We start from the raw sequence: 56,394 nt of genomic DNA, 5'->3' as shown, positions 1-56,394 counted from the left end.
CTGGTCCGGGGGGCCCTGGACGGCGAAGGCGTCGAGGATGTCGTCGTCGATGAGTTCGCCCATCTCCTCCCACTTGCCCTGCTTGGAGAGCACGTTGAGCTCGGTCTGGAGGTCGCCCCAGCCGTGGTGCTCGAGCACGCCGCGGTACGCGGGGGTGGAGCCGTAGAAGGCGATCTGCTCTCGTACCCCCTTGGCGCTGCGGGCCACCTCCTCCTCGGTGGTGCCCGTCACCATGAAGGCGGGGAGCGAGAGCTGGAAGGCGTCGTCGAGGATGCGGTCGCGCTTGGCCAGGCCGCGCTCGAGGGCCGGGACCGTGACCTCGCGCAGGTAGGACTCGGTGGTGAAGCCGTGACAGAGGATGCCGTCGGCGGTCTCGCCGGCGACTTCGGTCATGAGCTGGCCGACGGCGGCGAGGAAGACCTTGGGCTGGCCATGGGGGTTGGGTCCCGGGTCGAAGAAGTGCGTCATGAGGGTGTGCTGGTAGAAGTCGCCGCGGAAGTCGAGCTTGTCGCCGGTGTCCCAGGCGTCCCAGATCGCACGCATGGCCAGGATGAACTCACGCATGCGGGGCGCCGGGTGCGACCAGGGCATCGAGAAGCGCTTGGTGATGTGGGCCTTGATCTGCGAGCCGAGGCCGAGCAGCAGCCGCCCGCCCGAGTACGCCTGGAGGTCGTAGGCGGTGTTGGCGAGGGTCATGGGGCTGCGGGCGAAGGCGACCGCGATGCCGGTGCCGAGCTCGATCTGCTCGGTGGCGCCGGCGCCGAGCAGCAGCGGCAGGAACGGGTCGTGGCTCGTCTCCGCGGTCCACACGCCGTCGTAGCCGACGGCCTCCGCATCGCGCGCGGCGTCGGCCGCCTTGCTGAGGTCGAAACCGAGTCCTCCATCCACCAACACGGGTCGTCCACCTTCATTGCTCGGGGCCGGGGCGCCGGTGACGCTACCGTTCCGCCGGGATCGACGAGACCGTGGGGGCCGGGATCGAGTGGACGCACTGAGGGCGGGCATCGGCGGGCACCCCGCGTTGCGGCGCGCCCGCTCGGTCGTCGGGCCGGCCTTGGTCCTGCTCGTCCTCCAGGTGGCGCTCTTCCCGGTCCCGGCCGGGGTGTTCCTGCGGGGGATCGTCATCGGGCTGCTCGGCGCGCTGATGGCGGTCGGCATGGCCCTGATCTACCGGGCGAACCGGATCCTGAACTTCGCCCAGAGCGACCTCGGCGGCATGCCCGGCGCGCTGGCGGTGCTGCTCGTCACCTTCAGCGGCCTCAACTGGTTCCTCGCCTTCGGCGCCGGACTGGCCGCCGCCGTGGTCCTCGGACTGGTGGTCGAGCTCGGCATCATCCGCCGCTTCAGCCGCTCGCCCCGGCTCGTGCTGACCGTGGCCACCATCGGGCTGTCACAGCTCTTGGCGGTGGGCGCGCTCCTCCTGCCGAAGCTCTGGGACGAGCGGCCCAACACCTTCCGCATCGACGTGCCGTTCGACCTGCGCTTCGAGGTCGACCCCATCGTGTTCTCGGCCAACGACGCGCTGGCCCTCGTCGTGGCGCCGCTGGCGATGCTGGCCGTGGGGCTGTGGCTGCGCTACACGCCCGTCGGGGTGGCGGTGCGGGCCAGCGCCGAGAACGCCGACCGGGCCAACCTCCTCGGCATCCCCGTGCGTCGGCTCCAGACCGTGGTGTGGGTGGTGGCGACGGTGCTGTCGTTCGTGGCCATCTTCTTGCGCGCCGGCATCGTCGGCCTGCCCTTCGGCTCGGCGTTCACCTTCACCCTCCTGCTCAGTGCGCTGGCGGCGCTGACCCTGGGCCGCTTCACCGATCTCCCCGCCGTGGCGGTGACGGCCGTCGCCCTCGGCGTGCTCGAGATCGCCGTCGACTGGAACGCCGACAACCCCTTGATCATCGACCCGATCATCGGCGCGGTCATCTTCGTGGGGCTCCTCGTGCAGCGGCGGGGGAACACGCGGGCCGAACGCGACGAGAGCTCGAGCTGGAGCGCGGTGGACGATGTCCGCCCCATCCCGCCGGAGGTGCGGGACCTGCCCGAGGTGCGCGCCGTCCGTGTGCTCGGCACCAGTGCCGTCGCACTGGCGGTGCTGGCCTTGCCACACCTGCTCGGCACCGAGGACTCCCTCAAGGCGTCGGCGGTGCTGATCTTCGCCCTCGTCGGGCTCTCGGTCGTGACCCTCACCGGTTGGGCCGGCCAGGTGTCGCTCGGCCAGATGGGCTTCGTCGGTGCAGGCGCGGCCGTCACCGCCGTGGCCACCAGGGACTGGGGCCTCGACCTGGCTCTCGCCCTCCCGCTGGCCGGTGTCACCGGCGCGCTCATCGCGCTGGTCGTCGGCCTGCCCGCGCTCCGGCTGCGGGGGCTCTTCCTCGCGGTCACGACGCTCGCCTTCAGCCTGGCGATGTCGTCGTACTTCTTGAACCAGGCCTTCTTCGACTGGGTGCCGAGCGGGCGCATCGAACGTCCACCGCTGTTCGGTCGGATCGACCTCGACTCGCCGACGCGCATCTACTACCTCGTGTTGGCCGTGCTCGTGCTGGTGCTGATCGCTCTGCGGGGCATCCGTGCCAGCCGGACGGGCAGGGTGCTCCTGGCACTCCGGGAGAACGAGCGGGCGGCCCAGGCCTTCGGGGTCAACGCCACCCGGGTGAAGCTGCTGGCGTTCGCGCTCTCGGGTGCGGTCGCGGCGATCGCCGGCGGCCTGCTGCTGGAGCACCAACAGGCCTTCACCCCGGCGCTCTACGGGCCCTTCGAGAGCGTGAACGTCTTCATCGCCACCGTGATCGGCGGTCTCGGCACCCTCGCCGGCGGCATCCTGGGCGCGCTGTTCCTGCGCAGCGCCCAGTGGTTCCTCCCCACCGAGTGGCAGGCCCTCGCCGCCCCCGTCGGCGTCCTCTTCGTGCTCCTCGTGCTGCCGAGCGGGCTCGGCGGGCTCTGGTTCCGGGGTCGGGACGCCGCGTTGCGCTGGGTCGCCGTTCGCCGGGGCCTCCTGGTGCCGAGCCTCGTGGCGGACGCGGCACCCGACGATCCTGCACCGGTCCCTGACCAGCCGACACCCGCGCCCGACGAGGCGGCGGCCTGATGGGCGACTCGACGACGACCGCCTCGTCCCCGCCGAAGGGGCCGCGCTCGTGGGCGGGTCAGACCGCCGCCGCGATCGCCCACCCCGGCAAGTGGCTGTTCGAGGTGACCGGCGGGGGGCCGGTGTTCCCCATCGTCGTCCTCTTCGGCCTCAACGCCGTCGACGAGCTGGACCGCACGGCCTTCGGCATCCTGCTCCCCGACATCCAGGAGAGCTTCGGGCTCGACCTCCAAGGCGTGCTGGCCCTCGTGGCGGTGGTCCTGGCCGGGGCGCTCGCGCTCCAGGTGCCCATCGCCCACCTGGCCGATCGCCACAACCGGGTGATGATCACCATCGTCGGGGCGATCTCGTGGGGGATCTTCTCGGTGCTCACCGGCCTGGCCACGAGCGTGGTGATGCTGGCCGTGGTCCGGGCGGGCTCGGGCATCGGCAAGGCGGTGGTCGACCCCACCCACAATTCGTTGATCGCCGACTACTACGGGGTCGAGGCGCGCCCGCGGGTGTACTCGCTGCACCGGGCCGCCAACGTCCTCGGCCAGATGCTCGGGCCCCTGTTGGCCGGCCTCATCGCCTACTCCTGGGGCTGGCGCGCGCCGTTCATCCTCTTCGCCATCCCCACCTTCGTGTTCGTGGTGCTCGCGTTCCGTCTCCACGAGCCCGTGCGGGGCGCCCAGGAGCGGCGCGCCATGGGCGCCTCCGAGGATGCCATCGCCACCGAGGAGGCGCCCCCGTCGTTCGCCGAGTCGTGGCGGATGGTGTGGCGCATCGAGGCGCTGCGTCGCATCTGGTACGCCCTGCCGTTCCTCGCCGCGTCGCTCATCGGCTTCGTGTCCCTGGCATCGCTCCTCTACGCCGACGTGTTCGACCTCGATGAGCGTGCCCGTGGCTTCGTGGCCGCCGGCGTGGAGCCGCTCCAGTTCGCCGGCCTGCTCATCGGTGCCCGGGTGGGCACCCGCCTGATCGCCCGGGACCCGGGCCTCGTCCTGCGCTTCGTGTCCGTCGTGGCGCTCGTGACCTCTGGGCTGAGCCTCCTGTTCGCGATGGCGCCCAACATCGTGGTGGCGGTCATCGCGAACGCGCTGATCTCGGCGTCGCTGGCCATCATCGGGCCCGGGGTCCTGGCCGCCCTGTCGTTGGCCATCCCGCCCCGATCGCGCTCGATGGGATTCTCCGTGGCCTCGCTGTGGGTGCTCCCCGGGCTCATCGTGCTGCCCCTCATCGGTTGGGTGGGTGACACGTGGGGCATCCGCCTCGGCATGGCCGTGATGACCCCGGTGTTCCTCGTCGGGGGGCTGGTGATCGCCGGCGCCGGCAAGGTCATCGGCCGCGACATCCAACAGGTGTGGACCACCGCGGCGGCCCGATCGGAGGCGCTGTGGGAGCGCCGCCACGGCAACTCCAAGATCCTCCTCGTGCGCCAGCTGAACGTCGCCTACGGCGGTGTCCAGGTGCTCTTCGACGTCGACTTCGAGGTCGAGGAGGGCGCGGTGGTGGCGCTCCTCGGCACGAACGGCGCCGGCAAGTCCACCCTGCTCAAGGCCATCGCCGGCCTGGTCCCTGCCGACCGCGGGGCGGTGATCTTCGACGGCCGGGAGGTGACGTTCGCACCGCCCGATGAGGTGGCCGGCCACGGGGTCGTCCTGATGCCGGGCGGCGCCGGCGTGTTCCCGAGCCTGACGGTGGCCGAGAACCTGGCCGTGGCGGGGTGGCTGCACCGCAGCGACGGTGACGGCCCGACCCTCGAGGAGGCGGCGGCGCGCTTCCCGGTCCTCGGCGAGCGCCTCCACGACCCGGCCGCCAACCTCTCCGGTGGGCAACAGCAGATGCTGGCCCTCGCCATGGCGCTGCGCACCCGCCCCCGCCTCGTGATGATCGACGAGCTCACCCTCGGCCTGGCCCCGGTGATCGTCGAGCAGCTCATCCCGGTGATCGGCGAGCTGCGCGACGCCGGTACCACCGTGATCCTCGTGGAGCAGTCGGTGAACCTGGCCCTCACCCTCGCCGAGACGGCCTACTTCATGGAGAAGGGCGAGATCCGCTTCCACGGCCCGGCCGCGGAGCTGCTCGAGCGGCCCGACCTGCTGCGGTCGGTCTTCCTGGAGGGCGCCGGGTCGGCCCCGCCGCGGTCCGACGGCACGGCCGACGCCGACGCCGGCGCCGACGGCGCGGTCGAGGCCGAGGAGACGGACGGGCACCCGTTCCCGGTGTCGCCCCGCCCTGCCGCCACACCCGAGAGGACCGAGCACGACCGCGCCGATGGCCAAAGCGCCGAAGGCGAAGGCGGCACCGCCCCGGCTGCCAACGTCCGTGCCGCGCCCGGGGGGGCGGCGCTCACCACCGTGGACCTCGGTGTCTCGTTCGGGGGGATCCGGGCGGTCGACGGCGTCGACCTCACCGTGGCGCCGGGCGAGATCGTGGGCCTGATCGGGCCCAACGGCGCCGGCAAGACCACGGTGTTCGACCTGATCTCGGGGTTCACGCCCGCCGCCTCCGGCCGGGTGCTGCTGGGGACCCATGACCTCACCGGTGCCGGGCCCGACGAGCGCGCCCGACGCGGCCTCGGACGATCGTTCCAGGACGGACGCCTCTTCCCGGCCCTCACCGTGGCCGAGACGCTGGCGGTCGCTCTCGAGCGGTGGGTCGAGGTGCGTGACCCGCTCTCCGCCGCGCTGCGCCTGCCCAACGCCTATGACGCCGAGCGGAGCGTCCAGCGTCGCGTCGACGAGCTCGTCGAGCTGATGGGCCTCGGCGCCTTCCGCAACAAGTTCGCCCGCGAGCTGTCCACCGGCTCGCGCCGCATCGTCGACCTCGCCTGCCTGGTGGCGCATCGGCCCACGGTCATCCTCCTCGACGAGCCGTCGAGTGGCATCGCCCAGCGCGAGACCGAGGCGCTCGGGCCGGTGCTCCTGCGCATCCGCGACGAGATGGGGGCGGCGCTGGTGATCATCGAGCACGACATCGCCCTGGTGCGATCGGTGGCTGACCGACTGGTCGCAATGGACCAGGGGCGGGTGGTGGTCGAGGGCGACCCGGACGACGTGCTCCGCCACCCGGTGGTGGTCGACTCCTACCTCGGGACGAGCGAGGTGGCCGTGGCGCGCTCGGGGACCGCTCCGGTCCGATAGGTTCCCCGCCCGAGGGCGCGGGGGGTCGCGCCACCAACAGGGGGTAGTGATGCTGTCGAGCAGTAACGAGGGCGGTTCCGGGTCGAGGGGCCAGCTGCGGCGCTGGGGGCCGCTCGTGGCCATCGTCGCCGTGGTGGCGATCGCGGTGGGCGCACTGGTGCTGACCGGGGGCGGTGACGACGAGGATGCGTCGTCGACGACCACCACGTCGGCGTCCGGCGCCGACACGCTCACGAGCGACGACCTCCCCGAGGGGGTGCTGCCCTTCAGCGTGGCCGAGGCCGAGGGCATCGAGGTGGACTGGCCGGACACGTGCGACACCGAGCGCGGCCAGGTGGCCTACCCCAGCTACTTCGCGCCCGAGTGCTTCGCCCCGTTCGAGGGCGACAACGGCGGTGCCACCGACCAAGGGGTCACCGAGGACAGCATCAAGCTCGTCTGGTACCTCCCGCCCGACGTCGACCCCATCATCGACTTCATCAGCGAGGGGATCTCCGACGACACGGGGGCCGACACGCGGGCGACGGTCGAGGGCTTCAACGAGTTCTTCGCCAACTTCGCCGAGACCTACGGGCGCACCGTCGACCTCGAGTTCTACGAGGCCACCGGCACCGCCGACGACGAGATCGCGGCCCGCGCCGACGCCGTGGCCATCGCCGAGGAGGCGGAGCCCTTCATGGTCCTCAACGGCCCGCAGCTCACGAGCGCCTTCGAGGAGGAGCTCGCCGCTCGTGGCGTGTCGTGCCTCCAGTGCGGACCGACCCAGCCGCAGTCGTTCTACGAGGAGACCGACCCCTACCTGCTGACCATCACCATGAACAACGAGCAGGGCCAGTACCACACGGCCGAGTTCCTCGGCACCCAACTGGCGGGGAAGCCCGCCGAGTTCGCCGGCGAGGACCTCGCCGACACCGAGCGTTCCTTCGGCCTCGTCTACCTCGACTCGATCGAGAACTCCGACGAGGCGCTCGACACCTTCGAGCAGCGCCTCGACGAGCAGGGCATCACCCTCGCGGAGAAGGTCGCCTACGACAGCCCCGTCACCCTCCAGACGACGGCGGCGAGTGTCATCGCCAAGCTGAAGGACGCCGGCGTCACCTCGGTCATCTTCGTCGGCGACCCGGTCGCGCCACGCGAGCTCACCCGTGAGGCCACGGCGCAGGAGTACTTCCCCGAGTGGATCATCACGCCGGCGTCGGTGCTGGTCGACACGAACGTGTTCGCCCGCACGTACGACCAGGAGCAGTGGTCCCATGCCATGGGTGTGAGCACCGGCGCGGCGAAGACCGACCCGTCGACGCAGGGCAGTGCGTTCCTCTACGAGTGGTTCTTCGGCGAGGAGCCGCCCGCCGACGACACCGTCGCCCTGCTCTCCGCCAACCTCAACACCTTCTACAACGTCGTGCAGGGCGTCGGCCCGAACCTCACCCGTCAGGGCTTCCGGGACACCATCTTCGCGGCCGAGCCGACCCGATCGGCGGTGACGCAGCCGTCGCTGTCCTGGGGCGACAAGGGCATCTGGCCCGAGACGGACTGGCTCGGCATCGACGACACCACCCTGGTCTGGTGGAACCCCGATGCCGAGGGTCCCGACGAGCGCGGGGACGTGGCGGCGGGGATGTACGAGTTCGTCGACGGCGGCGCCCGGTACCTGCCCGGGGAGTGGCCCGACGAGGCGTTGGGACTGTTCGACCCCGATGGGGCGGTCACCATCTACGAGGAGCCGCCGCCGGGCGAACAGGTGCCCGACTACCCCTCACCCGCCGGCTGAGCGTCGGCGCCGTCCGGGAGCCGCCCCGGGCGGCGCGTCAGCCGTCCTGGTCGCGGAGGAAGCGCTCGAGCTCGGCCGCGAGCTCGTCGCCGGTCTGCATCTCGAGGGGGGCGTCCTCGTCTCCCTCGACCCACTCGCCGCGAGCCTGGGCATCGACGTGGGCCTCGAGCTGGGTGACCAGCTCCCGGTGCTCGTCGCTCTCCGCCACGAGGCCGTCGAGGCGCAGCCGGGTGGCCGCGGCCTCGTCGTGCAGCTCCTGGCTGTCGAGCACGAGACTCCCGATCTCGGCGAGTCCGTCGACGAGGGCGGCGGCCGCGGCGGGATAGGGCATGGCCGCGGCGTAGTGGGGGACCTGCGCCCACAAGCCGACGGCGGGCAGGCCGACCTCGGCGCACTGGCGCTCGATGGCCGCCTGGACGCCGGCGGGCACGTTGATGGTGCCCCCGACGGGGCTCCCGACCCGCTGGGCGAGCTCGGGGGTGGTGGCGGTGGACGCCAGCTGGGTGGGGCGGGTGTGGGGGACCGGTGCCGGGTAGGCGCCGAGGCCGAGGACGAGACGGGTGCCGAAGTCGAGGGCGAGGTCCACGGCCGCGGCGGAGAAGGCCCGCCAGGTGTGGTCGGGCTCGGCGCCCACGAGGAACAGGAGGTCGTGGCCGGCGTCGTCGGTGGCGGCCCGGAGCTCGATGGTGGGCCAGGTCAGCCCGGTGTTCACGCCGTCGACCAATTCCATCGTCGGGCGGCGGGCGCGGTGGTCGAGCAGCTCGTCGGTGTCGAACGAGGCGATGAGCACGGAGTCGAGGAGATCGTCGAGCGCAGCGGTGGCACGCGCTGCCCCCGCGCCGGCGTCGATCCAGCCCTCGAGCGACATGATGAGCACGGGTGCGTCGAGCTCGACCCGCTCGTGGATCTCGTACAGGGCCATCGACCTCAGGCCGTCCGCTCGAGCGCCGCGGCGGCGGCACGCGCCAACGCCTCGACCTGCTGGGCGAACACGTCGAACTCCGGCCCGCTGCGGCCCTCACCCATGGCACCGCCCACGTAGCGGGCGTACACGCCCTGGACGATGCAGGCGAGCTTCCAGTAGCCGAAGGCGACGTAGTAGTCGATGCCCGACAGGTCGAGTCCGGACGTGTCGGCGTAGCGGTCGAGCAGGTCGGCTCGGCGGGGGAAGCCCTCGACGGTGGTCGGTGCGTTGGCCAGGATCTCGTGCTCGTCGCCCGGCTCGGGCCAGTAGACCATCAGCAGGCCCACGTCGGCGAGGGGGTCGCCCAGGGTGCAGATCTCCCAGTCGAGCACCGCCACCACGTCGCCGTCGGGACCGAGGAGGCAGTTGTCGAGCCGGTAGTCGCCGTGGACGATGCTGGTGCGCGGCTGCGGCGGGATGGCGGCGAGCAGGCCGGCGTGGACCTCCTCGACCACGGGGAGTTCGCGCGTCTTCGACTTCTCCCACTGGCCGTGCCAGCGCTTGAGCTGGCGGGCGATGTAGTCCTCACGCCGCCCCAGCTCGCCCAGGCCCACTGCGTCCACGTCGACCCGGTGGATACGGGAGAGCACGTCGACGATGGACCGGCCGGCCGCGCCGCGCTGCTCGGCCGTGAACGAGTCCCGGGCGATGTCGGCGTTGCGCACGACGGTGCCGTCGACGAAGTCCATGACGTAGAACGGCGCGCCGTTGACGGTGTCGTCGGTGCAGAGGCCCCGGGTGACGGGGACGGGAACGTCGGTGGGGCCGAGGGCGCTGATGATCGAGTGCTCGCGGCCCATGTCGTGGGCCGTGGCCAGCACGTGGCCGAGGGGCGGGCGCCGGAGCACCCAGGCGCCCTCGCCGGCGCCGCTCACCCGGTACGTCAGGTTCGAGTGGCCGCCGGCGATGAGATCGAAGGCGAGCGGGGCCTGCGCCTCGGGGACGTGGGTCGAGAACCACTCGGTGACCCGCTCGGCGTCGACTCCCTCGACGTCGTGGCTCATCAGTTGCTCCCCACGGCACTTCCCCTGTCGGTCTGATCCCTCGGTCGCGGCCAACCTACCGGGAATGTCACCCGTGGCCCCGCCGTTGAAGGGCCCATGGTCGACGTCACCGATGCCACGTTCGGAACCGAAGTGCTGGAACGCTCACACGAGCATCCCGTGGTGGTCGATCTGTGGGCGCCCTGGTGCGGACCCTGCCAGCAGCTCGGCCCGCTGATCGAGGAGGTGGTGGACGCCACCGGCGGCCAGGTCGTCCTGGCCAAGGTCAACGTCGACGAGAACCCACAGGTCGCCCAGGCCTTCAAGGTGCAGGGCATCCCTGCCGTGTTCGCCCTGAAGGACGCCCAGGTGGTGGACAGCTTCGTCGGGGCACAGGGCCGCGAGGCGGTCACCGCGTTCGTGGAGGGCCTCCTGCCGACCGAGGAGGAGAGCGAGCTGTCCGCGTTGGTAACCGCCGGGGACGAGCGCTCGTTGCGCCAGGCCCTCGAGATCGACCCGGGTCACGAACCGGCCGTCCTGGCGCTGGCCGAGCTGCTCGTGTCGCAGGAGGTGGCTGCCGGCGACGAGCAGGCGCAGGAAGCGCTGGCCCTGCTCGCCCGCATCCCCGAGACGGCCGAGACCCGCCGGATCGCCGCGCTCGCCCGCACCGGATCGCCGGCCGACGACGAGCTCACCGCCACCCTCGACGGTCTCCTCGCACGGGTGAAGCACGACGACGAGGCCCGTCAGGAGTTCGTGGACCTCCTCGACGTGATGGGGGCTGACGACCCGCGGACGGCCGAGTACCGTAAGCGCCTCACCGCGCAGCTCTTCTGAGCCTCGGCGCCGCAGCGACGGCGCCCCCACTTCCCCTCCCGTGACCCACCTCTGCCGGGAGGCCCCATGCCCGAACCCTCGGACGGTTTCGTCGATCTCGCGCGCCCACCCGCGCCCCGCACGCTCCGCGACCTCCTGCCCGGGGGTCTGGCGGCGCTCCCCGGGGGCCGCATCGTGGGGTTGGTCGCGGCGGCCGCGGTCGCGGCACTCCTGCTGCTCGTCCTGTGGCCACGGCCCGCGGCGCCCGACCCCGAGCTCTCGCTGCCGCGCGCCTCCACCACCCTCAGCCTCCCGCCCGTGAGCACGACCGCCACCACGCTCGGTGCCCTGGTCGTGGACGTCGTCGGTGAAGTCCGCCAGCCCGGGGTGCAACGGGTGGCCGCAGGGGCCCGCATCGCCGACGTCGTCGCCGCGGCCGGAGGCTTGACCGACCGCGCCGATCGGGCCCGCATCAACTTCGCGGCACCGGTGGTCGACGGCGAGCGGGTCTTCGTTCCCGCCGTCGGGCAGCAGGTCCCAGCCGTCGCCGTGGGTGCCGCGCCGGCCGGTGGAGGTGGATCACCGACACCGGGCACCGGGGGAGCAGGGGTCGCGGGAGCGGAGGACGGTGCTCCGGTCAACCTGAACACCGCCGACCTCGCGGCGCTCGACACGCTCCCCGGGATCGGTCCAGCGACCGCCCAGGCGATCATCGACCACCGCACTCAGCACGGGCCGTTCACCTCGGTCGACCAGTTGCTCGATGTCCGTGGGATCGGCGACGCCAAGCTGGCCGACCTGCGTGACCGAGTCGTGGTGTGAGCTCAGTGCGAGAGCCAGAGGCCCACGATGGCCAGTCCGACCACGATGCCGCCCCAGATGCCGACGAGCACGAGCCCGAGCTCCGCGGCGTAGGTGCCCCAGGTGGCGTCGACGTCCTCGGTGGCACGCCGGGCGGCCCACCGGCCGAGGAAGAGCCACAGGGCGAGGCTGGACCCGACGGCGACGAGCAGGTTCAGCGGATGCAGGAACCACGGGAGACCAGCGAGCAGGGACGTGGGCGCCGCCAGGAGCAGCAGGAGGTAGGAGGCGAGGGTGGGCCGCACGCACGCGGATCCCTCGCACGGGTAGCCGTAGAACAACAGGCCGGCGAGCGCCACGAGGCCGGCGGGGAGCAGGAGGGCGGCCGCCGGGCCGAGGCGCCGGATCTGGCCGGGGCGGGCCACGACGGCATCGCCGGACGGCCCCCTGCCTCGCCGTCCCGGACTCGACGTCACCCTGGCGATGGTAGAGCCAGCCGCTACCGGGTGGCCGGACTCTCCGACGCCGCGACGGTGGCCCTCGCCACCGCGACCTGGGCCGGGGCCGCGCTGGCCCCCGCCGTCCCATGGACCCTCGTCGTGGTCCTTCTGGTCGCCGCCGCCCTCGTACCGCGCCCCGCGCTCTGGTGCGTGGCGGCCTTCGTGCTGGCCGGCACCCTCGGAGCTGCCGCCCACGCCGGGCTGGCCCCGCCCGAGCCCGCCCCGTACGACGGGTGGGCCACCCTCGTCTCCGATCCCGAGCCGACGAGGTCGGGCCAGCGCGTCGAGCTCCGGCTGGACGGGCGGCGCCTGGAGGCCTGGGCCCGGGGCGGGGCGGCGGGATCGTTGGTCGAGCGCCTGAGCGGCGAGCGCGTCGAGGTCTCGGGTCGCATCGAGGCCTTCCTCCGGGCGGACGAGTGGCGGGTGGCGCGTCACCTGGCCGGCCGCTTCGAGATCGTGTCGGTGCGGGCCTGGGAGCCCGGCCACCCCGTGACGCGGGCGGCGAACGCCTTGCGGCGGACCTTGGCGCGCGGCGCCGCCCCGCTGCCCGAGGACACCCGGGCGCTGTTCCTCGGCTTCGTGCTGGGCGATGACCGGGGCCGCTCCGAGTTGGTCACCGACGACTTCCGTGGGGCCGGGCTCACCCATCTGCTCGCGGTGTCGGGTCAGAACGTGGCCTTCGTGCTCGCCGTGGCCGACCCTGCGTTGCGCCGCCTGCCTCTGCGGGGCCGGTGGGTGGCCACGGTCGGCCTTCTGGTCTTCTTCGCCCTGTTGACCCGCTTCGAGCCGTCGGTCCTGCGGGCGACGGCGATGGCCGCACTCGTCACGCTCGCCACGACCTGGGGCCGCGAGGCGTCGAGCGTCCGGGTGCTCGCCCTCGCCGTCGCCGGCCTCCTCCTGATCGACCCGTTGCTCGTCGGGGCCCTGGGATTCCGGCTCTCGGTCGCCGCGTCGGCAGGGATCGCAGTCCTCGCGCCCCCGCTGACCCGCGCTCTGCCGGGGCCCCGCTGGCTCGTGCTGCCCTTGGCGGTGGGTCTGGCCGCGCAGATCGGGGTCGCGCCGCTACTTCTCGCCGGGTTCGGCGGGCTGCCCGTGGTGGCGCCCGCCGCCAACTTGGCCGCGGTGCCGGCTGCGGGGCCGATCAGCACCTGGGGGATGACCGCGGGGCTCCTCGCCGGGGTGTTCCCCGGCCTCGCCGGCATCCTCCACGTGCCCACCCGTCTGCTCGTCGGCTGGATCGCAGGGGTCGCCCGCGTGGCGGTCGCGCTGCCCCTGGGCCAGCTCGGCCCCGCCGGGTTCGTCGTGGTCGTGGGCGCGGGGGCCGCCGCACTCCTGGCCCGCCACCGCGGCCGTGTCGCCGCGGCGCGTGTGGGAGCGGCGGTGATGGCGGTGGCCCTGCTGGTGCCCGGGGTGACGCTGCGGCTGGGGGCCGCCCCGGTCCACGGGTCTCCGGCGGCCGACGCCGAGCTCTGGCGCTCCGGCCCGCAGGCGCTCCTGGTGCTGGGGGGCCGGACCGACGAGGGAGACCTCCTCCAAGGGCTCCGGGAGGCCGGTGTCCTCCACCTCGACCTCGTCGTGTGCCGCTCCCCGGCGGGAGCGCTGCACCAGGTGGTGGCCGACCTGCGCCGTCGCTACGGCCCGTTCGTGCTGGTCGCACCGAGCGATGGCGGGCTCCCCGGCGCAATTCAGCCGGAGAGCGGGTCGGACCTGCGCGTGGGCGGCCTGATCGGCCACGTCGAGGTCTCGTCCGACTCGGTCGACATCGAGGTGCGTCCGGCCCCCGGGGCCGACGCAGGCCCGGTGTAGCGTCGGCCACCGTGCAGCTCGCGCTCGGCCCCCACCCGTTCGACATCCGGTACCGGGCCCTCGTGATGGGCATCTTGAACCGGACGCCGGACTCGTTCTTCGACCAGGGGGGCTACTGGGACTTCGACGCGTTCCTGGCCAAGGCGGAGGCGCTGGTCGAGGAGGGTGCCGACTTCCTCGACGTCGGCGGGGTGAAGGCGGGCCCCGGCGAAGAGGTGACCGAGCAGGAGGAGCTCGACCGGGTGCTGCCGGCGATCGAGGCGCTCGCCGCCCGCTTCGACGTCCCGCTCTCGGTGGACACGTGGCGGGCGTCGGTGGCCCGCGCCGCGTATGCCGCGGGTGCGGTCGTGGGCAACGACATCAGCGGCTTCGCCGATCCCGACTACCTGCCGGCGGCCGCCGAAGCCGGGGCGTCGGTCGTCGCCACCCACATCCGCCTGGCCCCGAGGGTGCCCGACCCCGACCCGGTGTACGACGACCTCGTGCCGGACGTCTGCGCCTTCCTGGCCGACCGGGCGGCCCGGGCCGAAGCGGCCGGGATCCCCCGTGAGCGGATCATGGTCGACGCCGGTCTGGACCTCGGCAAGAGCGAGCCCCAGTCCCTCGAGCTCCTGCGGGCGTCGGACGCACTGGTCGCGCTGGGCTACCCCGTGTTCCTGTCGGCGTCGAACAAGCGATTCCTCGGCGCACTGGTGGGCACCGAGGTCACGGACCGTCGCGAGGCCAGCCTCGCCGCGCACGCCCTCGGCATCGGCCTCGGCTGCCGCATCCTCCGGGCCCATGACGTCCGCGGCTCCCGTCGCGTGGCCGACGTGATGGCGGCCGTGCTGGCCGCCCGCGGCGAGGCCGGTTCGGACGCTGAGGACGCCGCGGCAGTCGGCAGCGCTGCCGGGGGCAGGGCGTGATGGCCGGCGAGGCCACGATCCAACTCATCCGGGGTGACGACCCGATCCTCGTCGGCGACGAGGTGCGCCGGGTGGTGACCGCGCTCGTCGGCGACGGCGACCGGGGCCTGCTCGTGGACGAGTACGCCGGCGACGAGTACGAGCTCGCCGCCGCGGTCGACGCGGCCCAGACGCTGCCCTTCCTCACCGATCGCCGCGTCGTCGTGGTGCGCAACCTGGCCCGCTTCCCGAAGCTCGACGACCTCACCGCGCTGCTGGCGTACCTCACCGACCCGGCGCCGACCACCGCCCTGGTACTGGTCTGGGAGCCCGGACCCTCCGACAAGGGGCGCACCGGAAACCTCCCGAAGAAGCTCGTCGACGCGGTCAACGCCGCCGGAGGCGCCGTCACCAACACCACCCTGGCGCGGCCCGCGGACCGCAAGAGCTGGGTCGAGGCCCAGCTCGCCGGCGCCGGCGTGCGCCTGGACCGCGATGCCCAGGCGCTGGTCACCGACCGTCTGGCCGATGACGTCGAGCGCCTCGCCGGCCTCCTCGTCACCCTCGAGGGCGCGTTCGGCCCGGGGGCGCGCCTCGGGGCCGACGACGTCGCCCCCTACCTGGGGGAGGCGGGCTCGGTGCCGCCGTGGGAGCTCACCGACGCCATCGACAAGGGCAAGATCCCGCTGGCCATCGACCGGCTGCACCGCACGCTCGGAGCGGGCGACAAGCACGCCCTCCAGGTGATGGCCAGCCTGCACGGCCACTACAGCCGCATGGTCCGACTCGACGGGGCCCCCGTGAGCGGCGAGAAGGCGGCCGCCGAGTTGCTGGGGATGAAGGGCTCGACGTTCCCGGCACGCAAGGCCCTGGAGCAGGGCCGCAAGCTCGGCACCGAGCGGCTCCGCCAGGCCGTACACCTGCTGGCCAGGGCCGATCTCGACCTCCGGGGCGCGAAGGCATGGCCGCCCGAGCTCGTGATGGAGGTGTTGGTGGCGCGCCTCGCCCGGCTCAGCCGGCGCTGAGGCGCACCGGGGGGCTCAGGCCTCGGCGCTGGCCTTGGCGAGGCGCTTGGCCAGGCGGGACTTGCGTCGCGAGGCCTCGTTCTTGTGGATGACGCCCTTGGCCGCGGCCTTGTCGATCCGCTTCATGGCCAGACGGGTCGCCGCCTCGAGGTCCTCGGCGCCCTCCGCAGCCGCGGACTCGGCAGCCTTCACGCGGGTGCGCAACTCGGAGCGGACGGCCTTGTTGCGGATCCGCCGCTTCTCGTTCTGCTTGTTGCGCTTGATCTGGCTGGCGATGTTGGCCACGGGGGGAATGTCCTCTGGTCTGTACGGAGAGCCGGATCAGGATAGCGGGGGAGCGCTCCCGAAGGCACGTTCCAGGCGACCGACCCCCGGGGACGTCCGTCGCGGAGCCGAACGCCGGGGACGTCGGAGGCTGCGGAGCGGAGCGGAGCAGCGGCGGCGACGAACCGGATGCCGAAGGCGTCCCGACGAAGGAGGGACAAAGCCAACGCGGTAGCGTCCGGATCTGCTCATGGACCAGTCGCGCCTTCGCAACATCGCCATCATCGCCCACATCGACCACGGGAAGTCGACCCTGGCCGACCGCATGCTCGAGATCTGCGGCGCCGTGGAGGCCCGGGACATGCGGGCGCAGTACCTCGACTCGATGGACCTCGAGCGCGAGCGGGGCATCACCATCAAGCTCCAGAGCGTCCGCCTCCAGTACGGCGACTACGTCCTCAACCTCATCGACACGCCGGGCCACGTGGACTTCGGCTACGAGGTCAGCCGCTCGCTGGCCGCGTGTGAGGGGGTCATCCTGCTGGTGGACGCCGCCCAGGGCATCGAGGCGCAGACGCTCGCCAACTGCTACCTCGCCCTCGAGAGCGATCTCGAGATCGTGGCCGCGCTCAACAAGATCGACCTGCCCGCGGCGGAGCCCGAGCGCTACGCCGAGGAGATCGAGAAGGTCCTGGGCCTGCCCGCCGAGGAGATCCTGCCCATCAGCGCCAAGACGGGGGAGGGCGTGCGTGAGCTGCTCGACGCCGTCGTGGAGCGGGTGCCGGCGCCCGAGGGGGACGCGAACGCACCCCTCCAGGGGCTGATCTTCGACTCCCACTTCGACCAGTACCGCGGGGTGGTCAGCTCGATCCGCGTGGTCAACGGCGTCCTCTCGACCGGCGCGAAGCTCCGCTTCCTCCAGGCGGGTTCCACCCACGAGGCCGACGAGGTCGGGGTGCGCTCGCCCGACCCCACCCCGGTCGCCTCGTTGAGCGCCGGCGAGGTCGGCTACCTGATCGCGGGCATCAAGGACGTCGGCGAGGCCCGCTCGGGTGAGACCGTGACCACCGCGTCGAGGGGGGCCGAAGATGCCCTCGAGGGCTATCGCGACCCGAAACCCATGGTGTTCTGTGGGCTGTACCCGGTCGACGGCGACGAGTTCGCCACGCTCCGCGAGTCCCTCGAGAAGCTTCGGCTCAACGACTCGAGCTTCACCTACCAGCCCGAGACGTCCGGGGCCCTCGGGTTCGGGTTCCGCTGCGGGTTCCTCGGCCTGCTCCACATGGAGATCGTCCGTGAGCGCCTCGAGCGGGAGTTCGACCTCAACCTCATCGCCACCGCGCCCTCGGTGGAGTACCGCCTCGTGACCACGGGCGGCACCGAGGTCGTCATCGACAACCCGAGCGAGATGCCGCCCGCCGGCGAGATCGAGCGCATCGACGAGCCCTACCTCACCGCCACCATCCTCACGCCCACGGACTACACCGGCACGCTGATGGACCTCTGCCAGACCCGTCGCGGCGAGATGGTGAAGATGGAGTACCTGTCGCCCGAGCGGGTCGAGCTGGTCTACCGGATGCCCCTCGCCGAGGTCGTGACCGACTTCTTCGACCAGATGAAGAGCCGAACCCAGGGCTACGCCAGCCTGGACTACGACCCCGTCGGGTACGTGCCGTCCAACCTCGTGAAGGTGGACGTGCTCCTGAACGGCGAGCCGGTGGACGCCTTCAGCACGATCATGCACCGGGACAAGGCGCAGGACTACGGCCGCAAGATGACCGAGAAGCTGCGCGAGCTCATCCCGCGCCAGATGTACGACGTCCCCATCCAGGCCGCCATCGGAGGGCGCATCATCGCCCGCGAGACGGTCAAGGCCAAGCGCAAGGACGTCACCGCCAAGTGCTACGGCGGCGACATCACGCGCAAGCGCAAGCTGATCGAGCGCCAGAAGGAAGGCAAGAAGCGGATGAAGAGCATCGGGCGGGTCGAGGTCCCGCCCGAGGCCTTCGTGTCCGCGCTGCGCCTCGATGACTGACGCGCCTGGGGTCGCGATCGTCTGGTTCCGTCGGGACCTGCGCCTCGCCGATCACCCTGCGCTGGCGGCGGCCATGGCCGGGGCCGACCAGGTCCTGGCCCTCTTCGTCGACGACCCCCGCCTCCGCGGTCCCTCCGGCGCGCCGCGCGTGGCGTTCCTCGATGCCTGTCTCGAGGCCCTCGACGAGGGGATCGGCGGGCACCTCGTCCGTCGGTCCGGTGATCCCGTGGAGGTCGTGGTCGAGGTCGCGGCGGAGGTGGGTGCCACCGACGTGTACGTGACCGAGGACTTCGGGCCGTACGGTCGGGAACGTGACCGGGCGGTCGCGGAGGCGCTGGAGGCGCAGGGCGGCACCCTGCGCCGGGTGGGGACGCCCTACGCCGTCCCGCCGGGCACGCTGCACACCCAGGCGGGCGACCCGTTCAAGGTGTTCACGCCCTTCTGGCGGGCGTGGGACCCGCGGGCCCGGGAGACGCCGACGGCGGCCCCGACGGTCGCCTGGGTCGCCGGTCTGGCGAGCAGCCGACCGAGCCCGGTACCGCCGCCCGAGGGCGTGGTGCTGCCGGCGCCCGGCGAGGAGGGCGCCCATGCACGACTCGACGGGTTCCTCGCCGACGCCGTCCACCGCTACCACGAGGGACGGGACGAGCCCGGGGTCGACGGCAGCTCACGCCTGTCGCCCTACCTCAAGTACGGATGCCTGCACCCGCGTCAGGTGCTCGATCGCCTGGCCCCGGGGGAGCCCGGCCCCGATGCGCTGCGTCGTGAGCTGGCGTGGCGGGACTTCTACGCCGATGTCCTGTTCCACCGCCCCGACACCGCCCACCAGGCCTTCCTGCCCAAGATGCGGGCCATGCGCGTCGACGAGGGGCCGAGCACCGAGGGGCGCTTCGCCGCCTGGCGCGAGGGCCGCACGGGCTACCCCCTGGTGGACGCCGGGATGCGCCAGTTGGCCTCGGAGGCGTGGATGCACAACCGCGTACGGATGGTGGCCGCCAGCTTCCTCGTGAAGGACCTCCACCTCGACTGGGGGCGCGGCGCCGCCGTCTTCCTCGACCGCCTCGTCGACGGCGACCTCGCGTCGAACCAGCACGGCTGGCAGTGGGTCGCGGGCACCGGGACCGACGCCGCCCCGTACTTCCGTGTCTTCAACCCCGTCGCGCAGTCGAAGCGCTTCGACCCCGACGGGGCCTACCTGCGCCGATGGCTGCCCGAGCTGGCCCAGGTCGCGGCCCCGGCCGTCCACGAGCCGTGGAAGCTCCCGGGTGGGCCGCCGGGGGGCTACCCGATGCCCATCGTGGACCACGCGGCGGAGCGGGCCGAGGCCCTCCGTCGCTACGACGAGATCCGCTGACGGTCGAGACCCGGGCGCCCGTCGCCCCCGGGGCCGCGTCGGCTCAGGTGGCGGCGGGTTGGTCGGCGGCGGCCTCGTCGGCCCCCGCGTCCGCTGACGGCACAGGATCGGGATCAGGGGCCTCGCCGCCGCCCGAATCCTCCGGCCGCCGTTCGAGCTCGTAGCCGTACTCGAACGCGTAGCCGTCACCCATCTCGCGGGAGATCGAGTTCAGCACCGTGCCCACGAGCGGCGCGCCGACCTGGAGCAGGAGCTCGGCCGCGAGCTGAGCCTCCTTGGGCTGGGTGGCACCGGCCTTGGCGACGAGGACGACGGCGTCGACGTAGCGCCCGACCTCGAGGGCGTCGGCCACCGGCAGCACCGGTGGGGCGTCGATGAGGACGAGGTCGGCGAGCCCGTCGATGGCCGCGAAGACCTCGGAGGCGCGCTCGGAGCCCAGGTGCTCGGCCGACTCCGCGAGCGCCCCGCCCGCGGGGAGCACGCTGAGGGTGTCGAGGCCCTCGACGGCCTGGACGAGATCGGCGACCGACGCGCCCTCGAGGGCGGTGGCGAGACCCTGGTCGCCGGGCACCGCGAAGAACTCGTGGAGGCGGGGCTTGCGGAGGTCGGCATCGACGAGCAGCACGCGCTTGCCCGTCCTGGCCAGCGTGACGCCCAGGTTGGCCACCGTCGTCGTCTTGCCCTCGCCGGCAGTGGCGCTGGTGAACAGGATCCGGTGCACCGATTCGTCGACGGTGAGGAAGCGCAGCGAGGTTCGCAGGGTGCGGTAGGCCTCGGCGGGCGGGGACGTGGGGTGCTCGAGAGCCACGTTCTGCACCTGGTCCTCGTCCCAGTCCACGACCTTGGGGATGAGCCCGAGGACCCGCTGGCCGGTGGCGCGCTCGAGGGCGCGCCGGGAGCGCACCGACTTGTCGAGGGCGCGGCGGCCGACGGAGACGAAGATGCCGGCGAGGAGGCCGAGGATGAAGCCGATGGCGGCGAGGCGCGAGCCTCCCGGCGTGGTCTGGGCGGTGCTCGGGCCCTGGGTCACCTGGGAGTTGGTCCCCGTGGCGATGGTGTCCTTGATCTCCTGGAGGCGCTGGATCTGGTTCTGGGCCGCGCCGATCTGGTCGTCAAAGCTGTTGAGGGTGTCGCCCAGCTGTGCCTGGACGTTGGCCTGCTGCTCGAGGAGCTGGGCCCGGTAGGCGGGGGACGGGTTGTCGTCGAGCTGCGCCTGGATGGAGTCGAGCGGGGCGCTCGCGTCGTCCCGGCCGGCCTGGAGCTCGGCGACCTGGTCGCGCAGCGGGCCGATCTGATCGTCGACGAGCTGCAGGCCCAGCTCGACGCGCTTGGCCTGGTAGGCGGCCACCAGGGCGGCCAGGCCCGCCTGCGCGTCGGCGGCACTGCCGGCGCTGACCCCGAAGTCGAGCGACGAGCTCGAGCCCTCGGTGACGTGGACGTCGTCGTCGTAGGTGAAGGCGAGCTGCTCGTCGAGGGTGGCTTGGAGCTCGTTGTCGGCGATCACGTTGGCCTCGGCGGCGAGGTCGGCCTGGAGGTCGCGTGGCTGGCCCGTGGTGTCGAGCAGCTCGGCGAGCGCGACGGGGTCGAGGGCCACGGTGGCCTCGGTGCGGAAGCGGGGGTTGACGAGGAAGGCGCCGATCAGCCCCAGCAGGACGGCGAGGCCGACGGCGAGGCCGAGGATCCGCCACTTGTCGTGCCACAGCGTGCGGAGGTACTCGCGGGCGTCGATGGCGTCATCGGGCTCGTACGGGTCGAACGAGTCATCCGCCTGTGCGACTGTCATAGGCGGCGGATACTACCCGTCGCCCCCGTCACGGCGGGGCGGCTCGCCCCGGCGCCACCGTCGGACGACGGGTCCGCGAGGATCGTCCCGGCCGCCGTGGTCGGTATCATCTCGTGGACCCTCATGCTCGACGACCGCAAAGCCTCCATCCTCCGCGCCGTCGTGGAGGAGTACATCGAGACCGCACAACCCGTCGGCTCCGGCCACGTCGCGAGCGCGCCCGGGGTGACGGTGTCGTCGGCCACCGTGCGCAACGACATGGCCGTGCTCGAGCAGGAGGGCTTCCTGCACCAGCCTCACACCAGTGCCGGCCGCGTGCCGACCGACAAGGGGTACCGGTTCTTCGTCGACAACCTCGTCGAGCCCCAGGGCCTCGAGGCCGGCCAGGCCGAGCAGGTGAAGGCGTTCTTCAACCGTGCCCACGGCGAGCTCGAGCAGATGCTGCACGACACCAGCCGCCTGCTGGCCAACCTCACGGATTGCGCCGCGGTCGTGGTCGGCCCGCCGCACGACGTGGCACGCGTCCGCTCGGTCCAGCTCGTCGACCTCACGGATCATCTCGTGCTCGTCGTCGCCGTGCTCTCGAACGGCGTCGTGGAGAAGCACACCATCGAGCTCCGCGAGCCCGTTCCCGCCGAGGTGCTGGCGGCGGCGTCGGCCGAGCTCGCCGCCCACCTCACCGGGCTCGAGGCCGGGGCCCTCGTCCGGCCGCCCCGGACCGGCAACGCCGCGGTGGACGTCGTCGTCGATGCCGCCTGCGACGTGCTCGGGGGAGGGGACGATGACGACCAGGTCTTCGTGGACGGCGCGTTCCGGATGGCCACGGCCTTCGAAGCGGTCGAGACCGTCCGCAGCGTCTTGTCCATCCTCGAGCAGCAGCTCGTGGTGGTGACGCTCGTGAGGGACGTGCTCGACCGCGGCCTCAGCGTGGCCATCGGCGCCGAGACGGGCATGGAGCCCCTGAACGAGTGCGCACTCGTCGTGTCCCCCTACGAGGTGGCGGGGGAGCCTGCGGGTTCGATCGCGGTGCTCGGTCCCACGCGCATGCACTATCCGCAGGCGCTGGCGGCCGTCGCGGTCGTGAGCCAGCGCCTGAGCCGGCGCCTGACAGAGGGTTGAGCGAGACCGAACGTGGCGACTGACTACTACGAGCTGCTGGGCGTCCATCCGGACGCCTCGGCCGATGACATCAAGCGGGCGTACCGGAGGCGGGCGCGCGACCTGCACCCGGACGCGAACCCGGACGATCCGAGCGCCGAGAGCGCCTTCAAGGACGTCGCGCTCGCGTACGAGGTGCTCAGCGATCCCGACAAGCGCCGCCGCTACGACATGTTCGGGCCCGAGGGCGTGGGCGGTGCCGCCGCCGACCCTTTCGGTGGGCCGAGTGGTGGGCTCGGCGACATCTTCGACGCGTTCTTCGGTGGGGCGAGCCCCTTTGGCGGTGGGCGGACAGCGGGCCGCTCGGGCCCGCCCCGTGGCGCCGACCTGGAGACGGTGGTCCACCTCGCGTTTGACGAGGCCGTGTTCGGCACGGAGGCGGAGGTGAGCGTGCGCACCGCCGTCGCCTGCGAGACCTGCGAAGCGACCGGGGCGCAGCCGGGCACCGTCCCGGAGCGGTGCAGCGAGTGCGACGGCACGGGGCAGGTGCGCCGCGTGCGCCAGTCGATCCTCGGACAGATGGTGAGCGCGTCGCCGTGCACGCGCTGCGGGGGGCTCGGCGAGGTCATCACCGCCCCGTGCACCGACTGCGGCGGCGAGGGCCGCCAGGTGCGCGAGAAGACCTACACGGTCGACATCCCGGCCGGTGTGGACCGGGGCTCCACCCTGCGCCTCACCGGTCGCGGCGCCGCGGGCCCGCGCGGCGGCGGGGTCGGCGACCTGTACGTGCACGTGGACGTGGCCCCGCACGACCGGTTCGAGCGCGACGGGTACGACCTGACCCACGAACTGCACGTCTCGACGGTGCAGGCGATGCTCGGCGTCCACATCGACTTCGAGACCCTCGACGGAGTCGAGCACCTGATCATCCCCCGTGGCACCCAGTCGGGTCGGGTGTTCCGCCTCCGGGGCCGGGGCGTGCCCCACGTCGAGGGTCGCGGCCGTGGCGACCTCATGCTGCACGTGGTGGTCGACACGCCCACCGACCTGAGCCCCGAGCAGGAGGAGCTGGTTCGCCAGCTCGCCGAGCTGCGCGGCGAGGACGTGGCGCCCCCCGACGCCAGCCTCCTCGGCAAGATCCGCTCCGCGTTCAAGTAGGCCATGGCGACGCGGGCTCTCGCGGCCGGCAAGGCGCACGCCTTCGTCGATGACCTCGACGCGCCCGTGCTCGACCCCGACGATCGCCACCACCTCGAACGGGTGCTGCGGCTCGCCCCCGGTGACCGCGTGACCGTCGCCGACGGCGCGGGGGCATGGCGGCCCTGCCGCTTCGGCGCTGATCTCGAGCCCGCCGGCGACGTCGTGGTCGAGGCCTCGCCCCTCCCGCCGGTCACGGTGGCGTTCACGGTCGTGAAGGGCGACCGGCCCGAGTGGACGGTCCAGAAGCTCACGGAGCTCGGCGTCGACGTGATCGTCCCGATGCACACCGAGCGTTCGGTGGTGCGCTGGACGGGGGAGCGCGGCGAGCGTCACGTGGTCCGGCTCCGGCGGGTGGCGCGGGAGGCCGCGATGCAGTCGCGCCGCTGCCGTCTGCCCGTGGTCGAGCCCGTGGCCGCGTTCGCCGACGTGGTGGCGCGCCCGCAGGCACGCCTGGCGGCGCCGGGAGGCCGTGCGCCGCAGGTCGGCGACGCCGTGGTCCTCGTCGGTCCCGAGGGCGGGTGGACCGAGGCCGAGCTGGCGCGCGCCCCGGCCATCGGCCTCGGCCCCACCGTGTTGCGGGCCGAGACCGCGGCGGTGGCCGCCGGTGTGTTGCTCACCGCGCTTCGCCCCGGGGGTGCCCTGAACGCGCAGGGTGGTTGAACGGCCTACGCGGCGCGCGTATGATGCGACAGACGCGGCGAAGGGCGTGCGATGAGTGAGATGACGACCGAGGGTGCCTCGGCTGGGTACGGGCGCAAGGTGGGCGAGCGGCTTCGCGCCATCCGTCGGCAGAAGAAGCTGTCGCTCCAGGAGGTCGAGGCGACCTCCAACCAGGAGTTCAAGGCTTCGGTGCTCGGCGCCTACGAGCGTGGCGAGCGGGCCATCTCGGTGCCCCGGCTCCAGCGCCTGGCCCGGTTCTACAACGTGCCGGTCGACCAACTGCTTCCCGTGGACGAAGGCCCCGACTTCGGCATCGCCCGTGACGAGGTCGAGGTCGTCGACCTGACCGAGAGTCGGGTGGCGACCCAGCCCGGGTTCAACTCGGTGACCATCGACCTGACCCGCCTGGAGAGCCTCACCGGCCCCGAGGCCGACATGTTGAACCGCTACCTGACGATGATCCAGGTGCAGCGACAGGACTTCAACGGGCGCGTGCTGACGATCCGGCGCGACGACCTCCGGGCCATCGCCTGCATCCTCGGCACCGGCGTCGACGGGGCCGGGAACCGCCTCGACGATCTGGGCCTCGCCTCCGTCCGCAACAAGCGGTAGCACCACGGGCGTCGCTCCGGGCCCTCGGTAGGATCGACCACCCGGGCCCGCAGCCGCGCGTGCCCGCGCCGGCCAAGGCAGGAGCGACGGTGGAGCCCTTCGGTTGCTACGTCCACGTCCCGTTCTGCGCGTCCCGCTGCGACTATTGCGCCTTCGCGACCTGGACCGATCGGGGCCACCTCGTCGACGAGTACCTCCAGGCGTGTCGCCGCCAGGTCGAGCGTGAGGTGGCCGACGGACTGCCGCCGATCACCAGCGTGTTCGTGGGCGGGGGCACGCCCTCGCTCGTCCCTCCCGACGACCTGATGGCGGTGCTCGAGCCGCTGCCGCTGGCGCAGGGCGCGGAGGTGACGGTCGAGTGCAACCCCGACACCGTGACCGCCGAGCTGCTCGCGTCCTACGCCGCCGGCGGGGTCAACCGGATCTCCCTCGGGGTGCAGTCCATGGTGCCGGCCGTTCTCGCCTCGCTCGGCCGCACCCACGACCCGGACAACGTCCGGCGCTCGGTGGGCCTCGTCCGCGCCGCGGGGATCGAGCGCTTCAACGTCGACCTCATCTACGGGGCCGTCGGCGAGTCGGTCGCCGACTGGCGGACGACCCTCGAAGGCGCTGTGGCCCTGGATCCGCCCCATGTGAGCGCCTACGGCCTGACCGTCGAGGCGGGCACGGCGCTGCACGACGACCCGGACCGCCACCCCGACGACGACGACCAGGCCGACAAGTACCTTCTCGCGACCGAGGTGCTGGGCGACGCGGGCCTGGAGTGGTACGAGATCTCCAACTGGGCCCGCCCCGGCGAGGCCTGCCGTCACAACCTCCTCTACTGGTCCCAGGGTGAGTACGCCGCCATCGGTTGCGCCGCCCACGGACACCGAGAAGGAAGGCGGTTCTGGAACCTGCGCACGCCGGAGCGCTACGTCGAGGCGGTCGAGGAGGGGCGCAACCCTGAGGCCGCCGACGAGCGGCTCGACGCGGAGGAGCGCCGGATCGAGGCACTCCAGCTCGCCCTGCGCACCACGGACGGCGTACCGGCCTCGGCGCTGCCGCTGGACCGCGACCGCGCGCTCGACGGTCTCGTCGAGGTCCGTGACGAGCGGGCCCACCTGACCGTCGCCGGCCGGCTGCTCGCCAACGAGGTGGCGGTGCGCCTTCGTTGACGGCACCCTCGGTGGTGACCCGAAACCGCATGAAACCCATGCAGAGTGCTGGCCGTGCGGTGCCGGAAGGGAGGAGGGGGTCTAGGCTGGCGCTCATATGGGTGACGACGAGATCCGCTGGCTCTCCACCGCTGACGCCGCCAAGCGGGTGGGCATCACGCCCCGGACGCTCTACCGGTTCATCGACAACGGCGACCTGCCGGCGTACCGGTTCGGGCGGGTGATCCGCTTGCAGGAGTCCGAGGTCGACACCTTCATCGAGTCCTGCCGCATCGAGCCGGGGACCCTCGACCACCTGTACCCGGAGGCGGGCACCGGCACCGCCGACGAGGGCGACGGCGACGACCAGGAGTGAGCGCCGAACCCTGCCCTCCGCGCCTCCTGCGCCGGTAGAGTCGGCGCGGCCGATGCCCGAGACCCAGGTCCAGATCAGCGTGCCGGGCAATCACCTCATGGTGAGCCTCCTCGGCCAACGAGACGAGCTGCTCCGGCTCATCGAGGGCGCGTTCGACGCGACCATCCACGTGCGCGGCAACGAGATCACGGTGTCCGGTGCCGACGCCGAGTTGGTGGGCCACCTGTTCGACGAGCTCGTGCTGCTCGTGCAACAGGGCCACACCCTCGAACCCGCGGCCGTGACGCGCACCATCGCGATGGTCCGGGCGGACGAGCGGCCGTCCGAGGTGCTGTCGGCCGAGGTGTGGCGGTCGGCGCGGGGGCGGACCGTGCGTCCCAAGTCGAGCGGCCAGAAGCGCTACGTCGACGCCATCCGCGACAACATCATCACCTTCGGCATCGGACCGGCGGGCACGGGGAAGAGCTGGCTCGCGGTGGCCTGCGCCGTCCAGTCGCTCCAGGCGAAGGAAGTCGACCGCATCATCCTCACCCGTCCGGCCGTGGAGGCGGGCGAGCGCCTCGGCTTCCTGCCCGGGGACCTGATGGCCAAGGTCGACCCCTACCTTCGCCCGCTCTACGACGCCCTCTATGACATGGTCGAGGCCGAGGGAGCGCAACGCCTCCTCGACAAGGGCACGGTCGAGGTCGCGCCGCTCGCCTTCATGCGCGGCCGCACCCTCAACCGCTCGTTCATCATCCTCGACGAGGCCCAGAACACCTCACCCGAGCAGATGAAGATGTTCCTCACCCGTATCGGCTTCGGCTCGAAGGCGGTCATCACGGGCGACGTCACCCAGGTCGACGTGCCCGGCGGGCGAAGTGGCCTCGGCGGCCTCGAGCGCGTCCTGGGTGACATCGACGGCCTCGGGTTCGTCCACCTCGGCGCCGCCGACGTCGTGCGCCACCGCATCGTGGCCGACATCGTCAACGCCTACGAGCGGTCGGCCGTCGAACGGACGTGAGCGTCCTCCGGCGGGGGGCGGCCCCGGGCGCCGTCGAGGTGGTGGTGGTCGACGAACGGCCCGAGGACGGCCACGCTTCGGACGAGCCGGTCGACACGGCGCGATGGCAGCGGCTCGCCGCGTCGGTCCTCGAGGGGGAGGGGGTGGCCGGCCCGGCCGAGCTGACGGTCGCCTTCGTCGACGAGCAGGCGATGGCCGAGCTCAACGCCACCCACATGGGCGGGACGGGCCCCACCGACGTGCTGTCGTTCCCCCTCGATGCCGAGCCCGACCCGACGGCGGGACCGGGTGCCCCCCGCCTCCTGGGGGACGTGGTGATCTGTCCCGCGGTGGCCCGTCGCAACGCCGTGCCCCCCGGCGGCTACGAGTCCGAGGTGGCGCTCCTCGTGGTGCACGGCGTCCTGCACGTGCTCGGCATGGACCATGCCGACGCGGACGAGGCCGCCGCCATGGTGGCATGCGAGCGCCGGCACCTCGCTGCGCACGGACTGGAGCGCCGGCCATGAGCACCACCTACCTGTTGGGTGGGGTGGGCGTGCTCGCGCTGCTGTTGCTGGCGGTCGTCCTGGCCATGGCCGAGTCCGCGCTCACCCACCTCGGGCGCGCCCGGGCGGCGGCCATCGAGGAGGAGCGGGCGGCGGCGGCCGAGGCCGACGGCACCCCGGGCCGACGCCGGGGCGGCGCGCTGCCCGACCTCCTCGAGCGCCGCGACGAGATCCTCAACCCGGTCCTGTTGCTGCTCCTGGTCTGCCACCTCGGGTTGGCGACCGTGGTCGCGGTGGTCGCCTACGAGTCGTGGGGGCTGCCCGGCGCACTCGCCGCGCTCGTCGTCGAGATCGCCGCGCTCTTCGTGCTCACGGAGGCGATGCCCAAGACGTACGCGCTGCAGCACACGGACACGACGGCCACCCGGCTCGCCCCCTTCGTCGGCGCCCTGGCCCGGTTCTGGCCGCTGCGCTGGGCCACGCGGGGGCTCATCGGTCTCTCCAACGTCCTCCTGCCGGGCAAGGGGCGCCGCGAGGGCCCATCGGTGTCGGAGGAGGAGCTGCTCGCCCTGGCCGGGACGGCCGCCGAGCAGGACGTCATCGAGCTCGAGGAACGGGCACTGATCGAGTCCATCATCGAGTTCGGCGACACCATCGCACGAGAGGTGATGGTCCCCCGCACGGACATGGTCACCCTCGCCGCCGACTTCCAGATCGATGCCGCCATCGAGGTCGCCATCCTGCACGGCTACAGCCGTCTGCCGGCCTACGGCGAAGGCATCGACGACATCGTCGGGATCGTCTACGCGAAGGACCTCATGCGGGCCGAGCGCGACGACGCCGGCTCCGAGACGGTCTCCACCGTCCTGCGGCCGGCCGTCTACGTGCCGGAGACCAAGAAGGTCCCGGACCTCCTGCGTCAGATGCAGGACGAGCGCTTCCACATCGCCATCGTCATCGACGAGTACGGGGGCACGGCGGGCATGGTCACCCTCGAGGACCTCATCGAGGAACTGGTGGGCGAGATCCGTGACGAGTTCGACGTCGAGGAGCCGATGGTCGAGCCGCTCCCGAACGGCGGTGTGCGGGTCAACGCCCGCATGCCCATCGACGAGGTCAACGACCTGTTGCGCCTGAACGTCCCGGAGGGCGACTGGGACACGATCGGCGGGTTCCTCTACAGCCAACTGGGTCGGGTGCCGGCCGAAGGCGAGACCGTGGAGTTCGACGACCACGAGCTCCGGGCCGAGAAGGTGCAGGCCCGCCGCATCGGCCGGGTGCGCATCACCCCCGTGGCGCCCGGCGGCGCGACGTCGAAGGGCGGGTAGCGTCAGCGGATGCGGTCGGGCTTCGTGACGGTGGTCGGACGTCCCAACGTGGGCAAGTCCACGCTCGTCAACCGCATCCTCGGCACCAAGGTCGCCATCGTCTCGGACAAGCCGCAGACCACGCGGACCGAGGTGCGGGGCGTGTTGAACCGGCGCGACCCCCACGGTGAGCTCGCGGCGCAGGTCGTCTTCGTGGACACGCCCGGCATCCACCGCCCCCGCACCGAGCTGGGCAACCGCCTCAACGCCACGGCCACCGGAGCGATCGGCGATGTCGACGTCGTCTGCCTGGTCATCGACGCCAGCGCGTCGCTCGGCCCCGGGGATCGCTTCGTCGCGGCGCGGGTGCCGCGGGATGCCGTGGTGGTGGTCAACAAGGTCGACGCCGCCGCACCCGAGGAGGTCCTCCGCCAGCTCGCCAAGGCCGCGAGCCTGGACCTGAGCGAGTACTTCCCGGTCTCGGCCCGTACCGGGGACGGGGTCGACGCACTCGTCGACCACCTCGTGTCCCGGCTGCCCGAGGGCCCGGCGTACTACCCCGAGGACATGGTCACCGACGTGCCGGAGGCCTTCTGGGTCGCCGAGCTCGTCCGTGAGCAGTTGCTGGCGGTCGCGCGAGACGAGCTGCCCCACTCGATCGCGACCCGGGTGACCGAGTGGGAGTGGCCGCGCATCCGGTGCGAGATCCTCGTCGAGCGGGAGTCCCAGAAGGGGATCGTGATCGGCAAGAAGGGGGCGGTGCTCAAAGCGGTGGGCACCGCCGTGCGCAAGCAGCTCCCCGAGGGCGCCTACCTCGAGCTCTTCGTGAAGGTCGACAAGGACTGGCAGCGGCGACCGAAGGCGCTCGAGCGCCTCGGCTACTAGCGGGATCAGGCCGTCGACGCGGGGGTGCGGAGCGCCTCGAGGAAGGCGCGGACCTCGGCGCCGTCACGTGTGCGGCGCATCGGCGGCAGCGCCCGCACGATGTCCCACCGGTAGTTGCCGGTCGCCAGTCGGGAGTCCAGGACGGCCACCACGCCTCGGTCGTCGGCGGAGCGGATGAGCCGCCCCGCTCCCTGCGCCAGCAGCGTGGCGGCGCGGGGGAGATCGATCAGCCGGAACGCCTCGGCCCGGGCCCGCTCGCGGCGGGCCTGCAGCAGCGGGTCGTCGGGGCGGGGGAACGGCAAGCGGTCGATGGTCACGAGGCTGAGCGACGGCCCCGGCACGTCCACGCCCTGCCAGAAGCCCATGGTGGCGAACAGGCTGGTCTCGGGCTCTTCGGTGAAGCGGCGGACCAGGGCGGGCTTGGGCAGGTCCCGCTGGGTGAGCAGCGGGGTGCTGATGCGACCCGCCACCGCCGCCGCGGCGGCCTCCATCACCCGCCAACTCGTGAAGAGCGACAGGGTGCGACCGCCGGCCGCCTCGATGAGGCCAACGAGCTCGTCGATCATGGCCGCCTCGTACGCCGCGCTGCGGGGCTCGGGCAGGTGGGCGGCGCAGTAGAGGAGACCGTGCTCCTCGAAGTCGAAGGGGCTGCCCACGTCGAGCTGGGTGACCTCGCCCTCGTCGAGGCCGAGGTGGGATGCCAGCGCCGGCGGGATGGTGGCGCTGGTGAGCACCGCCGTGGCGTTCTCCCAGAGGGTGGCGCGCAACACCTCGCCGACGTCGATGGGGGCCACCTTCAGGGTGGGGTTGGTCTCCGGGCCGGACACCCACGCCACGTGCGTCGGGGGCACGTCCATGACCGCGTCGACGTCGTCGGTGAGGGAGCCGGTGGCCTTCACCGCTCGCTCCCGTCGAGCGGCCACGTCGCCGGGCGCGTCGCTCGGGACCTTGCGCAACGCCGCCTGGACCACCTCGAGGCGGGTGCGCACCTCGAGGAGGGCGTCGGCGAGCGCGGGGTCGACCGCTCCCCGCAGGCGCCGGTCGACCTGCGGCGAGAGCGCGACGGTCAGGTGGTCCCCGGCGGCGTCGAGCGCGGCCGTGAGGCTGGGGTCCTCCACGATGGCGCCGACGGTGCGGGCCAATGCGTGGAGCCGCCCCCCGCTCAGCTCGAAGCCCGCCGTCGCCGAGATGACGTCCTCGAGCTGGTGGGCCTCGTCGAACACCACGACGTCGTGCTCGGGGAGGACCGCCCCGCCGCTGGCGAGGTGGGTGCCGTAGAGGTGGGTGTTGACCACGATCACGTCGGCCGAGGAGGCCGCCCGCCGGGCCTCCTCCGCGAAGCACGCCTCGCCCTGGGGGCACTTCGAGGCGCCCGGACACTCGCGCGGGCCCACGCTGACCGCGGCCCAGGCGGTTCCCGACGGTTCGAAGGCGAGCTCCGCCCGGTCGCCCGTGTCGGTCTCGTCCGCCCAGGCCAGGAGGCGTTCGAGCTCGACCGAGGAGACGCGTTCGCTGGCATCGTCGAGCCCGAGTGCCCCCTGGTCCGTGTCGAGCTCGGCCACGCGCTGGCGGCACAGGTAGTTGGACCTGCCCTTGAGGAGGGCGTAGTCGAGGTCGCGATCGAGGTGGCCGGCGAGGAAGGGCAGGTCCTTCGTGTAGAGCTGGTCCTGGAGGGCCTTGGTGGCGGTGACCACCACGACGGGCTTGGCGCTCAGCGCGGCGGGCACCAGGTAGGCGAGCGACTTGCCGGTGCCCGTCCCTGCCTGGACGATCAGATGGCGCCCGGCGGTGATGGCCTCGGCCACGGCCTCGGCCATGCGGCGCTGGCCTTCGCGGCGCTCACCGCCGCCGGGCAGCGCGCCCGTGACCCGGTCGAGGGTCGAGACGGTGCGCTCGGGGAGGGTCACGGCCTCACCCTACGGGTGGCGCGTCGGTGCCCCGCGGCAGCTGACCGTGCCCTGCGGGTCCGGCCGCCCCCATGCTCGGGCCGGTGGCGGCGAGGCGGTAGGTTGCAGGCGTGGTGCCGGCCGACATCGATCCTGCGCGGGTGCCCGCCCACGTGGCCCTCGTCATGGACGGCAACGGCCGCTGGGCCGAGCAGCGGGGCCTCAAGCGCACCGAAGGGCACGCCGCCGGCGAGGAGGCCCTGTTCGACACGGTCGAGGGTGCCCTCGAGCTCGGCATCAAGTGGGTCACCGTCTACGCCTTCTCCACCGAGAACTGGAAGCGACCGCCCGACGAGGTGCGGTACCTCATGGGCTTCAACGAGTCGATCCTGCGCCGCCGCCGCGATGAGCTGCACGCCCGCAACGTGCGCATGCGCTTCGTGGGCCGTCGCGACTGGCGGGTGCCGAAACGCCTCATCCGGCGCATGGACGAGTCCATCGAGCTGACCCGGCACAACACCGGGATGACCTTCACCATCGCGTTCAACTACGGCGGGCGGGCCGAGATCGTCGATGCGGTGCGGGCGCTGGTGGCCGAGGGGACGCCCGCGGACAAGATCACCGAGGCGTCCATCCGGCGGCACCTGTACGACCCCGAGATGCCTGATCCGGACCTCATGGTGCGGACCTCGGGGGAGTACCGCATCTCCAACTACCTCCTGTGGGAGATCGCCTACAGCGAGCTCGTCTTCACCGATGTGCTGTGGCCCGACTTCCGTCGCGAGCACCTCGCCGACGCGGTGCGCGAGTTCCAGCGCCGCGAGCGCCGCTTCGGCGGCCTCGACAAGGACGGCGACCGGAAGAAGCGGTCCGCCGCCGGGTAGGCGGTGCGCTGATGGCGTTGTACCGCGAGCACGGCATCGTGCTGCGCACCCACAAGCTCGGCGAGGCCGACCGCATCGTGGCCTTCTACACCGCCGGGCACGGCAAGGTGCGTGCCGTGGCCAAGGGCGTGCGCAAGACCCGCTCGAAGTTCGGGGCCCGCCTCGAGCCCACGAGCCACGTGGCGGCCCAGTTCTACGAGGGCCGCAACCTCGACATCGTCACCCAGGTCGAGACCGTGGACCACTTCCGGGCGGTGCGCGAGGACCTCGACCGGTTCGCCCGGGCATCGGCCATGCTCGAGGCCGTCGACCAGGTGAGCGAGGACGCCCCGCCCTCGACGCCGCTCTACCAGCTGCTCCTCCGGGCGCTGCGCACCCTCTCGGCGCACTCGTCCAACCTCGTGGTCGCCGGGTTCTTCTGGAAGCTGCTCGCGCTCGAGGGCCTGCGCCCGACCGTCGACCGCTGCGTGCGCTGCGGGTCCCCGGAGGAGCTGGTGTCGTTCGACCTCGACGAGGGCGGTCTGCTCTGCCGAGGGTGTCGGCGGGGGACCGCCGTGAGCCCCGAGGCCGTGGTGCTGCTCCAGCAGATCCTCGGCGGGCAGCTGGGAGCGGCGCTCGACGCGCCGGATTCGCCCGCCGGCATCGAAGTGGAGCTGTTGGCCACCCGGGCCCTCGAGCACCACCTCGAGCGGCGCCTACGGTCGCTGGGGGTGCTCGAGCAGGCCTGAGTCGGGCTCAGCTCCCCGCGAGCGCGCTGGCCTGGAGGCCGAAGTCGTTGGTGGTGCCGGAGTCGGTGGCGGCCCCGATGATGAACAGGATGATCACCAACACGAGGATGCCGATGCCGATGTAGCCGGTGATCAGACCGGCGAGGGCCATGCCGTCGCCCTGCTGGGCGCCGTTGGACTCCCGGATCTGCTTGCGGGCCATGTGGCCGAGGATGACTGCGGGGATGGCCGCGACCGAGCCGATGCCGCAGGTGATGAAGCCGACCCCCAGGCTCGACACCCCGCACACGAGGGCGGCGATGGCCATGCCGTTGGTGGAGGGCGCCTGGTACGCCGGGTTGCCGTAGGGCATGCCGGCGGGCGGCGCGGAGCCCCAAGGCGCGGCCGGAGCGGCGGGAGCGGCCTGTTCGGGCGGGTACCACTTGCCGTCCGATGCCTGCCACCAGCCGGGGCCCTGCGAGTAGTCGCTCATGTCGGACAGCTTCGCGCGATCGGCGCCCCCGCCGGGCGTGGTTGGTAACGTGCGGCCGCTCCCGAGGAACGAGGATTGCATGAGCGACTACCCGCCACCCCCACCGGGCGACACCGACCCCAGCGAGACGGTCTGGCACGCCCCGCCGCCGCCGGGGGGCGACGCGCCGACCGAGCCCCAGGCGCCGACGCCGCCGCCCGCGGCCGTGCCGCCCACACCGGCGCCCGGGTACGCGCCCCCGCAGCCCGGATACGCACCGCCGCAGCCGGGCTATGCGCCGCCGCAGCCCGGGTACGCACCGCCGCAGCCGGGCTATGCGCCGCCGCAGCCCGGGTACGCACCGCCGCAGCCGGGGTATCCGCCCCAGCAGGGGTACGCACCGCAGCCCTACGCAAAGGTGACCGTCGGTCCCGACGGGCGCCCGCTCAAGTCCAAGATGACGGCAGGGCTCCTGGGCATCTTCCTGGGGAGCATCGGTGTCCACCGCTTCTACCTGGGCTACCCCGGCATCGGCATCGCCCAGATCGCGGTCACGTTCTTCACCTGCGGCATCGGTGGGATCTGGGGCCTCATCGAGGGCATCCTCATCCTCACCGGCTCACCGAGCTTCTCCACCGACGCCGAGGGCCGACCCCTCACCGACTGACCGGCCACCCACCGCGCGGTGGGCGAGACGCGACGAGGCCCTCCCCGATGGGGAGGGCCTCGTCGCGTCCGAGTCGAGCGAACCAGCGCGGGGCTACTGGTCGATGGGCCGCCACTGCTGCGTGGCGTCGTCGAACTGGAGCCACGAGCCCTGGGCGGCGTCCCACTGGATGTAAGCGTTGCGGGCAGGGTCCCATTGCGGCTCGGCACCGCTGGGGGCCGGCGCCGCCGCGGCCTCGGCCGCCGGAGCGGGAGCGGGCTCGGCCACGGGGGGAGCCGCCGCGAAGGCGTCCGTCACCGGCGGCGCGGCCGGCGTGTAGGGGGCGGCGCCGGCCGGAGCGCCGTAGGCGCCGGCTGCCGCGCCCACCGGCGTGCCGTACGGGTCGGCGGCCATGACGGGGCTGCCGATGGGGCGCCCGACGTCGTTCTTGCCCACGACGAACGTCTTGGCGGCACGGTCGCCGAGGCGGGTGTGGTCCTTGCCCGTGAGGATGAGGATGAACCCCAAGAGGCCCGGGATGCAGTAGGGGAGGAGGTCGACGATCAGCAGCACCCAGCGGATGAGGGCCTTGACCGGGCCGGGAGCGCCGCCCTCGGGGTTGACCACCCGCAGGCCCATGATGGCCTTGCCCGGGGTGAAGCCCTTGAACCCCTGGAGGAACACGAAGATCCCGATCGCGTAGCCCCACGAGATCACCTGGACGATTGCTGCGTTCGTCGACGAGAGGCCGTACACAGTGGAATTCACGGTGGTGCACTGGTTCAGCAGGCCCGAGCAGGTGACTCGGTCGATGTCCCCCGAGTCAGCGAGCAACACGAAGGGGATCCAGTTGACTGCCAGAAGAATGATCCAGTCGATGATGAAGGCGACGACGCGCTTGCCGACGACGGCCGTGGGGTCTGCTGCTGGTTGGTAGGCGCTCACGGCGCCTTTTCTACCCCATCCGGCTACTGGAGTCGGGACGGATCGACGAGGCGCCACTTCTGCGCCTCCTCGTCCCAGCCGATCCAGCGGTCCACCGACGGCTCCCACCGCACGTAGGTCTCGAGCGCGTCGTTCCACACGGGCTCGGTCGAGCGCTCGGGCGCTCCGCCGCCGGACCCGGAGTCGGGCGTCGATGCGGCGGCGGCGGTGGCTGCGGCGGCTGTCGGGGTCGCCCCGGGCTCGAACACGGACGGCGGCTCGTCGCCGGCGGGGACCGGGGCGTACTGCTCGTCGTCGCCGTACCCGCCGTACTCGCCGTACTCGCCGGTCCCGTCCTCCACGCCCGTGAGCGCGACCTCGTCGGCAGGGACCCGCTCGGCGTCGTCGCGGCCACGCCCCCGCCCGCCGAGGCGTGCCGCGAACTTGCGGTCGACCACGAAGGTGGCGCCGGCGAAGTCGCCCACGCGGCGGTGGCCCTTGGTGAAGGTGGCGAGGATGAAGCCGATGGGCAGCACGATCGTGATGATGTCGATGACCCAGAGCAGGGTGCGCACGAAGGCGCGGCCGATGCCGGGCTTCGGGCGCTCGCGGGTGACGCAGCGGAGTCGGCAGATGCCCTTGCCGAACGTGGCGCCGGTGAGGCCCTGCACCAGCACCCAGTCGATGAGGAGGGCCACCCAGAACAGCGCCACGGCCAACCAGAACTTGTCGCCCGGCACCACCAGCACCGAATCACCCAGGCCGGGCACGTCCTTCGGGAACCACAGCGTGGCGTCGCCGCTCTCGAAGCGGAACCCGGCGGGCTCGGCGGCGATGGCGGCGCCGGTGAAGCGCTGGCCGAACACCACGATGGCGGCGAGGAAGGTGGCCTCGAACAGCACCACGTCGAGCAGCCAGGCCAACGTCCGCCGGGCCAGCACGCGCGTGGGGTCGTTGCGGCGCGCGTCGTCGGTCACGGGGACTATTCCTACCGCATCGGCGACCCGCGCGGCGCGGCGAGCGCCGGACGGGGCCGGGAGGGGCGAGCGGTAGTCTCCCCTCGATGCCCCCCGACGCCGACGCCACCGACCCCGAGACACCCGCTCCCGACCGCATGGAGCAGATCGTCAACCTGGCCAAGCGCCGGGGCTTCGTGTTCCCCTCGGCGGAGATCTACGGCGGGTTCCGGTCCACCTACGACTACGGCCCCATCGGCGTGCTGTTGTTGCGCAACGTCAAGGACGCCTGGTGGCGCTCGATGGTCCAGCTGCGTGACGACGTGGTCGGGCTCGACGCGGCGATCCTGTCGCCGCCGGCGGTCTGGCAGGCGTCGGGACACCTCGCGAACTTCACCGACCCGCTCGTCGACTGCCGCCACTGCGGCGCCCGGCACCGTTCCGACGACATCCCCGACCCCGATGTGTGCCCGACCTGCGGCACCCGGGGGTCGTTCACCGAGGCGCGCCAGTTCAACCTGATGTTCAAGACCCACGCGGGGCCCGTCGAGGAGGACGCCGCGGTCGCGTACCTGCGGCCAGAGACCGCCCAGGGGATCTTCTTGAACTTCGCCAACGTGTTGCAGGCGAGCCGCAAGAAGCCGCCGTTCGGCATCGCCCAGATCGGCAAGTCCTTCCGCAACGAGATCACCCCGGGCAACTTCATCTTCCGCACCCGCGAGTTCGAGCAGATGGAGATGGAGTTCTTCGTCCCACCCGACGAGGCGGCGACGTGGTTCGAGTACTGGTGCGGCGAGCGGCGCCAGTGGTACATCGACCTCGGCATCGATCCGGGTCACCTCCGCCTGCGCCCCCATGCGGCCGACGAGCTCAGCCACTACTCGGCGGGGACGTCGGACGTCGAGTACCTGTTCCCCTGGGGCTGGGGCGAGCTCGAAGGCGTCGCCAACCGGGGCAGCTACGACCTGACGAAGCACAGCGAGGCCTCCGGGGAGCGTCTCGACTACTTCGACCAGGCCACCAACACGCGCTACGTGCCGCACGTGATCGAGCCGGCGGCCGGCGCCACGCGCACGATGATGGCGTTCCTCCTCGACGCCTACGACGAGGAGGAGGTCCGCGGCGAGACCCGCACCGTCCTGCGCCTCCACCATCGCCTCGCCCCCTACAAGGTGGCGGTGCTGCCCCTGTCGAAGAAGGACACGCTCACGCCCATGGCCCGGGAGGTGCTGGCGCTGCTCCAGCCCCACCTGATGTGCGACTACGACGAGACCCAGGCCATCGGCCGGCGCTATCGCCGCCAGGACGAGCTGGGCACGCCCTACTGCGTCACCGTCGACTTCGACTCCCTCGACGACCGTGCCGTCACCGTGCGCGAGCGCGACTCGATGGACCAGGACCGCGTGCCGGTCGGCGACCTGCTCGCCTATCTCCAGGAGCGGCTGGCATGACCACCGATGCCGGCCCGGCGGAGGCGACCCCCGAAGACTGGTTCGACGCCAACCGTCAGATGTGGGACGAGCGGGTGCCGATCCACGTGGACTCGGACTTCTACGGGGTGGCCGACTTCAAGGCCGGCCGCCAGACGCTCGAGCCCTTCGAGATCGAGGAGATGGGCCCGGTGCGCGACCGGGAGCTGGTCCACCTCCAGTGCCACTTCGGCCTCGACACCCTCTCGTGGGCGCGCCTCGGCGCCCGCGTCACGGGTCTCGACTTCTCCCAGCCGGCGGTGGAAGCGGCCAAGGGCCTCGCCCGCGAGTGCGGGATCGACGCCCGCTTCGTGGCCGCCAACGTGTACGACGCGCTCGAGGTGCTGGACCACCTGTACGACATCGTCTACGTGAACCTCGGGGCCCTGAACTGGCTCCCCGACGTGTGGCGCTGGGCGGAGATCGTGGCCGCCCTCCTACGCCCGGGTGGGCGGCTCTACCTTCGCGAGGCCCATCCGTTCGCCGATGTGTTCGCCGACGAGCAGCTCGACGTGGAGTACGACTACTTCGCCGACGCCGAGCCCCTCACGTGGGAGGACGCCGGCACCTACGCCGATCCGGACGCCCCCACCGTCCACAACCGGTCGTTCGAGTGGCAGCACCCCATCAGCGAGGTGGTCTCCGCGGTCCTGGCCCAGGGTCTCCACCTCGACCTGTTGCACGAGCAGCCCTACACGGTGTTCCAGCGCTGGCCGTTCCTCGAACGCCACGAGGACGGCACCTACTGGATGCCCGAGGACCGACCGCTGCTTCCCCTCATGTACACCCTCAAGGCCACGAAGGTGGGCTGACATGTCCGACTCCCTCGTCTACGCGTTCGATCACGAGCACCCCGAGCCGCCGATGGCGCGCAAGGACCTGCTCGGTGGCAAGGGGGCGAACCTCGCGGAGATGACCTCCGTGCTCAAGCTGCCGGTCCCGCCCGGGTTCACCATCACGACCGAGGCGTGCCGCGCTGCGCTCGCCGGCGGGTGGCCTGCCGGCCTGGCCGACGAGATCGAGCGCCACGTGGCGCGGCTGGAGGAGCGCATGGGCCGCCGGCTGGGGCTCGGGGACGACCCGCTCCTGGTCAGCGTGCGGTCCGGCGCCAAGTACTCGATGCCCGGGATGATGGACACGATCTTGAACCTCGGCCTCAACGACGAGTCGGTCCAGGCCCTCGCCCGCGCCACCGCCGACGAGCGCTTCGCCCTCGACTCCTACCGGCGCTTCATCCAGATGTACGGCAAGGTCGTCCTCGAGGTGCCGGGCGAGGAGTTCGAGCGCCGCTTCGAAGGTGCCCGCGACCTCGCCGGCGCCGAGACCGACCACGACGTCCCCGCCGATCTGCTGCACCTCGTCATCGACCGCTTCAAGGCGCTCGTGGCCGAGCACACCGGCGAGCCCTTCCCACAGGACCCGATGACCCAGCTCCGCGGCGCCATCGATGCGGTGTTCGCGTCGTGGCAGTCGCCCCGCGCCGTCACGTACCGCCGCCGCGAGCACCTGCCCAACGATCTCGGCACGGCCGTCAACGTGCAGGCCATGGTCTTCGGCAACCGCGACGACGAGTCGGGCACCGGCGTCGGGTTCACCCGCGACCCGGCCACCGGTGCGGCCGGCAGCTTCGGAGACTTCCTGGTCAACGCCCAGGGCGAGGACGTGGTGGCCGGCATCCGCGCCACCCAGCCGCTCCACGAGATGGGCGAGCGGTGGCCCGAGCTCTACCGCCAGCTCCAGGAGATCTTCGCCACCCTCGAGCAGCACTACCGGGACATGTGCGACACCGAGTTCACCGTCGAGCAGGGCAAGCTCTGGATGCTCCAGACCCGGGTGGGGAAGCGCACCGGTACCGCGGCACTGCGCCTCGCCGTGGCCATGGCCGACGATCCGGCCATCCGCCTCACCCACGCCGAGGCCGTCGAGCGGGTCTCCGCCGATCACCTCGACCAGGTCCTGCACCCGCAGTTCGAGCACGTCGAGCACACGGTGCTCACCACCGGCCTGGCCGCGTCGCCAGGTGCCGCCGTGGGCAAGGCCTACTTCGACGCCAACGAGGCCGTCAGCGCCGCTCACGAGGGTGAGGAGGTGATCCTGGTCCGCCAGGAGACCTCCCCCGAGGACGTCCACGGCATGGAGGTGGCGCAGGGCATCCTCACGTCGCGTGGCGGACTGGTCAGTCACGCCGCCGTGGTGGCGCGGGGGTGGGGCAAGCCCGCGGTCTGCGGCGCCGAGGCCATCGTCGTCGGTGACAACCACTTCCGCGTCGGTGACACGGTGGTCAACAGGGGCGACGTGATCTCCATCGACGGCACCACCGGCGAGGTGGTCCTCGGTGCCATGCACCTCACGATGGGGGAGACACCGGCCGAGTTCGACACCGTCCTCGCCTGGGCCGACGAGGTGCGGGGCCGCGATCTGGGTGTCCGCGCCAACGCGGACACCGCGGAAGATGCCGCCCGGGCCCGGGAGCACGGCGCGGAGGGCATCGGCCTGTGCCGCACCGAGCACATGTTCCTCGGTGATCGCCTGCCGGTCGTGCGCCGCATGATCCTGGCCAACACCCCCGAGGGCGAGGCCGCCGCCCTTGACGAGCTGGGTCGGGTCCAACGGGAGGACTTCGAGGGGATCCTCGAGGCCATGGACGGGCTCCCCGTCACGATCCGCCTGCTCGACCCGCCGCTCCACGAGTTCCTCCCCGACGTGGAAGGCCTCGTCGTCAAGGAGGCCCGCGAAGGCGGCCTCGATGAGGAGGAGAGCGAGCTGCTCGCGGCCGCTCGGAGCTGGCAGGAGGCCAATCCCATGCTCGGCACCCGGGGCGTCCGTCTCGGGGTGCTGAAAGACGGCCTCTACCGCATGCAGGTGCGTGCCCTGCTTGAGGCGGCCGCCAACCGGCGGGCCGCGGGCGGCCGCCCGATCGTCGAGATCATGATCCCGCTCGTGGTGTCCGAGGCCGAGCTGGCTCTCGCCCGGAGCTGGGTCGAGGAGGAGCTCGCCGGGCCCGCCGGGGACGGGCTCGCCGAGGGTGACGTGCGCATCGGCACGATGATCGAGACCCCGCGCGCCGCGATCTGTGCCGACCAGATCGCCCGGCAGGCCGACTTCTTCTCCTTCGGGACGAACGACCTCACCCAGATGACGTTCGGCTTCAGCCGCGATGACGTCGAGGGCCGGCTCATGGAGACCTATCTCGAGCACGGGCTCCTGCCCGGCGACCCCTTCGACAGCATCGACCCCGATGGCGTCGGTGGCCTCGTCGGCCTCGCCGTCGAGCGGGCCCGTGCGGTCAAGCCCGACCTGAAGATGGGGGTCTGCGGGGAGCACGGCGGTGACCCGGCGTCCATCGCGCTGTTCCACCGTCTGGGCCTCGACTACGTCTCCTGCTCGCCGTTCCGTGTGCCCATCGCCCGGTTGGAGGCGGCCCGATCGGTGCTCGCCGCCTCCTCCGGGGGCTAGCGCCGGGGAGCACTGACCCGTGGGGATCGTCGACGAGGACATCGTGCGGGTGCGCGAGTCCACCGACATCGTCGCGGTGGTGTCGCAGCACCTCCAGCTGAAGCGGGTCGGCACCCGCTGGGTGGGCCTGTGCCCGTTCCACGCCGAGAAGTCGCCGTCCTTCTCCGTCAACGCCGAGCAGGGCCTGTACTACTGCTTCGGCTGCCAGGCCAAGGGCGACGCCATCACCTTCGTGCGCGAGATCGAGCACCTCGACTTCCCGGGCGCGGTCGAGTGGCTGGCGGCCAAGGCGGGCATCACCGTCCGCTACACCGACAGCGGGGAGAACGAGGGCCGCAAACGCCGCAAGCGCCTCCTCGAGGCCATGGAGCGCGCCGTCACCTGGTACCACGAGCGCCTGCTCACGGGCGCCGACGCGAAGGAGGCACGTGGCTACCTGCGCACCCGGGGCTTCGACGGCGAGAAGGTGCGTCGCTACCGGCTGGGCTGGGCGCCCGACGAGTGGGACGCCCTCGCCCGCCACCTGAAGGTCCCCGACGACGTGCTGCGCGACACGGGCCTCGGGTTCGTGAATCGACGCAACAAGCAGCAGGACGCGTTCCGGGGTCGGGTGCTGTTCCCCATCTTCGACGTGCAGGACGACCCGGTGGCCTTCGGCGGTCGCATCCTGCCCGGCCACGAGGGGCCCAAGTACAAGAACTCGTCCGAGTCGGCCCTCTACGCCAAGAGCAAGGTGCTCTACGGGCTCAACTGGATGAAGGCGGGGATCGTGGAAGCCGATGAGGCCATCGTGTGCGAGGGCTACACCGACGTGATCGGCTTCGCCGACGCCGGCCTGCCCCGTGCGGTGGCCACCTGCGGGACCGCCCTCACCGAAGAGCACTTCCGCACCCTCAAGCGCTACGCCCACCGGGTGGTGCTGGCCTTCGACGCCGACGCCGCCGGCCAGGCCGCCGCCGAGCGCTTCTACGAGTGGGAGAAGGCCTACGAGATCGACGTGGCGGTCGCGGCGCTGCCCGCGGGGGTCGATCCGGCCGACCTCGCCCGCACCGACCCGGCGGCACTCGTGGCGGCGGTCGAGCACGCCACGCCCTTCCTGGGGTTCCGGGTGCACCGCGCCCTCTCGGAGGGCTCGGTCGCCACCCCCGAAGGTCGCGCCCGCACCGCGGAGGCCGCGCTGACCGTGATCGCCGAGCACCCCAGCCAGCTCGTGCGCGATCAGTACGTCATGGAGGTGGCCGACCGCTGCCAGCTCGACCCCGACCAGTTGCGCCAGCGTCTCGCGGGGGTGGTGCGAGGTGAGGAGGCCAGGGCACCGGCCGTGCCCCGGCCGGCCGACGTGCGTGACGGCCGGGACAACGCCGAGGTCGAGGCGCTGCGCCTGGCCGTGCACGACCCCGACGCCGTTGGCCACCTGCTCGACGAGGTGCTCTTCACCGACGAGTTGCATGCGGCCGTGTTCCGGGCGCTCGCCCCGGGCGGCACGATGCACGAGGTGCTCGAGCGTTGCGATCCCCGCGCCGCCGACCTCCTGCAGCGCCTGGTCGTGGAGGAGGCCGAGGGCGACCCCGAGAACGTGGCCAGCCTGCTCACGGCGGCGGCGGCCCGCCGGGCGTTGCGCCGCCTGGACGCGGCCAACCGGCGCGCCTTCGACGCGGATCGGTCGCGGCAGATCGCCTGGCTCAAGATGGCCATCGAGCAGGTCGACCCCGACGACCCCGACGAGGCGGTGCGCGCGCAGTTGTTAGCCTGGCTCGCAGAAGAGGCCACCACGGCCGAGGAGAACGATGACTGACGGGGCACAGCGGCTCGGGGGGGCCAGCCTGCGGAGGCGGGCCGGCCAGGGTGACGACCACCCTCCCTCGTGCGCACGCGTCCCCTTCCGGAGCGGTCGCTGATGGCCGACGCCGTCACGCCGCTGCCCCCCTGGGCGGGCGTCCCCGAGCCCGAGATGCAGGCACTGCTCGAGCGCGGTCGGGCGAAGGGCGAGCTCACCCTCGACGAGGTCCTCCAGGTGATGAAGGACGTCGAGGTGTCGACCGACGTCATCCTCGGCGTCCGGACGTTGCTGCACAGCGAGGGCATCGCCCTCGACGAGACGCTCGACGCGGCGGCGCTGCCCTCGGGCAGCCCGAAGACCAGGTCCACCCGGGCCACCGACACCGGTGGTGCCGACACCCAGAGCGGCTCTGCGGACCCCGTGCGCATGTACCTCAAGGAGATCGGACGGGTCTCGCTGCTCAACGGGGAGCAGGAGGTCGAGCTGGCCAAGCGCATCGAGGTCGGCACCAAGGCCTCCGAGCGTTTGGCCGACGCGGCCGCCGCCGGCGAGGAGCTCGACCGCAACGTCATGCTGCGCCTCCAGCGGTCGGCCCGGGACGGGGAGATGGCCAAGCAGGCCCTCACCCAGGCCAACCTCCGGCTGGTCGTCTCCATCGCCAAGCGGTACGTCGGCCGCGGCATGCTCCTGCTCGACCTCATCCAGGAGGGGAACCTCGGCCTGATGCGGGCGGTCGAGAAATTCGACTACACCAAGGGCTTCAAGTTCTCGACGTACGCCACGTGGTGGATCCGCCAGGCCATCACCCGCGCCATCGCCGACCAGGCCCGCACCATCCGCATCCCGGTGCACATGGTCGAGTCGATCAACAAGGTGTACCGGGTGCAGCGCCAGATGATGCAGGAACTCGAGCGCGAGCCGACCATCGAGGAGCTGGCCGAGAAGGTCGACATGACCCCCCAACGGGTGCGCGAGATCCAGCGCATCTCGCAGGACCCGCTGTCGCTCGACTCGCCGGTGGGGGAGGAGGACGACTCCAACCTCGGCGACTTCATCGAGGACCAGCAGGCCGAGGCCCCGGCCGAGGCCGCGGCCCGCAAGATGCTCGGCGACGCCGTCATCGAGGCGCTCGACGAGCTGAACGACCGGGAGAAGCAGGTGGTGCGCCTGCGCTTCGGCCTGGACGACGGTCAGGCCCGCACCCTCGAGGAAGTGGGCCGCGAGTTCGGCGTCACCCGCGAGCGCATCCGCCAGATCGAGTCGAAGACGCTGGCGAAGCTGCGCCACCCCCACCGCAGCCAGAAGCTGCGGGACTACCTCGACGGCGAGTAGTCAGAGGGTGGTCAGGCCGACCACTCGGGCTGGATCAGGTCGATGGTGTCGTCGACCGTCGGGTCGCCGGCGCCGTTGCGGCCGATGGTCGTCCGCACCCGGGTGGCGGCCGACTGCACGGGCGGCGAGTCGGTGAGCTTGTGGAGCGCCTGGTTGAGCTGCTCGTAGCGCTGGCGGCCCGCCTTGGCGCCGAAGTAGTAGCCCACGGCGCCGCCGATGATCAGACCGGTTCGGAATTTCATGGCTTGGTTCTACCCCGTCCGTGCCCGTCACACCCCCCGAGCACCATGGGCCTATGGGTTACCGGGGCAAGGTCATCGAGCAGGAGCGTGCCCGCGAGTTGCGGGCGGAATCGTGGACGCTGCAGGAGATCGCCGACGAGCTCGGCGTCGCCAAGGGGTCCGTGTCCGTGTGGGTGCGTGACGTCGACTTCACGCCCAAGCCCCGCCAGCCGGGGGCGCACCGGAAGCCGCATCCCTGGAAGAGCCGCAAGGAGACGGAGATCGCCGATCTGCGAGAGGAGGGGCGGCGGCGGATCGGAGTCATGTCGGAGGAGGCCTTCCTCGTCGCCGGCACGGCTCTCTACGCCGGCGAGGGTGGCAAGACCGACGGGGAGGTGAAGTTCGCGAACAGCGACCCACGGATGCTGCTGCTCTTCTGCATCTGGCTGCGTCGGTTCTTCGAGATAGACGAATCGCGTGTCCATCTGCGGAACTACCTCCACCAAGGCCTCGACCTGGGGGCCGCCAACGCGTTCTGGTCGGAACTGCTCGACATCCCGGTCGAGCAGTTCTACAAGCCGTACCGTGCGGTGCCCGACCCCTCGATCCGCAAGGCGAAGCACATCTACGGCTGTCCGTCGGTCAGCTACTGCTGTACACGAACCCACCGAAAGGTCATGGGCTTGGTGCACGCGCTGCTATCGTCAGAAGCCCTTCCGGGGTGGCGCAGTCGGTAGCGCAGGGCACTGTTAATGCCAAGGTCGTGGGTTCGAGCCCCACCCCCGGAGCCAGATTTCGAGACGATCCGTCGCCGTGGCCACGCCGGCGGCGCCGTCGACGTGCGGCCGGTCCGCGAGACTGTCGCCGGGGCCCGTAGCTCAATGGTCAGAGCAGGCGACTCATAATCGCTCGGTTGCAGGTTCGATCCCTGCCGGGCCCACCGTCCTGACAAGGGGAAACGCTGCGCCCCGCCAGCTCATCCACGGGCGCGGGAGGGCGTGATGCAAACCATCTGCAAACGGGAGCGGAGCAATGGGATCTGTGTCCTTCACACCCGACGAACTGGAGCGTTTCGCTCGGACGCATCTTGAGTACGAGGTCTGCATCGCTGCTCACACGGCAGCCATGTGGCAGAACGGGCCCGGGATCCTAGATCGCGCCGCTCAGAGCGCGTTCATGATCTCGTCGCTTGTGCACCTCCGCCTGCTCGATGACTTCTTCGGCATGAAGAAGCGCCCGGTCATCGCTGGGAGAGAGATGCGGGACGTCATGGCACTCGACTACGTCTCGCATTGGACCCCAGTGCGGCCGCTCGGTGACCGTCGCGATGCCGTGAACGTGCAGGTGGCGCACCTTTCGATGGACCGCCTGGAAGGCCTCCCGTGGAACGTCCTGAGGTTGACGGTCGATGTGCTCGAGGTCTTCGGCACCTTCGTCGGTCAGTTGACACCGCTGATGGCCGAGGCCCTGGAAGGTGCCGAGGTCGTCGCCGAGGCGTTCGTCAACTGGTCGGCGCGCTTCGACCTGGACCACCCAGAGGATCTCGGAGATCTGGGGGAGCCGTACACATTCTTGGGCACGCCGAGCACAACGACGAACGGCGACCCGATCACAACGTGGCCGTTTGACCCGTCACCTATCCGGGGCAGCTGACGTCCATGAGCCGAGCGCCTGGTCGAGGGCGTCGGCCGCCGCGGCGGTCAGCCGGTCGCCCGCGAGTACGAGCAGCGCGGTTGTCGCCGCCCGCTGTCCACGCTGATGTCCGTAGCGGCCCTGTTGCGCGATGCCGCTGACGCCGTCGAGTGCGACGTGCGCGGCATATGCGCCCCTCCGGGCCGTTCCTAGGCGTCGACGAACGCGACGACAGAAGCGAGGCGGATCAGCCGCGCCTGTCGAGGCGGCGCGGCCTCAAAAGCTGGCGTCCTTCACCTTGATGGCCACCTCGACCCATCCGAGAGCGATCGCTGCGACGAGCCCGCCGATGATCAGCAAGAACACCAGCATGATCGTGGCGCTGCGGTCGACTTGCGCAACCCGCTGATGGAGCTGCACCACCTCCAGCCTGAGCGAGCTCAGTTCGTCCACGATCGCCTTCTCGCCGTCGGTCATCGCCACGCCCCCTTAGTCAGGCCACCAGTGCGGCCAGACGGTACCGGGGTGCAGGCCGGCCCTGCAGGCGAGACGGTCCGCCATCTCCTCGGTGAGCCCGGTGCGGGCCAGCCGGTGAAGGTGCCCGCGGTCGGGCCCGAGTCGGCGGGCCTGAGCCAGCCTCGTCTCGAGGGGATGGCGAGGGCGTCGAGGAGGTCGGCCAGCTGGTAAGGGTGGGGGACCTTGCGGCCCGGAGGGGCCCCGACGAGAAGGTCGCTCACGGCGCCCACTCCCGCACCCACTCGCCGACGTCGACCGCGGTGGATTCGTTCAGCCCGGGCGCCCACCGGTCACGGAACGCCTGCGCGAGCGGGGCCGGGTCGGATCCGTCGTCGACGAGCTCCACGGTCCGCCACTCGCGCTGTTGCTTCCGTGGGGCCGATCCAGTGACCGGGGATGCGTCGTGATGAGGATCGTCAACTAGGGTGCCGATGGTGATCGACCCTGACGACCTCCTCGACTCCCACGACGTCGCCCAGCTGCTGGGCTTGGCCAACAACCGGGTGGTAAGCGTCTACCGAGACCGATACAGCGGGGACTTCCCGGCGCCGTTCGTCGAGAAGGGAGCCGGCCGCTGCGTGCTCTGGCGCCGGCAGGACATCGAGCAGTGGGCCGCGTCACACCCCGGCCGTAGAGGCACATCGTGACCTCCACACAGGACCACGACGACGACCAGCTTCTCACCTGCACCGTGCAGGAAGCCGCCGACCTGATCGGGGTCTCCCGCACCACGGTCGACCGCCTCCTCGACGCCGGCCTGACCTACGAGCGGAAGGTGCCCGGCATCCGCCGCCGGCTCATCTCTCGCGCTTCGGTCGTCGCGTTCGTCGACGGCCCCCAGCCGTGATCTTCGCCGCGTTCTTCATCTCGCTGTTCGCTCTCTGCGTAGCGGTCGCCAGCGCCTCGTACACGTACCGCCAGGCCGTGGCCACGGAGGATCTGAGCTCGATCGACAGCGACCGCCGCCACGACGAGAGAACACCGGTCGTCGAGGTGCGCCGCCTCTCCCGGGCCCAGGACGGCAACGAGCGCCTCGAGTTCCGCCTCGTCTCAGGGCCGACCCTCACGAACCTCGAGGCCACCATCGTCGTCGACGCCCACGACACGCCCCCGATCTTGGGGATGCTGTTCGCCGGCGGCGATGGGTTCGTCCGATCAGGGCCTGTCGCTCCGTTCGAGGTCGGGCATCGCGAGGTACTTACGGGGCTCAGGGACCCTTCATCCAACAGCGAACTCCTCAGGCTGCAGCTGGTCGCTTACGCAGGCGATGAGCGCTGGACCCTCGCCGCCGAGGTCGAGTACCCCTCCTCCGGTCGGCGCGGCGGCCTCGTGTCCAGGGGGCCGCGATGATTGACGACGGGAGAGGTCGCCGACCGTGAGCTGGCAGTCGACCACCGAGGCCATCGGAGTACTCGCCGCCGGCGGCGTGTCGATCGGAGCCGTAGTCGTGGCTATGCGGGCCAACGGGCGCGTCGACCAGGCCAACGAAGAGGCACGACGAGCGGCCGACGCCGCCGTGGCCTCGGCCGCGGCAGCCGAGCGAGGCGCCCACGCATCTGAGGACGTGGCGAGGATCGAAGGCGACCGACACCACCGCGAGACAGCGCCAGTCCTCGCCCTGGTCCACATCGGACCGACAGCCGACGCCTGGGGCGAGCTCGTCCGCCTCGAGTGCTCAGGCCCGCTCGTGTACGAGGTCGACACAGTCCAGCTCCTCGACTACGACGAGGGTGGGATCATCACCTGGATCGGGGAACCCGGCAACGCTGTCTCGGCCCGCCGGATGCAGGACCTCGGGACCCTGAGCGCGGGCGACCGTCGTACGATCGAAGCCCACCGGGCAGAACAGCTGGCCCCCGGCGTGCTGCGCCTCCTGGTGAGCTGTTCCTTGGACGACCGCCACTGGCATCAGCTAGTTGAGTGCCAACTGCCGGGTCTCGACGAGAAGTGGCTCGGCGGCTCGCTGATGGCGTGACCCTCGCGACCGCTGCAAACGGCGTGCAAACGAACGTCAGCCAACTGGGGCGGACGGGGCCGGATGACGGTCCGCCGTCGGGTGGCTGATCGGCCCGAGATCACAGGCGTTTCGGGATGGGGGAGCATCCGCCCGGACGGGGCCGGATGCTGGGGTCGCGACTCATAATCGCTCGGTTGCAGGTTCGATCCCTGCCGGGCCCACCGCTCACGGCACAGTAAGGTCCGCGCATGGAGCCGATGCCTGGAACGCCGGCGCCGACCGGCGCCCCGAACGCCGCCGCCCCGGCGGCGCCGCCGCCCGACCCCGGCAAGGTGACCGGGCTGCGTGTCGCGAAGGTGCTCACGTGGCTGGTCTACGCCTACTTCCTCGTGGCGGTGATCCTGCTCGTCCTCGAGTTCTTCCTGCTGCTCTTCAACGCCAACCCGGACGCCGGGTTCGCCGAGTGGGTCTACCGAAGCGGCGACCGGGTGATGGAGCCGTTCCGGGGGATCTTCCCGACCAAGCAGGCCGGCAACGGCTCGGTACTCGACTTCGCCGTGCTCTTCGCCATCATCGTCTACGGCGTGCTGGCCCTGGCCTTCCACAGCCTCGTCGAGTGGTTGGACTACCGCATCCGCGTCGACCGCTGGCGGGCCGCCAACCCCGGGCAGGTCCCGCCGCCCCGCCGCTGATCGGCCGACTCGGGAACCAAACCGGCTTCCCGCTCCGTCCTACCGGCACGACCCCCGTCGGATCGAAAGGTGACCCACCCGTGCGCAACGCTCTCCGGACCTCGTTGATCGGCATCCTCCTCGTGGGCGCGGTCCTGGTGACCGCCTGCGGAAGCAGTGGTGAGGAGGTCGAGTCGGGAGCCGACGCCTCCACGTCGACCACCGGAGGCGACAGCTCCCCGGGTGCCACCGGCTCGGGTGACACGGTCGTGCCGGTGCCCGGCACCAGTGACACCACCCAGACGTCGTGGGCCCGGATCGAGCCCACGGACGATCTCGTCGGCGCCGCGGTGGTCACGCCGACCGAGCTGCTGGTCGACCCCGAGGACGACACCGTGGTCCTCGTGCGCTTCTACGGGGGCGTCCAGGACTGCTACGGCGCCAACGTCAGCGTCGTGCGGGAGGACGACTCGGTCGTCGAGGTCCGCCTCGAGACCGGGACCCGGCCCGAGGCCACCGATCAGGCATGCATCGAGATCGCCGAGGCCCAGGAGCTCGCCGTGACCCTCGACGCGCCCCTCGGGTATCGCCGCTTGAGCGCCAGCAGCGCCGGCTAGCGAACCTGCCCCCTCCCCGGTCAGCGTGGGAGACTGCAGCCATGGCCGAACTCGACCTCCGCCACGTGCGCATCCACGGGCATGACGTCGGTTACCGGATGGGCGGCTCGGGACCTGCGCTCCTACTCATCCACGGCATCGCCGGAAGCTCGACCGCCTGGAAGGAGGTCATGCCGCGGCTGGCCAAGGAGTACACGGTCATCGCTCCCGACCTGCTGGGGCACGGCGAGTCCGCCAAGCCGATGGGGGACTACTCCCTCGGCGCCGTGGCCAGCGGGCTTCGTGACCTGTTGGGCGTGCTCGGCATCACCCGCGCCACCATCGTCGGCCAGTCCTTCGGTGGCGGTGTGGCGATGCAGCTGGCCTATCAGCACCCCGAGCTGTGCGAGCGCCTGGTGCTCGTCAACAGCGGGGGGCTGGGGCGGGAGGTCAGCTGGATGCTGCGCCTGCTGACGCTCCCCGGGGCCGAGTACGTCATGCCGGCGATCTTCCCCCGCTTCGTCCGACCCTGGGGGGACGCCACCGGACGCTGGTTGGGCGAGCGTGGGGTCCGCTCGGCGCGTGTGTCCGAGATGTGGCGCGCGTACGGCTCGCTCACCGACTCAGAGAACCGGTACGCCTTCGTCCGCACGATGCGCGGGGTGATCGACCCCGGCGGGCAGACCGTCAGCGCGATGGACCGGCTCTACCTCGCCGCCCACCTGCCCACGCTCATCGTGTGGGGCGATCGGGACACCATCATCCCCGTCGAGCACGCCCACGACGCGCACGAGGCCATCCCGGGGAGCCGGCTCGCCATCATCGAAGGAGCGGGTCACTTCCCCCACGTCGAGTGCCCCGAGGAGTTCCTCGACGTCCTCCTCGACTTCCTGGACACCACCGAGCCGGCCGAGGTCGACATGGCCGAGCTCCGTGAGCTCCTGCTGGCCCACGCCGAGGGCTGAGCGCTCCCGGTGACGCGCCCGAACATCCTGTTCATCACGCTCGACCAGTTCCGGGCGGACTCGCTGTCGTGCGCGGGCCACCCGGTCGTGCGCACCCCGAACCTCGATCGGCTCGCGGCGGAGGGCGTCCGCTTCGCGAACCACTACTCGCAGGCGGCGCCCTGCAGCCCGGGGCGTGCGGCGCTGTACACGGGCACGTACCAGATGAACAACCGGGTGGTCAGCAACGGCACGCCCTTGGACAGCCGCTTCGACAACCTGGCCCTCGCCGCCCGCCGGGCCGGGTATCGGCCGGCGCTGTTCGGATACACCGACCAGGGGATCGACCCTCGGCTGGCCTCTGGTCCCGACGATCCCCGCCTCGACACCTACGAGGGTGTGCTGGCCGGGTTCGATCCGGTGCTCCACCTTCCCACCGAGGTGGTCCCGTGGCTCACGTGGCTGGCCGAGCTGGGCTACGACGTCCCGGACAACCCGGACGCCGCCCTGTCGTCCGAGCCCGACCGACCTGCCGAGCACGGTGTCTCCGCGTTCCTGGCCGACCGTCTCATCGCGTGGATCGAGGAGCAGGCCGCCGGGGGTGCACCGTGGTTCGCCCACGCATCGTTCCTGCGCCCGCACCCGCCCTACGCCGCCGCCGGCCACTGGGCGACCGCGTACGACCCCGCCGACGTCCCCTTGCCGGTGCCGCCGGCCGACGACCGCCACCCGTTGCACGACCACATGCTCGAGCACCCGTTCCTCGGTGCGCCTGCCGACGAGGCGGCCATCCGGGCCCTCCGGGCGCAGTACTACGGCATGATCAGCGACGTCGACCATCAGGTGGGCCGGCTCCGAGCGGCGCTGGAGCGCCTGGGTCAGTGGGACGACACCGTCGTGGTCGTCACCGCAGACCACGGCGAACAGCTCGGTGACCAGGGCCTCATCGAGAAGGCGGGCTTCTTCGAGGCCAGCTACCGCGTCGTGTCCATCTGGCGCGACCCCCACCGCCAGGGAGGGCAGGGGACCGTCGTCGAGCGCTTCACCGAGAACGTGGACGTGTTCCCCTCGCTGTGCGACGCGATGGGCATCGACGTGCCCGCGCAATGCGACGGGGTGCCGCTGACGCCGTTCCTCGACGGCGAGGAGCCGCCCTGGTGGCGGACCGCCGCGTTCTACGAGTGGGACTGGCGCGACGTCGTGCTGGCGTTCCGCGAGTTCCCCTGGCCGTGGGATCGACGGCCCGAGACCTACCACCTGGCCGTACGCCGCAGCGAAGAGCGCGCCTACGTCCACTTCGGTGACGGTGGGTGGCGTTGCTTCGACCTCGCCGCGGACCCGACCTGGCGCACCGAGATCCGCGATCCCGAGGTCGTCCTCGGCGAAGCTCAGGCCATGCTCGAGTGGCGCATGAACCACCTCGACCGCACCATGACCGGTCTGCTGCTGCTGGATGGCGGCACCGGACGGTTCCCACCCGAGCACCCAGCCATGCAGCCGCGGGCGTCGGCGTCGCTGTCGACCTCGGGGTCGACGGAGGCCGTGGATGGAGCCTGACACCCTCGGGGCGGCCGCCGCCGCCCTCCGGGCGGGCACCACCAGCTCGCGCGAGCTCGTCGAGCGCGCCCTCGCTCGTGCCGATGCCCGCGCCGAGCTGAACGTGGTCGCCCACCTCGACCGCGACGGTGCGCTCACGCTCGCCGGAGCCCGTGACGCGCAGCTCGCCGCCGGGGAGGTCGTGGGCCCGCTCCACGGTCTGCCCATCACCGTCAAGGACCTGTTCGTGGTGGACGGGTTCCCGCTCCGGGCGGGCACCCGTGCGCCGCTGCCCGACCTCGGAGGGCAGGGCACGGCGGTCACCCGCCTCCGCGATGCCGGCGCCATCGTGGTCGCCACCGTCAATCTGCACGAGGTCGCCTACGGCATCACCGGTGAGAACCAGTGGACCGGCCACGTCGCCAATCCCGTCGACCCCCAACGTCAGGCCGGCGGGTCGAGCAGCGGGTCGGCCGCCGCCGTGGCGGCCGGCATCGGTCTGGCCTCACTCGGGACGGACACCGGGGGGTCCATACGGGTTCCGGCCAGCCACTGCGGCGTCGTCGGCTTCAAGCCGACCACCGGACGCGTCCCGCTCGACGGTGCGCTCCCACTGAGCCTCACGTGCGACCACGCCGGGCCGCTGGTCCGGTCGGTCGACGATGCCGCCTTGTTCACCGCGGTGCTCTCGGGCACGTCGCCGGCGCCGCTCCTGCCCCGCATGCCGGCGCGGTTCGCGGTGCCGTTGGGGTTCCTCCGTGGTCGTCTCTCCCGGCCGGTCCGCCACGCCTTCGAGGGCTGGCTGGACGTGGCCCGGCGGTCCGGTGTCGACGTCGTGGACCTCGATCTGCCGGGCATCGAGGACGCCCTCGACATCTTCCGGGCGATCCAGGCGCCGGAGGCCGCCAGGGTGCACGCCTCGGCGCTGGCGACCAACCCGGACGGGTTCTCGCCGACGGTGCGCGCCCAGCTCGAGGCGGGGATCGAGGCGGAGGCGACCGCCGAGACGGACGCCCGCACCGCGCGCGCCGAGCTGGCGGACGCCCTCGACGCGGCCGTGGGCCGCGTCGACGCGTTGGTCCTGCCCGCGACGCCCGTGCCGGCGCCGCTCCAGGGGAGCGAAGCGGTCGAGCTGGAGTCGGGGCCGGCACCGCTGCGCCCGAGCCTCCTCGCGCTCACGGCGCCGTTCTCGCTGACAGGGCTCCCCGTGCTCTGCCTCCCGTTCGCCCGGATCGAGGGGTTACCCGTGGGGGTGCAGGTGGTCGGCCGTCGCGGCAGCGACGACCACGTGCTGGCCGTCGGCGCCTGGTTGGCGTCCGGCCGCCGCTGAACGGCGGCGATCAGACCTCGTCGAGCCAGACGGGGGCGCGGTCGAGCAGGTACTGGCTGACCGCCAGGCAGCGGTCGAGCACCTCGCAGAGCAGCTCCTGGCCGAGGAAGACCTTGGCGAGGGAGACCTCGATGCGGGCGACGATGGCGAGGCTGCGCTCGGGGGCGTCGGTCACCGCCGCGAAGGAGTCGATGGCGGAGACCTCGAGGGGGAGGTCCGGCCCTCCCACGCCGGCGAGCTCGGTGGCGAGCACGAGCAGGTCGGGGCCCATCGGCAACGGCGGGAGCGCCCAGGTGAAGAGCATCGGGAAGTGGAACTCGTCCGGGGGCTCGTCGGTCTCGGGGAGCTCGAGCACCTTGTCCTCGAAAGACAGCAGGACCCTTGGGTCGACCTCGAGGGAGAGGTGCAGGTCGAGCGGGCCGCCGCATGCCTCCTCGGGATGGAGGTCGACCTCCCACGCCTGGCGCAGCGAGTAGGACTCGACGAAATGGCGCTCGTCGTGGACGTGGAAGCCGTGGTCCACGGCGTGGTCCTTCAGGTCGGCGATGAAACCAGCGACGTCGATGGCGGCCACGTCCCTAGCCTGCCACGGAGGTGCGACATTGCGGACATGGGAGCACAGGTGGACGACGACGAGCTGAGAGCACTGCTTCGAGCGGCTGCGGATGCGGTGGCCGATGCGCTGGCCCCGTTGGCGGACTGGGGCCCCTCCGGTGAGCGGCTCGGGCAGTACCGCAGCGACCTCGTCGCCGACGCCGCGGTCCACGCGGTGCTCGCACGCGCCGGGGTGGGGGTGTTGAGTGAGGAATCGGGCGCCCGGGGCCTCGATGCCCGGGTGGTCGTGGTCGTCGATCCTCTCGACGGCTCCACGAACGCCTCCCGGCGGCTGCCCTGGTACGCGACGAGCCTCTGCGCCGTCGACGCCGACGGCCCGAGGGCGTCCCTGGTCCGCAACCTCGTCAGCGGTCGCACCTATGAGGCGCAGCGAGGTGGCGGGGCCCTCGTCGACGGTGAGGCGCTCGCCCCCACGGGGTGCACCGATCTCGGCGATGCCGTGGTCGGGCTCTCGGGGCTTCCTCCTCGCCACCTGGGATGGCGTCAGTTCCGGGCGATGGGGGCGGTGGCCCTCGATCTCTGCGCGGTGGCCGACGGCACCCTCGACGCGTTCGTGGACTGCTCGCCCGACGCCCATGGGGCGTGGGACTACCTCGGGGCCCTCCTGGTGTGTCGGGAGGCCGGTGTCCCGGTGGTCGACGCCGTCGACCGTGAGCTCGTGGTCCTCGACCATGCCGCCCGACGGACGCCGGTGGCCGCGGCGACGCCGGCCCTGCTCGATGCGCTCGTCGAGGCCCGCAGGTCGTTCGGCGGGGCGCCGCCCGTATCCTGAGCCGGTGCCCGACCGTCTGCACCGCTTCGCCCTGCGGTGCTACCAGCGACTCCCCGTCCTCGGCCGGCGCTGGGTGGTGCGCACGATCGCGCCTTCCTACACCGTCGGCGCCATGTGCATCATCGAACGACACGACGGTGCGCTCCTGTTGATCCGCCACAGCTACCGGAGCCGCTGGGGAGTCCCGGGTGGGCTGCTGAACCGGCGGGAGGACCCCGCCGTCGCCGCTCGTCGCGAGGTGCGGGAGGAGGTCGGTCTCGAGGTCGACCTCTGGGGCGAGCCTGCCGTGGTGGTGGACGCCGTGCCGCAGCGCGTCGACCTGGTGTACCGGGCCCGGCTCAGCGCCGGAGCCGCGCTCGACGACGTCCGACCGGTGTCCGCGGAGATCGCCGAGGCGCGCTGGTTCCCCCCTGATGCGCTGCCCGAGCTCCAGCACGAGACCACGACCGCACTGATGGCGCTGGCCCGCACGGACCGGGATGGGATGGACCGCGGCCTGCGCGGCGGCGAGGTGGCCTGAGCCCCGACGCCGCGCCGGCCCGCGGCCCAGCGGTCAGGGCACGTTCGCCGTGGCGTCGCAGGTGTTGTCGGCGACATCGGTGCCCGAGTCGCCGAAGCAGCCGTCCGAGCCCAAGCCGCCGCTGAGGCGGTCGTTGCCGGTGCCGCCGCTGAGGCGGTCGATGCCGGCGTCGCCGAACAAGCGGTCGTTGCCGGCGTCGCCGAAGAGCACGTCGTTGCCGCTGCCGCCATGGACCTGGTCGTTCTGGTTGCCGCCCTTGACCACGTCGTTGCCGGTGCCGCCCTTGACGACGTCGTCGCCGTCGTCGCCGTCGACCCGGTCGTCGCCGGCGCCGCCGTCGGCGCGGTCCGCACCGCCACCACCCTTGAGGAGGTCGACGCCGCCTCCGCCGGTCAGGACGTCGGCCCCCGCGTTGCCGATGAGGACGTCGTTGTCGGAGCCGCCGTGGATGGTGTCGTTGCCTTCGTCGCCGTAGAGCTGGTCACGACCGGCGCCACCGTCGATGTCGTCGTTGCCGCCGTAGCCGCGCACGAAGTCGTTGCCGTCACCGGCAACGACGGTGTCCGAGCCGCCACGGGCGTAGATCTCGTCGTTGCCCGGCCCGCCGTCGATGGTGTCGT

Annotated in this window: 55 protein-coding genes and 3 tRNA genes (2 of these 58 running past the window's edge); 44 read left to right on the top strand and 14 right to left on the bottom strand. The window is 72.0% G+C overall.

What is annotated here, in order from left to right:
• Positions 1 to 894 carry the 5' portion of an LLM class F420-dependent oxidoreductase gene (locus JNK12_21485; protein ID MBL8778522.1) on the bottom strand. 120 nt of this gene lie to the left of the window's left edge, so 894 of the gene's 1,014 nt are visible here — the first part of the coding sequence; its start codon is at positions 892 to 894; its stop codon lies off the left edge, out of view.
• An 88-nt stretch (positions 895 to 982) separates the two neighbouring features.
• Here JNK12_21485 and JNK12_21480 point away from each other — a divergent pair, with 88 nt between their 5' ends.
• From JNK12_21480 to JNK12_21470, 3 genes are read left to right on the top strand one after another with little or no spacing between them, the layout of a single operon-like run.
• Positions 983 to 3,079 (top strand): ABC transporter permease, encoded by a 2,097-nt coding sequence (locus JNK12_21480; GenBank protein MBL8778521.1) that lies wholly within the window; start codon positions 983 to 985, stop codon positions 3,077 to 3,079.
• The gene (locus JNK12_21475; protein MBL8778520.1) at positions 3,079 to 6,204 is read left to right on the top strand and encodes an MFS transporter; all 3,126 of its coding nucleotides are present in this window, start codon (positions 3,079 to 3,081) and stop codon (positions 6,202 to 6,204) included. The genes JNK12_21480 and JNK12_21475 overlap by 1 nt, the downstream gene beginning before the upstream one ends.
• A gap of 49 nt (positions 6,205 to 6,253) precedes the next feature.
• Positions 6,254 to 7,975, top strand: coding sequence for an ABC transporter substrate-binding protein (locus JNK12_21470; protein ID MBL8778519.1), 1,722 nt, complete (start codon positions 6,254 to 6,256; stop codon positions 7,973 to 7,975).
• A gap of 37 nt (positions 7,976 to 8,012) precedes the next feature.
• On the opposite strand, the gene JNK12_21465 is transcribed toward JNK12_21470, so the two are convergent.
• Positions 8,013 to 8,897, bottom strand: a complete 885-nt coding sequence (locus JNK12_21465) for a PAC2 family protein (protein MBL8778518.1) — start codon at positions 8,895 to 8,897, stop codon at positions 8,013 to 8,015.
• 5 nt (positions 8,898 to 8,902) lie between these two features.
• Entirely contained in the window at positions 8,903 to 9,943 is a 1,041-nt protein-coding gene (locus JNK12_21460) for a phosphotransferase family protein (protein MBL8778517.1), read from the bottom strand.
• Between the two features lie 96 nt (positions 9,944 to 10,039).
• On the opposite strand from JNK12_21460, the gene JNK12_21455 reads away from it, so the two are divergent.
• Positions 10,040 to 10,759, top strand: a complete 720-nt coding sequence (locus tag JNK12_21455; protein ID MBL8778516.1) for a tetratricopeptide repeat protein — start codon at positions 10,040 to 10,042, stop codon at positions 10,757 to 10,759.
• Between the two features lie 66 nt (positions 10,760 to 10,825).
• Positions 10,826 to 11,560 carry a ComEA family DNA-binding protein gene (locus JNK12_21450; GenBank protein MBL8778515.1) on the top strand — a complete coding sequence of 245 codons (735 nt, stop codon included), beginning with the start codon at positions 10,826 to 10,828 and terminating at the stop codon, positions 11,558 to 11,560.
• Between the two features lie 2 nt (positions 11,561 to 11,562).
• Here JNK12_21450 and JNK12_21445 read toward each other — a convergent pair whose 3' ends face one another.
• Positions 11,563 to 12,015 (bottom strand): hypothetical protein, encoded by a 453-nt coding sequence (locus tag JNK12_21445; GenBank protein MBL8778514.1) that lies wholly within the window; start codon positions 12,013 to 12,015, stop codon positions 11,563 to 11,565.
• A 30-nt stretch (positions 12,016 to 12,045) separates the two neighbouring features.
• Between JNK12_21445 and JNK12_21440 the strand changes: the two genes are divergently transcribed.
• From JNK12_21440 to holA, 3 genes are read left to right on the top strand one after another with little or no spacing between them, the layout of a single operon-like run.
• Positions 12,046 to 13,845, top strand: a complete 1,800-nt coding sequence (locus JNK12_21440) for a ComEC/Rec2 family competence protein (protein ID MBL8778513.1) — start codon at positions 12,046 to 12,048, stop codon at positions 13,843 to 13,845.
• Between the two features lie 11 nt (positions 13,846 to 13,856).
• Positions 13,857 to 14,750 (top strand): dihydropteroate synthase, encoded by an 894-nt coding sequence (gene folP, locus JNK12_21435; protein ID MBL8778512.1) that lies wholly within the window; start codon positions 13,857 to 13,859, stop codon positions 14,748 to 14,750.
• Positions 14,750 to 15,754 (top strand): DNA polymerase III subunit delta, encoded by a 1,005-nt coding sequence (gene holA / locus JNK12_21430; GenBank protein ID MBL8778511.1) that lies wholly within the window; start codon positions 14,750 to 14,752, stop codon positions 15,752 to 15,754. Before folP ends, holA begins: the two co-directional genes overlap by 1 nt.
• A 15-nt stretch (positions 15,755 to 15,769) precedes the next feature.
• On the opposite strand, the gene rpsT is transcribed toward holA, so the two are convergent.
• Positions 15,770 to 16,039: a 30S ribosomal protein S20 gene (gene rpsT / locus JNK12_21425; protein ID MBL8778510.1), complete on the bottom strand. Its 270-nt coding sequence runs from the start codon at positions 16,037 to 16,039 to the stop codon at positions 15,770 to 15,772.
• 229 nt (positions 16,040 to 16,268) lie between these two features.
• Here rpsT and lepA point away from each other — a divergent pair, with 229 nt between their 5' ends.
• Together lepA and JNK12_21415 are read left to right on the top strand one after the other, a co-directional pair.
• Positions 16,269 to 18,053 (top strand): elongation factor 4, encoded by a 1,785-nt coding sequence (lepA, locus tag JNK12_21420; protein ID MBL8778509.1) that lies wholly within the window; start codon positions 16,269 to 16,271, stop codon positions 18,051 to 18,053.
• Positions 18,046 to 19,407, top strand: a complete 1,362-nt coding sequence (locus tag JNK12_21415) for a deoxyribodipyrimidine photo-lyase (GenBank protein ID MBL8778508.1) — start codon at positions 18,046 to 18,048, stop codon at positions 19,405 to 19,407. The genes lepA and JNK12_21415 overlap by 8 nt, the downstream gene beginning before the upstream one ends.
• 43 nt (positions 19,408 to 19,450) lie before the next feature.
• On the opposite strand, the gene JNK12_21410 is transcribed toward JNK12_21415, so the two are convergent.
• A complete protein-coding gene (locus JNK12_21410) occupies positions 19,451 to 21,190 on the bottom strand; it encodes a polysaccharide biosynthesis tyrosine autokinase (GenBank protein ID MBL8778507.1) in 1,740 nt (579 codons plus the stop codon).
• A gap of 96 nt (positions 21,191 to 21,286) precedes the next feature.
• Here JNK12_21410 and hrcA point away from each other — a divergent pair, with 96 nt between their 5' ends.
• The 10 genes from hrcA to era all read left to right on the top strand — a co-directional run bounded on the left by hrcA (position 21,287) and on the right by era (position 29,952).
• Positions 21,287 to 22,309 (top strand): heat-inducible transcription repressor HrcA, encoded by a 1,023-nt coding sequence (gene hrcA / locus JNK12_21405; protein ID MBL8778506.1) that lies wholly within the window; start codon positions 21,287 to 21,289, stop codon positions 22,307 to 22,309.
• 12 nt (positions 22,310 to 22,321) lie between these two features.
• A complete protein-coding gene (dnaJ, locus tag JNK12_21400; GenBank protein MBL8778505.1) occupies positions 22,322 to 23,446 on the top strand; it encodes a molecular chaperone DnaJ in 1,125 nt (374 codons plus the stop codon).
• A 3-nt stretch (positions 23,447 to 23,449) separates the two neighbouring features.
• Complete coding sequence (locus tag JNK12_21395) at positions 23,450 to 24,148, top strand: 16S rRNA (uracil(1498)-N(3))-methyltransferase (protein ID MBL8778504.1); 699 nt, start codon at positions 23,450 to 23,452, stop codon at positions 24,146 to 24,148.
• A 60-nt stretch (positions 24,149 to 24,208) separates the two neighbouring features.
• Positions 24,209 to 24,760, top strand: a complete 552-nt coding sequence (locus JNK12_21390; GenBank protein ID MBL8778503.1) for a transcriptional regulator — start codon at positions 24,209 to 24,211, stop codon at positions 24,758 to 24,760.
• A gap of 89 nt (positions 24,761 to 24,849) precedes the next feature.
• On the top strand, positions 24,850 to 25,917 hold the full coding sequence (gene hemW / locus JNK12_21385; GenBank protein MBL8778502.1) for a radical SAM family heme chaperone HemW: 1,068 nt from the start codon (positions 24,850 to 24,852) through the stop codon (positions 25,915 to 25,917).
• 97 nt (positions 25,918 to 26,014) lie between these two features.
• Positions 26,015 to 26,272 carry a helix-turn-helix domain-containing protein gene (locus JNK12_21380; GenBank protein MBL8778501.1) on the top strand — a complete coding sequence of 86 codons (258 nt, stop codon included), beginning with the start codon at positions 26,015 to 26,017 and terminating at the stop codon, positions 26,270 to 26,272.
• A 52-nt stretch (positions 26,273 to 26,324) separates the two neighbouring features.
• Positions 26,325 to 27,275, top strand: a complete 951-nt coding sequence (locus JNK12_21375; GenBank protein MBL8778500.1) for a PhoH family protein — start codon at positions 26,325 to 26,327, stop codon at positions 27,273 to 27,275.
• The gene (gene ybeY / locus JNK12_21370; GenBank protein MBL8778499.1) at positions 27,272 to 27,781 is read left to right on the top strand and encodes an rRNA maturation RNase YbeY; all 510 of its coding nucleotides are present in this window, start codon (positions 27,272 to 27,274) and stop codon (positions 27,779 to 27,781) included. The genes JNK12_21375 and ybeY overlap by 4 nt, the downstream gene beginning before the upstream one ends.
• On the top strand, positions 27,778 to 29,088 hold the full coding sequence (locus JNK12_21365; protein MBL8778498.1) for an HlyC/CorC family transporter: 1,311 nt from the start codon (positions 27,778 to 27,780) through the stop codon (positions 29,086 to 29,088). Before ybeY ends, JNK12_21365 begins: the two co-directional genes overlap by 4 nt.
• A 9-nt stretch (positions 29,089 to 29,097) precedes the next feature.
• Positions 29,098 to 29,952, top strand: coding sequence for a GTPase Era (gene era, locus JNK12_21360; GenBank protein ID MBL8778497.1), 855 nt, complete (start codon positions 29,098 to 29,100; stop codon positions 29,950 to 29,952).
• A 5-nt stretch (positions 29,953 to 29,957) separates the two neighbouring features.
• Here the strand turns inward: era and JNK12_21355 are convergent, their stop codons facing one another.
• Positions 29,958 to 31,859, bottom strand: a complete 1,902-nt coding sequence (locus JNK12_21355; GenBank protein MBL8778496.1) for an ATP-dependent DNA helicase — start codon at positions 31,857 to 31,859, stop codon at positions 29,958 to 29,960.
• 164 nt (positions 31,860 to 32,023) lie between these two features.
• Between JNK12_21355 and uppS the strand changes: the two genes are divergently transcribed.
• Complete coding sequence (uppS, locus tag JNK12_21350; GenBank protein ID MBL8778495.1) at positions 32,024 to 32,722, top strand: di-trans,poly-cis-decaprenylcistransferase; 699 nt, start codon at positions 32,024 to 32,026, stop codon at positions 32,720 to 32,722.
• Positions 32,723 to 32,733: 11 nt separating this feature from the next.
• Complete coding sequence (gene recO / locus JNK12_21345) at positions 32,734 to 33,450, top strand: DNA repair protein RecO (protein ID MBL8778494.1); 717 nt, start codon at positions 32,734 to 32,736, stop codon at positions 33,448 to 33,450.
• Between the two features lie 7 nt (positions 33,451 to 33,457).
• On the opposite strand, the gene JNK12_21340 is transcribed toward recO, so the two are convergent.
• Complete coding sequence (locus tag JNK12_21340; GenBank protein ID MBL8778493.1) at positions 33,458 to 33,922, bottom strand: DUF4190 domain-containing protein; 465 nt, start codon at positions 33,920 to 33,922, stop codon at positions 33,458 to 33,460.
• Between the two features lie 79 nt (positions 33,923 to 34,001).
• On the opposite strand from JNK12_21340, the gene JNK12_21335 reads away from it, so the two are divergent.
• The gene (locus JNK12_21335) at positions 34,002 to 34,568 is read left to right on the top strand and encodes an NINE protein (GenBank protein ID MBL8778492.1); all 567 of its coding nucleotides are present in this window, start codon (positions 34,002 to 34,004) and stop codon (positions 34,566 to 34,568) included.
• 93 nt (positions 34,569 to 34,661) lie between these two features.
• Here the strand turns inward: JNK12_21335 and JNK12_21330 are convergent, their stop codons facing one another.
• On the bottom strand, positions 34,662 to 35,492 hold the full coding sequence (locus tag JNK12_21330) for an RDD family protein (protein ID MBL8778491.1): 831 nt from the start codon (positions 35,490 to 35,492) through the stop codon (positions 34,662 to 34,664).
• A gap of 23 nt (positions 35,493 to 35,515) precedes the next feature.
• Positions 35,516 to 36,448 (bottom strand): RDD family protein, encoded by a 933-nt coding sequence (locus tag JNK12_21325; GenBank protein ID MBL8778490.1) that lies wholly within the window; start codon positions 36,446 to 36,448, stop codon positions 35,516 to 35,518.
• Positions 36,449 to 36,585: 137 nt separating this feature from the next.
• On the opposite strand from JNK12_21325, the gene JNK12_21320 reads away from it, so the two are divergent.
• The 5 genes from JNK12_21320 (at position 36,586) to rpoD (ending at position 44,464) form a co-directional block, all read left to right on the top strand.
• On the top strand, positions 36,586 to 37,878 hold the full coding sequence (locus tag JNK12_21320; protein ID MBL8778489.1) for a glycine--tRNA ligase: 1,293 nt from the start codon (positions 36,586 to 36,588) through the stop codon (positions 37,876 to 37,878).
• Complete coding sequence (locus JNK12_21315; GenBank protein MBL8778488.1) at positions 37,875 to 38,708, top strand: methyltransferase domain-containing protein; 834 nt, start codon at positions 37,875 to 37,877, stop codon at positions 38,706 to 38,708. Before JNK12_21320 ends, JNK12_21315 begins: the two co-directional genes overlap by 4 nt.
• Position 38,709: 1 nt before the next feature.
• Entirely contained in the window at positions 38,710 to 41,352 is a 2,643-nt protein-coding gene (locus JNK12_21310; GenBank protein MBL8778487.1) for a pyruvate, phosphate dikinase, read from the top strand.
• 19 nt (positions 41,353 to 41,371) lie between these two features.
• Complete coding sequence (locus tag JNK12_21305; GenBank protein ID MBL8778486.1) at positions 41,372 to 43,147, top strand: DNA primase; 1,776 nt, start codon at positions 41,372 to 41,374, stop codon at positions 43,145 to 43,147.
• Positions 43,148 to 43,303: 156 nt separating this feature from the next.
• Positions 43,304 to 44,464 (top strand): RNA polymerase sigma factor RpoD, encoded by a 1,161-nt coding sequence (rpoD, locus tag JNK12_21300; protein ID MBL8778485.1) that lies wholly within the window; start codon positions 43,304 to 43,306, stop codon positions 44,462 to 44,464.
• 11 nt (positions 44,465 to 44,475) lie between these two features.
• Here the strand turns inward: rpoD and JNK12_21295 are convergent, their stop codons facing one another.
• A complete protein-coding gene (locus tag JNK12_21295) occupies positions 44,476 to 44,706 on the bottom strand; it encodes a hypothetical protein (protein MBL8778484.1) in 231 nt (76 codons plus the stop codon).
• Between the two features lie 53 nt (positions 44,707 to 44,759).
• Between JNK12_21295 and JNK12_21290 the strand changes: the two genes are divergently transcribed.
• The 4 genes from JNK12_21290 to JNK12_21275 all read left to right on the top strand — a co-directional run bounded on the left by JNK12_21290 (position 44,760) and on the right by JNK12_21275 (position 46,338).
• Positions 44,760 to 45,422, top strand: coding sequence for a hypothetical protein (locus tag JNK12_21290; protein ID MBL8778483.1), 663 nt, complete (start codon positions 44,760 to 44,762; stop codon positions 45,420 to 45,422).
• Positions 45,401 to 45,476, top strand: a tRNA-Asn gene (locus JNK12_21285). The genes JNK12_21290 and JNK12_21285 overlap by 22 nt, the downstream gene beginning before the upstream one ends.
• Positions 45,477 to 45,552: 76 nt before the next feature.
• Positions 45,553 to 45,625: transfer RNA gene (locus JNK12_21280), tRNA-Ile, on the top strand.
• A gap of 101 nt (positions 45,626 to 45,726) precedes the next feature.
• Positions 45,727 to 46,338: a hypothetical protein gene (locus JNK12_21275; GenBank protein ID MBL8778482.1), complete on the top strand. Its 612-nt coding sequence runs from the start codon at positions 45,727 to 45,729 to the stop codon at positions 46,336 to 46,338.
• A 255-nt stretch (positions 46,339 to 46,593) separates the two neighbouring features.
• Here JNK12_21275 and JNK12_21270 read toward each other — a convergent pair whose 3' ends face one another.
• Positions 46,594 to 46,794 carry a hypothetical protein gene (locus tag JNK12_21270; protein MBL8778481.1) on the bottom strand — a complete coding sequence of 67 codons (201 nt, stop codon included), beginning with the start codon at positions 46,792 to 46,794 and terminating at the stop codon, positions 46,594 to 46,596.
• A 473-nt stretch (positions 46,795 to 47,267) separates the two neighbouring features.
• Here JNK12_21270 and JNK12_21265 point away from each other — a divergent pair, with 473 nt between their 5' ends.
• The 10 genes from JNK12_21265 (at position 47,268) to JNK12_21220 (ending at position 53,867) form a co-directional block, all read left to right on the top strand.
• Positions 47,268 to 47,480, top strand: a complete 213-nt coding sequence (locus tag JNK12_21265; protein MBL8778480.1) for a hypothetical protein — start codon at positions 47,268 to 47,270, stop codon at positions 47,478 to 47,480.
• Positions 47,477 to 47,680 (top strand): helix-turn-helix domain-containing protein, encoded by a 204-nt coding sequence (locus JNK12_21260; protein ID MBL8778479.1) that lies wholly within the window; start codon positions 47,477 to 47,479, stop codon positions 47,678 to 47,680. The genes JNK12_21265 and JNK12_21260 overlap by 4 nt, the downstream gene beginning before the upstream one ends.
• Positions 47,677 to 48,183, top strand: coding sequence for a hypothetical protein (locus tag JNK12_21255; protein ID MBL8778478.1), 507 nt, complete (start codon positions 47,677 to 47,679; stop codon positions 48,181 to 48,183). The genes JNK12_21260 and JNK12_21255 overlap by 4 nt, the downstream gene beginning before the upstream one ends.
• Positions 48,184 to 48,208: 25 nt before the next feature.
• On the top strand, positions 48,209 to 48,808 hold the full coding sequence (locus tag JNK12_21250) for a hypothetical protein (protein ID MBL8778477.1): 600 nt from the start codon (positions 48,209 to 48,211) through the stop codon (positions 48,806 to 48,808).
• Positions 48,809 to 48,947: 139 nt separating this feature from the next.
• Positions 48,948 to 49,011, top strand: a tRNA-Ser gene (locus JNK12_21245).
• Positions 49,012 to 49,038: 27 nt separating this feature from the next.
• The gene (locus JNK12_21240; protein ID MBL8778476.1) at positions 49,039 to 49,482 is read left to right on the top strand and encodes a YggT family protein; all 444 of its coding nucleotides are present in this window, start codon (positions 49,039 to 49,041) and stop codon (positions 49,480 to 49,482) included.
• An 80-nt stretch (positions 49,483 to 49,562) separates the two neighbouring features.
• Positions 49,563 to 50,078 (top strand): hypothetical protein, encoded by a 516-nt coding sequence (locus JNK12_21235; protein MBL8778475.1) that lies wholly within the window; start codon positions 49,563 to 49,565, stop codon positions 50,076 to 50,078.
• Between the two features lie 41 nt (positions 50,079 to 50,119).
• The gene (locus tag JNK12_21230; GenBank protein ID MBL8778474.1) at positions 50,120 to 51,022 is read left to right on the top strand and encodes an alpha/beta fold hydrolase; all 903 of its coding nucleotides are present in this window, start codon (positions 50,120 to 50,122) and stop codon (positions 51,020 to 51,022) included.
• A 9-nt stretch (positions 51,023 to 51,031) separates the two neighbouring features.
• A complete protein-coding gene (locus JNK12_21225) occupies positions 51,032 to 52,558 on the top strand; it encodes a sulfatase-like hydrolase/transferase (GenBank protein MBL8778473.1) in 1,527 nt (508 codons plus the stop codon).
• Positions 52,548 to 53,867, top strand: a complete 1,320-nt coding sequence (locus JNK12_21220) for an amidase (GenBank protein MBL8778472.1) — start codon at positions 52,548 to 52,550, stop codon at positions 53,865 to 53,867. The genes JNK12_21225 and JNK12_21220 overlap by 11 nt, the downstream gene beginning before the upstream one ends.
• A gap of 10 nt (positions 53,868 to 53,877) precedes the next feature.
• Here the strand turns inward: JNK12_21220 and JNK12_21215 are convergent, their stop codons facing one another.
• Entirely contained in the window at positions 53,878 to 54,414 is a 537-nt protein-coding gene (locus JNK12_21215) for a hypothetical protein (GenBank protein ID MBL8778471.1), read from the bottom strand.
• Between the two features lie 63 nt (positions 54,415 to 54,477).
• Between JNK12_21215 and JNK12_21210 the strand changes: the two genes are divergently transcribed.
• Positions 54,478 to 55,254: an inositol monophosphatase gene (locus JNK12_21210; GenBank protein MBL8778470.1), complete on the top strand. Its 777-nt coding sequence runs from the start codon at positions 54,478 to 54,480 to the stop codon at positions 55,252 to 55,254.
• Between the two features lie 4 nt (positions 55,255 to 55,258).
• Entirely contained in the window at positions 55,259 to 55,774 is a 516-nt protein-coding gene (locus JNK12_21205; GenBank protein MBL8778469.1) for an NUDIX domain-containing protein, read from the top strand.
• A gap of 33 nt (positions 55,775 to 55,807) precedes the next feature.
• Here the strand turns inward: JNK12_21205 and JNK12_21200 are convergent, their stop codons facing one another.
• Positions 55,808 to 56,394: the end of a DUF11 domain-containing protein gene (locus JNK12_21200; protein ID MBL8778468.1), read on the bottom strand. Its footprint extends 1,657 nt past the window's final position; the window shows 587 of its 2,244 coding nt (coding positions 1,658-2,244); its start codon lies beyond the right edge, outside the window; it ends in the stop codon at positions 55,808 to 55,810.

The organism is Acidimicrobiales bacterium (assembly GCA_016794585.1).
Taxonomy (GTDB): Bacteria; Actinomycetota; Acidimicrobiia; order Acidimicrobiales; family DATDAH01; genus JAEUJM01.
The sequence above is the reverse complement of the archived record's forward strand: the minus strand, read 5'-3'. Positions and strand labels throughout refer to the sequence as shown.

Coding starts and splice junctions, on each gene's coding strand:
- JNK12_21475 (MBL8778520.1), top strand. CDS start 3,079: ATGGGCGACTCGACGACGACCGCCTCGTCCCCGCCGAAGGGGCCGCGC.
- JNK12_21470 (MBL8778519.1), top strand. CDS start 6,254: ATGCTGTCGAGCAGTAACGAGGGCGGTTCCGGGTCGAGGGGCCAGCTG.
- JNK12_21465 (MBL8778518.1), bottom strand. CDS start 8,897: ATGGCCCTGTACGAGATCCACGAGCGGGTCGAGCTCGACGCACCCGTG.
- JNK12_21460 (MBL8778517.1), bottom strand. CDS start 9,943: ATGAGCCACGACGTCGAGGGAGTCGACGCCGAGCGGGTCACCGAGTGG.
- JNK12_21455 (MBL8778516.1), top strand. CDS start 10,040: ATGGTCGACGTCACCGATGCCACGTTCGGAACCGAAGTGCTGGAACGC.
- JNK12_21450 (MBL8778515.1), top strand. CDS start 10,826: ATGCCCGAACCCTCGGACGGTTTCGTCGATCTCGCGCGCCCACCCGCG.
- holA (MBL8778511.1), top strand. CDS start 14,750: ATGGCCGGCGAGGCCACGATCCAACTCATCCGGGGTGACGACCCGATC.
- lepA (MBL8778509.1), top strand. CDS start 16,269: ATGGACCAGTCGCGCCTTCGCAACATCGCCATCATCGCCCACATCGAC.
- JNK12_21415 (MBL8778508.1), top strand. CDS start 18,046: ATGACTGACGCGCCTGGGGTCGCGATCGTCTGGTTCCGTCGGGACCTG.
- JNK12_21410 (MBL8778507.1), bottom strand. CDS start 21,190: ATGACAGTCGCACAGGCGGATGACTCGTTCGACCCGTACGAGCCCGAT.
- JNK12_21395 (MBL8778504.1), top strand. CDS start 23,450: ATGGCGACGCGGGCTCTCGCGGCCGGCAAGGCGCACGCCTTCGTCGAT.
- JNK12_21390 (MBL8778503.1), top strand. CDS start 24,209: ATGACGACCGAGGGTGCCTCGGCTGGGTACGGGCGCAAGGTGGGCGAG.
- JNK12_21380 (MBL8778501.1), top strand. CDS start 26,015: ATGGGTGACGACGAGATCCGCTGGCTCTCCACCGCTGACGCCGCCAAG.
- JNK12_21375 (MBL8778500.1), top strand. CDS start 26,325: ATGCCCGAGACCCAGGTCCAGATCAGCGTGCCGGGCAATCACCTCATG.
- JNK12_21365 (MBL8778498.1), top strand. CDS start 27,778: ATGAGCACCACCTACCTGTTGGGTGGGGTGGGCGTGCTCGCGCTGCTG.
- era (MBL8778497.1), top strand. CDS start 29,098: ATGCGGTCGGGCTTCGTGACGGTGGTCGGACGTCCCAACGTGGGCAAG.
- uppS (MBL8778495.1), top strand. CDS start 32,024: ATGGACGGCAACGGCCGCTGGGCCGAGCAGCGGGGCCTCAAGCGCACC.
- recO (MBL8778494.1), top strand. CDS start 32,734: ATGGCGTTGTACCGCGAGCACGGCATCGTGCTGCGCACCCACAAGCTC.
- JNK12_21340 (MBL8778493.1), bottom strand. CDS start 33,922: ATGAGCGACTACTCGCAGGGCCCCGGCTGGTGGCAGGCATCGGACGGC.
- JNK12_21335 (MBL8778492.1), top strand. CDS start 34,002: ATGAGCGACTACCCGCCACCCCCACCGGGCGACACCGACCCCAGCGAG.
- JNK12_21320 (MBL8778489.1), top strand. CDS start 36,586: ATGGAGCAGATCGTCAACCTGGCCAAGCGCCGGGGCTTCGTGTTCCCC.
- JNK12_21315 (MBL8778488.1), top strand. CDS start 37,875: ATGACCACCGATGCCGGCCCGGCGGAGGCGACCCCCGAAGACTGGTTC.
- JNK12_21310 (MBL8778487.1), top strand. CDS start 38,710: ATGTCCGACTCCCTCGTCTACGCGTTCGATCACGAGCACCCCGAGCCG.
- rpoD (MBL8778485.1), top strand. CDS start 43,304: ATGCAGGCACTGCTCGAGCGCGGTCGGGCGAAGGGCGAGCTCACCCTC.
- JNK12_21295 (MBL8778484.1), bottom strand. CDS start 44,706: ATGAAATTCCGAACCGGTCTGATCATCGGCGGCGCCGTGGGCTACTAC.
- JNK12_21290 (MBL8778483.1), top strand. CDS start 44,760: ATGGGTTACCGGGGCAAGGTCATCGAGCAGGAGCGTGCCCGCGAGTTG.
- JNK12_21270 (MBL8778481.1), bottom strand. CDS start 46,794: ATGACCGACGGCGAGAAGGCGATCGTGGACGAACTGAGCTCGCTCAGG.
- JNK12_21240 (MBL8778476.1), top strand. CDS start 49,039: ATGGAGCCGATGCCTGGAACGCCGGCGCCGACCGGCGCCCCGAACGCC.
- JNK12_21230 (MBL8778474.1), top strand. CDS start 50,120: ATGGCCGAACTCGACCTCCGCCACGTGCGCATCCACGGGCATGACGTC.
- JNK12_21220 (MBL8778472.1), top strand. CDS start 52,548: ATGGAGCCTGACACCCTCGGGGCGGCCGCCGCCGCCCTCCGGGCGGGC.
- JNK12_21210 (MBL8778470.1), top strand. CDS start 54,478: ATGGGAGCACAGGTGGACGACGACGAGCTGAGAGCACTGCTTCGAGCG.